The organism is Geomobilimonas luticola (assembly GCF_018476905.1).
Classification (GTDB): domain Bacteria; phylum Desulfobacterota; class Desulfuromonadia; order Geobacterales; family Geobacteraceae; genus Geomobilimonas; species Geomobilimonas luticola.
Window position 1 is genome coordinate 57,672 of record NZ_JAHCVK010000009.1, and the last position, 53,178, is coordinate 110,849.

54 protein-coding genes and 4 tRNA genes (1 of these 58 cut by a window edge) are annotated in these 53,178 nt (G+C 59.9%); 38 read left to right on the forward strand and 20 right to left on the reverse strand.

The genetic code is table 11. The annotated features are described in order from the left end of the window. Positions 1 to 407, forward strand: the 3' portion of a protein-coding gene (locus KI810_RS14585) for a GNAT family N-acetyltransferase (RefSeq protein ID WP_214176302.1). The gene continues 196 nt to the left of window position 1, outside the view; the window shows 407 of its 603 coding nt (coding positions 197–603); its start codon lies beyond the left edge, outside the window; the stop codon is at positions 405 to 407. Between the two features lie 94 nt (positions 408 to 501). Here KI810_RS14585 and KI810_RS14590 read toward each other — a convergent pair whose 3' ends face one another. Then, the gene (locus KI810_RS14590) at positions 502 to 1,236 is read right to left on the reverse strand and encodes a DUF4197 domain-containing protein (RefSeq protein WP_214176303.1); all 735 of its coding nucleotides are present in this window, start codon (positions 1,234 to 1,236) and stop codon (positions 502 to 504) included. 146 nt (positions 1,237 to 1,382) lie between these two features. After that, entirely contained in the window at positions 1,383 to 2,498 is a 1,116-nt protein-coding gene (locus KI810_RS14595) for a phosphotransacetylase family protein (protein WP_214176304.1), read from the reverse strand. A gap of 332 nt (positions 2,499 to 2,830) precedes the next feature. Here KI810_RS14595 and KI810_RS17505 point away from each other — a divergent pair, with 332 nt between their 5' ends. Together KI810_RS17505 and KI810_RS14605 are read left to right on the forward strand one after the other, a co-directional pair. Beyond that, on the forward strand, positions 2,831 to 3,298 hold the full coding sequence (locus KI810_RS17505; protein WP_281412620.1) for a prepilin-type N-terminal cleavage/methylation domain-containing protein: 468 nt from the start codon (positions 2,831 to 2,833) through the stop codon (positions 3,296 to 3,298). Positions 3,299 to 3,461: 163 nt separating this feature from the next. After that, positions 3,462 to 4,394 carry a hypothetical protein gene (locus tag KI810_RS14605; protein WP_214176305.1) on the forward strand — a complete coding sequence of 311 codons (933 nt, stop codon included), beginning with the start codon at positions 3,462 to 3,464 and terminating at the stop codon, positions 4,392 to 4,394. A gap of 87 nt (positions 4,395 to 4,481) precedes the next feature. On the opposite strand, the gene KI810_RS14610 is transcribed toward KI810_RS14605, so the two are convergent. Then, complete coding sequence (locus KI810_RS14610; RefSeq protein ID WP_214176306.1) at positions 4,482 to 4,937, reverse strand: hypothetical protein; 456 nt, start codon at positions 4,935 to 4,937, stop codon at positions 4,482 to 4,484. A 231-nt stretch (positions 4,938 to 5,168) separates the two neighbouring features. Here KI810_RS14610 and KI810_RS14615 point away from each other — a divergent pair, with 231 nt between their 5' ends. After that, positions 5,169 to 5,366: a hypothetical protein gene (locus KI810_RS14615; RefSeq protein ID WP_214176307.1), complete on the forward strand. Its 198-nt coding sequence runs from the start codon at positions 5,169 to 5,171 to the stop codon at positions 5,364 to 5,366. A 62-nt stretch (positions 5,367 to 5,428) separates the two neighbouring features. Here KI810_RS14615 and KI810_RS14620 read toward each other — a convergent pair whose 3' ends face one another. The 5 genes from KI810_RS14620 to KI810_RS14640 form a co-directional block, all read right to left on the reverse strand. Continuing rightward, entirely contained in the window at positions 5,429 to 6,658 is a 1,230-nt protein-coding gene (locus KI810_RS14620; protein ID WP_214176308.1) for a GspE/PulE/PilB domain-containing protein, read from the reverse strand. Positions 6,659 to 6,754: 96 nt separating this feature from the next. Further along, positions 6,755 to 7,348, reverse strand: a complete 594-nt coding sequence (locus KI810_RS14625; RefSeq protein ID WP_214176309.1) for a MarC family protein — start codon at positions 7,346 to 7,348, stop codon at positions 6,755 to 6,757. Between the two features lie 56 nt (positions 7,349 to 7,404). Further along, on the reverse strand, positions 7,405 to 7,683 hold the full coding sequence (locus KI810_RS14630; RefSeq protein ID WP_214176310.1) for a hypothetical protein: 279 nt from the start codon (positions 7,681 to 7,683) through the stop codon (positions 7,405 to 7,407). A 27-nt stretch (positions 7,684 to 7,710) separates the two neighbouring features. After that, positions 7,711 to 8,379 carry a hypothetical protein gene (locus tag KI810_RS14635; RefSeq protein ID WP_214176311.1) on the reverse strand — a complete coding sequence of 223 codons (669 nt, stop codon included), beginning with the start codon at positions 8,377 to 8,379 and terminating at the stop codon, positions 7,711 to 7,713. A gap of 185 nt (positions 8,380 to 8,564) precedes the next feature. Then, on the reverse strand, positions 8,565 to 10,190 hold the full coding sequence (locus KI810_RS14640; protein WP_214176312.1) for a fumarate hydratase: 1,626 nt from the start codon (positions 10,188 to 10,190) through the stop codon (positions 8,565 to 8,567). 254 nt (positions 10,191 to 10,444) lie between these two features. On the opposite strand from KI810_RS14640, the gene KI810_RS14645 reads away from it, so the two are divergent. Beyond that, positions 10,445 to 10,771 (forward strand): hypothetical protein, encoded by a 327-nt coding sequence (locus KI810_RS14645; RefSeq protein WP_214176313.1) that lies wholly within the window; start codon positions 10,445 to 10,447, stop codon positions 10,769 to 10,771. A 100-nt stretch (positions 10,772 to 10,871) separates the two neighbouring features. On the opposite strand, the gene hcp is transcribed toward KI810_RS14645, so the two are convergent. After that, positions 10,872 to 12,515 carry a hydroxylamine reductase gene (gene hcp, locus KI810_RS14650; RefSeq protein WP_214176355.1) on the reverse strand — a complete coding sequence of 548 codons (1,644 nt, stop codon included), beginning with the start codon at positions 12,513 to 12,515 and terminating at the stop codon, positions 10,872 to 10,874. Positions 12,516 to 12,754: 239 nt separating this feature from the next. On the opposite strand from hcp, the gene KI810_RS14655 reads away from it, so the two are divergent. Beyond that, positions 12,755 to 13,351: a class I SAM-dependent methyltransferase gene (locus KI810_RS14655; protein ID WP_214176314.1), complete on the forward strand. Its 597-nt coding sequence runs from the start codon at positions 12,755 to 12,757 to the stop codon at positions 13,349 to 13,351. 16 nt (positions 13,352 to 13,367) lie between these two features. On the opposite strand, the gene vapC is transcribed toward KI810_RS14655, so the two are convergent. The 6 genes from vapC to shc form a co-directional block, all read right to left on the reverse strand. Beyond that, positions 13,368 to 13,754 (reverse strand): type II toxin-antitoxin system VapC family toxin, encoded by a 387-nt coding sequence (vapC, locus tag KI810_RS14660; RefSeq protein WP_343213514.1) that lies wholly within the window; start codon positions 13,752 to 13,754, stop codon positions 13,368 to 13,370. Position 13,755: 1 nt separating this feature from the next. Continuing rightward, the gene (locus tag KI810_RS14665; protein WP_214176316.1) at positions 13,756 to 13,965 is read right to left on the reverse strand and encodes a DUF2191 domain-containing protein; all 210 of its coding nucleotides are present in this window, start codon (positions 13,963 to 13,965) and stop codon (positions 13,756 to 13,758) included. Between the two features lie 193 nt (positions 13,966 to 14,158). Continuing rightward, positions 14,159 to 15,157 (reverse strand): adenosyl-hopene transferase HpnH, encoded by a 999-nt coding sequence (gene hpnH / locus KI810_RS14670; RefSeq protein WP_214176317.1) that lies wholly within the window; start codon positions 15,155 to 15,157, stop codon positions 14,159 to 14,161. Positions 15,158 to 15,256: 99 nt separating this feature from the next. Beyond that, complete coding sequence (gene dxs / locus KI810_RS14675) at positions 15,257 to 17,164, reverse strand: 1-deoxy-D-xylulose-5-phosphate synthase (RefSeq protein WP_214176318.1); 1,908 nt, start codon at positions 17,162 to 17,164, stop codon at positions 15,257 to 15,259. A gap of 73 nt (positions 17,165 to 17,237) precedes the next feature. After that, positions 17,238 to 18,224, reverse strand: coding sequence for a hopanoid-associated sugar epimerase (gene hpnA / locus KI810_RS14680; protein WP_214176319.1), 987 nt, complete (start codon positions 18,222 to 18,224; stop codon positions 17,238 to 17,240). Between the two features lie 156 nt (positions 18,225 to 18,380). Continuing rightward, complete coding sequence (gene shc / locus KI810_RS14685; RefSeq protein WP_214176320.1) at positions 18,381 to 20,417, reverse strand: squalene--hopene cyclase; 2,037 nt, start codon at positions 20,415 to 20,417, stop codon at positions 18,381 to 18,383. Positions 20,418 to 20,663: 246 nt separating this feature from the next. Here shc and KI810_RS14690 point away from each other — a divergent pair, with 246 nt between their 5' ends. The 9 genes from KI810_RS14690 to KI810_RS14730 all read left to right on the forward strand — a co-directional run bounded on the left by KI810_RS14690 (position 20,664) and on the right by KI810_RS14730 (position 28,550). Continuing rightward, on the forward strand, positions 20,664 to 23,360 hold the full coding sequence (locus KI810_RS14690) for an MMPL family transporter (RefSeq protein WP_214176321.1): 2,697 nt from the start codon (positions 20,664 to 20,666) through the stop codon (positions 23,358 to 23,360). 177 nt (positions 23,361 to 23,537) lie between these two features. Further along, positions 23,538 to 24,113, forward strand: a complete 576-nt coding sequence (mnmM, locus tag KI810_RS14695) for a tRNA 5-(aminomethyl)-2-thiouridylate-methyltransferase MnmM (protein WP_214176322.1) — start codon at positions 23,538 to 23,540, stop codon at positions 24,111 to 24,113. A 252-nt stretch (positions 24,114 to 24,365) separates the two neighbouring features. Then, positions 24,366 to 25,091 (forward strand): response regulator, encoded by a 726-nt coding sequence (locus KI810_RS14700; RefSeq protein WP_214176323.1) that lies wholly within the window; start codon positions 24,366 to 24,368, stop codon positions 25,089 to 25,091. A gap of 7 nt (positions 25,092 to 25,098) precedes the next feature. Further along, positions 25,099 to 25,725: a PAS domain-containing protein gene (locus KI810_RS14705; protein WP_214176324.1), complete on the forward strand. Its 627-nt coding sequence runs from the start codon at positions 25,099 to 25,101 to the stop codon at positions 25,723 to 25,725. A gap of 5 nt (positions 25,726 to 25,730) precedes the next feature. Then, positions 25,731 to 26,183: a DUF2059 domain-containing protein gene (locus KI810_RS14710; protein WP_214176325.1), complete on the forward strand. Its 453-nt coding sequence runs from the start codon at positions 25,731 to 25,733 to the stop codon at positions 26,181 to 26,183. 179 nt (positions 26,184 to 26,362) lie between these two features. Continuing rightward, positions 26,363 to 26,602 carry a hypothetical protein gene (locus tag KI810_RS14715; protein WP_214176326.1) on the forward strand — a complete coding sequence of 80 codons (240 nt, stop codon included), beginning with the start codon at positions 26,363 to 26,365 and terminating at the stop codon, positions 26,600 to 26,602. A gap of 1 nt (position 26,603) precedes the next feature. After that, the gene (locus KI810_RS14720; protein WP_214176327.1) at positions 26,604 to 26,840 is read left to right on the forward strand and encodes a hypothetical protein; all 237 of its coding nucleotides are present in this window, start codon (positions 26,604 to 26,606) and stop codon (positions 26,838 to 26,840) included. Between the two features lie 276 nt (positions 26,841 to 27,116). Further along, the gene (locus KI810_RS14725) at positions 27,117 to 27,644 is read left to right on the forward strand and encodes a lipocalin family protein (RefSeq protein WP_214176328.1); all 528 of its coding nucleotides are present in this window, start codon (positions 27,117 to 27,119) and stop codon (positions 27,642 to 27,644) included. A 117-nt stretch (positions 27,645 to 27,761) separates the two neighbouring features. After that, a complete protein-coding gene (locus tag KI810_RS14730; RefSeq protein WP_214176329.1) occupies positions 27,762 to 28,550 on the forward strand; it encodes a DUF2971 domain-containing protein in 789 nt (262 codons plus the stop codon). On the opposite strand, the gene KI810_RS14735 is transcribed toward KI810_RS14730, so the two are convergent. Further along, positions 28,524 to 28,676, reverse strand: a complete 153-nt coding sequence (locus tag KI810_RS14735) for a hypothetical protein (RefSeq protein WP_214176330.1) — start codon at positions 28,674 to 28,676, stop codon at positions 28,524 to 28,526. The two genes, KI810_RS14730 and KI810_RS14735, sit on opposite strands and share 27 nt — an antisense overlap. On the opposite strand from KI810_RS14735, the gene KI810_RS14740 reads away from it, so the two are divergent. The 7 genes from KI810_RS14740 (at position 28,677) to msrA (ending at position 34,933) form a co-directional block, all read left to right on the forward strand. After that, a complete protein-coding gene (locus tag KI810_RS14740; RefSeq protein ID WP_214176331.1) occupies positions 28,677 to 29,423 on the forward strand; it encodes a hypothetical protein in 747 nt (248 codons plus the stop codon). 183 nt (positions 29,424 to 29,606) lie between these two features. Further along, positions 29,607 to 29,945: a PilZ domain-containing protein gene (locus KI810_RS14745; protein ID WP_214176356.1), complete on the forward strand. Its 339-nt coding sequence runs from the start codon at positions 29,607 to 29,609 to the stop codon at positions 29,943 to 29,945. A gap of 147 nt (positions 29,946 to 30,092) precedes the next feature. Next, positions 30,093 to 30,878, forward strand: a complete 786-nt coding sequence (locus KI810_RS14750) for a pentapeptide repeat-containing protein (protein ID WP_214176332.1) — start codon at positions 30,093 to 30,095, stop codon at positions 30,876 to 30,878. A gap of 19 nt (positions 30,879 to 30,897) precedes the next feature. Then, positions 30,898 to 31,800, forward strand: a complete 903-nt coding sequence (gene zupT, locus KI810_RS14755; protein WP_214176333.1) for a zinc transporter ZupT — start codon at positions 30,898 to 30,900, stop codon at positions 31,798 to 31,800. Between the two features lie 101 nt (positions 31,801 to 31,901). Continuing rightward, entirely contained in the window at positions 31,902 to 33,047 is a 1,146-nt protein-coding gene (gene hpnI / locus KI810_RS14760; RefSeq protein ID WP_214176334.1) for a bacteriohopanetetrol glucosamine biosynthesis glycosyltransferase HpnI, read from the forward strand. Between the two features lie 141 nt (positions 33,048 to 33,188). Further along, positions 33,189 to 34,289, forward strand: coding sequence for an NAD(P)-binding domain-containing protein (locus KI810_RS14765; RefSeq protein ID WP_214176335.1), 1,101 nt, complete (start codon positions 33,189 to 33,191; stop codon positions 34,287 to 34,289). A 35-nt stretch (positions 34,290 to 34,324) separates the two neighbouring features. Continuing rightward, positions 34,325 to 34,933 carry a peptide-methionine (S)-S-oxide reductase MsrA gene (msrA, locus tag KI810_RS14770; protein WP_214176336.1) on the forward strand — a complete coding sequence of 203 codons (609 nt, stop codon included), beginning with the start codon at positions 34,325 to 34,327 and terminating at the stop codon, positions 34,931 to 34,933. Positions 34,934 to 35,236: 303 nt separating this feature from the next. On the opposite strand, the gene KI810_RS14775 is transcribed toward msrA, so the two are convergent. Genes KI810_RS14775 through KI810_RS14785 form a run of 3 tightly spaced genes read right to left on the reverse strand, consistent with a single transcriptional unit; the run spans position 35,237 to position 37,209 of the window. Beyond that, positions 35,237 to 36,007: a DUF1499 domain-containing protein gene (locus KI810_RS14775; RefSeq protein WP_214176337.1), complete on the reverse strand. Its 771-nt coding sequence runs from the start codon at positions 36,005 to 36,007 to the stop codon at positions 35,237 to 35,239. A gap of 46 nt (positions 36,008 to 36,053) precedes the next feature. Beyond that, entirely contained in the window at positions 36,054 to 36,905 is an 852-nt protein-coding gene (locus KI810_RS14780; protein WP_214176338.1) for an HhH-GPD family protein, read from the reverse strand. Continuing rightward, entirely contained in the window at positions 36,895 to 37,209 is a 315-nt protein-coding gene (locus KI810_RS14785; protein ID WP_214176339.1) for a Smr/MutS family protein, read from the reverse strand. Before KI810_RS14785 ends, KI810_RS14780 begins: the two co-directional genes overlap by 11 nt. Before the next feature lie 242 nt (positions 37,210 to 37,451). Between KI810_RS14785 and KI810_RS14790 the strand changes: the two genes are divergently transcribed. Together KI810_RS14790 and KI810_RS14795 are read left to right on the forward strand one after the other, a co-directional pair. Continuing rightward, positions 37,452 to 39,416, forward strand: coding sequence for a monovalent cation:proton antiporter family protein (locus tag KI810_RS14790; protein ID WP_214176340.1), 1,965 nt, complete (start codon positions 37,452 to 37,454; stop codon positions 39,414 to 39,416). Positions 39,417 to 39,519: 103 nt separating this feature from the next. Continuing rightward, positions 39,520 to 41,331, forward strand: a complete 1,812-nt coding sequence (locus KI810_RS14795; protein WP_214176341.1) for a cation:proton antiporter — start codon at positions 39,520 to 39,522, stop codon at positions 41,329 to 41,331. Positions 41,332 to 41,382: 51 nt separating this feature from the next. On the opposite strand, the gene KI810_RS14800 is transcribed toward KI810_RS14795, so the two are convergent. Continuing rightward, on the reverse strand, positions 41,383 to 41,625 hold the full coding sequence (locus tag KI810_RS14800) for a hypothetical protein (protein WP_214176342.1): 243 nt from the start codon (positions 41,623 to 41,625) through the stop codon (positions 41,383 to 41,385). A 141-nt stretch (positions 41,626 to 41,766) separates the two neighbouring features. Between KI810_RS14800 and KI810_RS14805 the strand changes: the two genes are divergently transcribed. The 14 genes from KI810_RS14805 to KI810_RS14870 form a co-directional block, all read left to right on the forward strand. Further along, the gene (locus KI810_RS14805; RefSeq protein WP_214176343.1) at positions 41,767 to 43,389 is read left to right on the forward strand and encodes an NADP-dependent glyceraldehyde-3-phosphate dehydrogenase; all 1,623 of its coding nucleotides are present in this window, start codon (positions 41,767 to 41,769) and stop codon (positions 43,387 to 43,389) included. Between the two features lie 115 nt (positions 43,390 to 43,504). Then, positions 43,505 to 44,596: a 3-isopropylmalate dehydrogenase gene (gene leuB, locus KI810_RS14810; RefSeq protein WP_214176344.1), complete on the forward strand. Its 1,092-nt coding sequence runs from the start codon at positions 43,505 to 43,507 to the stop codon at positions 44,594 to 44,596. A 91-nt stretch (positions 44,597 to 44,687) separates the two neighbouring features. Continuing rightward, entirely contained in the window at positions 44,688 to 45,788 is a 1,101-nt protein-coding gene (gene asd, locus KI810_RS14815; protein WP_214176345.1) for an aspartate-semialdehyde dehydrogenase, read from the forward strand. A gap of 216 nt (positions 45,789 to 46,004) precedes the next feature. Then, positions 46,005 to 47,024, forward strand: coding sequence for an aspartate-semialdehyde dehydrogenase (locus KI810_RS14820; RefSeq protein ID WP_214176346.1), 1,020 nt, complete (start codon positions 46,005 to 46,007; stop codon positions 47,022 to 47,024). Positions 47,025 to 47,032: 8 nt separating this feature from the next. After that, complete coding sequence (gene truA, locus KI810_RS14825) at positions 47,033 to 47,767, forward strand: tRNA pseudouridine(38-40) synthase TruA (RefSeq protein WP_214176347.1); 735 nt, start codon at positions 47,033 to 47,035, stop codon at positions 47,765 to 47,767. A 91-nt stretch (positions 47,768 to 47,858) separates the two neighbouring features. Beyond that, on the forward strand, positions 47,859 to 48,287 hold the full coding sequence (gene rplM / locus KI810_RS14830; protein WP_214176348.1) for a 50S ribosomal protein L13: 429 nt from the start codon (positions 47,859 to 47,861) through the stop codon (positions 48,285 to 48,287). Between the two features lie 33 nt (positions 48,288 to 48,320). Further along, positions 48,321 to 48,713, forward strand: coding sequence for a 30S ribosomal protein S9 (gene rpsI / locus KI810_RS14835; protein WP_214176349.1), 393 nt, complete (start codon positions 48,321 to 48,323; stop codon positions 48,711 to 48,713). A 208-nt stretch (positions 48,714 to 48,921) separates the two neighbouring features. After that, a complete protein-coding gene (gene argC, locus KI810_RS14840) occupies positions 48,922 to 49,962 on the forward strand; it encodes an N-acetyl-gamma-glutamyl-phosphate reductase (RefSeq protein WP_214176350.1) in 1,041 nt (346 codons plus the stop codon). Between the two features lie 70 nt (positions 49,963 to 50,032). Further along, positions 50,033 to 51,838, forward strand: a complete 1,806-nt coding sequence (locus KI810_RS14845; RefSeq protein WP_214176351.1) for a YgiQ family radical SAM protein — start codon at positions 50,033 to 50,035, stop codon at positions 51,836 to 51,838. Between the two features lie 160 nt (positions 51,839 to 51,998). Then, positions 51,999 to 52,074 (forward strand) — tRNA-Thr (locus KI810_RS14850). A gap of 29 nt (positions 52,075 to 52,103) precedes the next feature. Continuing rightward, positions 52,104 to 52,189 (forward strand) — tRNA-Tyr (locus KI810_RS14855). A gap of 112 nt (positions 52,190 to 52,301) precedes the next feature. Next, positions 52,302 to 52,378 (forward strand) — tRNA-Gly (locus tag KI810_RS14860). A 12-nt stretch (positions 52,379 to 52,390) separates the two neighbouring features. Continuing rightward, a tRNA-Thr gene (locus KI810_RS14865) sits at positions 52,391 to 52,466 on the forward strand. A gap of 62 nt (positions 52,467 to 52,528) precedes the next feature. Continuing rightward, positions 52,529 to 53,178 (forward strand): GTP-binding protein (locus KI810_RS14870; RefSeq protein ID WP_214176357.1); only part of this gene is annotated, 650 nt, incomplete at its 3' end.

The window sequence follows — 53,178 nt, forward strand, 5'->3', positions numbered from 1 at the left end:
ACAGGTCTGCCGTAATCGGGGGGGCTACCGGCATGCCGCTTGTCCACGAAGACACGCAGATACGCGGCGCCTTTGCCGATACACCACTATCGCTTGACGAAATGTATTACGTGGGGGAGCTGCTCTTCCGCCCCACCTACCGGAATTGCGGCCTGGGCCGGAAGCTGCTGGCCCGGCTGGAAAGCCACATCCGTTCTCTCGGTGGCTACCGCACACTCACCTGCGCGACGGTCGAGCGACCCGATGCTCACCCTCTGCGCCCCCGTGACTACATCCCCATCACACGCTTCCTCGCCCGCACCGGTTTTGTTCGCCTCCCCGGCGTGACCACGCACTTCACGTGGCGTGAGGCTGACGGTGTCAAACGGGATCACCCCATGCAGTTCTGGCTCAAGGAGCTGAGCTGATTGCTGTATGCAGTGAAGCGTGGCCGAACAACATGAAAAGCCCCCGTGGATTCCCTGCGGGGGCTTTTCTGTCAGTTGCGGGATAGAACCGTTCCTATTTCCCGAATACTTTCCGTAACAGTTCCGTGGCCCTGGCGGCAGGGTCCGTCCTGATCTTCTTCTCCTCTTCCCCCAGCATGGTGAAGAGCCCGTCCACTGCCCTGGTCGTCACGTAGTTGTCGATGTCGAACGACGTGCCGGTTACGAAGGGGAGCGCCCCGTAGTTGGCCATCATCCCTTTGTAGGCGCGGGTCGCACCGACCTGGTTCATGCTGTCGGCAATGACTGGTTTGAAGGCGGCCTGGATTTTTGCGCCGGTTTTGCCCTTGAAATAATCCGTTGCCGCCGTGTTTCCCCCCTGGAGGATATTCCGCGCGTCCGTAAAGGTCATCTCCTTCAGGGCGCCGACGAAATATTCCGTTGCCATGGGGGCTGCTTTTTCAGCCGCCCGGTTCATCCCCAGGACGACGTCGTCCACCTGCTGCTGATACCCCATCTTGCCGAGCAGGTCGGTGACATTGCGAATCTTTTCCGGCATGAGGATTTTTATCGCCTGGTTGCCGAAGTAGCCGTCGGTCTGCGCCACGGCCTTTACTGCCCGGTCGGTGCCGGTGGAAAGCGCCTCCTTGAGTCCCTTGACGATCGTTGCATCATCGAGACCGGTCTGCTGTGCGGACGGAACGGACGGGATACCGAGTTCCCTGGACAGATCGTCCAGGAATCCCGCCTGGCAGCCGGTGCTGATCAGCAGAGACAGTGCAATTATGAGCGGAAAAGGATGTTTTTTCATGGTGTTCTCCTTATGGTGACAGAAAGTGCCATTCCGTACAGAATTGTCACTGTCATAGTATGGATCAGGCGGGACGATTTGCAAGGAAGGAAGTGAAGGACAGCCAACGCAAGGTGTGGAGGGGCAGATAATGTGGCGGTGATTGGCTAAAGATGCCCGGCAGACCTGTCGAAGAGCGCATCCAGTGTGTCGAAATCGAATGCCGTGTCGGCCAGGTTTTGCACGAGGGTGATTTTTTCCGTGTCCTCCGCGGTCAGCTTGGAGACGTCCTCGGTGATGAGCCGGTGAAGTTCCGCGGTGGTATGGCTCTGGGTGCGCAGGTAGGGGATGTTGCTCCGGTCGAGTATCTGCTGGGTAATGTTTCCGACCGGGATGATCCCCGGGATGACCAGCCCGACGATCTTTTTCCGGTATTCGGGGATGTGATAGAGGTTTGCCAGGGTGACCAGCAGTTCGTCGCGGCTGCTGGTGACGATGAGGAGCGACGAGTCCTTCAGGAGCTCGGCGACCCTCTGGGTGGATGCGGCTCCGATCTGGACATGGTTGATGATCCGTCGGGCATCATGGGTATTGCCGTGAAGGGGGAGGTCGAGGAGCACGGAGACCCGGTGGAGTGTGGGGTTGGCCAGGATGGGCTGGTAATCGAATCCGGACAGGACCTGGAACGGTTCAGGGGCAAAAGCCCGGCGCAGGTAGTCGAGTGTCCGTTCGCGTTTTTCGGGAATCAGTTTGTTCGCCAGGATAGCGCGGACTTCAACCCCTTCCTTTTCGAAGAGGGCCAGGTTCGCATGGACGGAGTCCACCACGTTGCCGATGCCGCCACCGGTCACCATCAGCACCGGTGCATCGAGCATCCGGGCGATACGGGCATTGGACATGCCGATGACCGATCCGACCCCCACGTGTCCCGACCCCTCGATGATGAGAAAGTCGCATGTTTTCTCCAGTTCGGCGCAGGCGGCCAGTATTCGCCGTTGCAGTTCATCGGCCGGCAGTTCGCCGTCGATGGCCTTTCTGGTGGAGTCCGGGTGCAGGACCACCGGAGACATGAGGGGCAGATCCTTCGCCAGTCCGAACACCTGGGCCATGAGCGCAGCATCCTTGTCGACTTCGATACCGTTCATCACAGCCGGCTTGGGGCCCAGAGGCTTGATGAAGCCCAGACGGTCATATTTTTTCCGGGCCAGGTGCAACAGAAAAAGGCTTGTCGTCGTTTTGCCGATGTTCTGGCCGGTCGCGGCAATGAAAATCTTTCGGGTCATGGAATCCGCCTGTTAGCGAGAACTTTTCATCCCTTGCGAAGGTTGTGGCGTCTTTCTACTGTAAAAACGTTGTTATGAAAAAAGGCACGAATTTTGCTTTAAATGCTGGCGTTGAGCCAGTGGCTCTTCGATAACGCCAGAATTCGGTTGTTAACTGGATTGTGATTGGCAGTGGTGCATGGCACCCTGGACTTTTTTCTGATAAGTTTACTAAACAGGTTTGATTATACAACCAACAGACTAGGAATGTCTCCCATGGATGAATCCCATGAATATTCAAGGAAAATATGATGGTATGTGACGGAAAAGAATTCCTCTGCCATGCAAGACCAATGACCGCCAGAGCACGGGATGTCTCTCCACTTGGCAGTCGCGGATTTACGTTGATCGAACTTATCATTGTCGTTGCAATTGTAGGTATCCTCGCTACGATTGCCATGCCTTTGTATGGTCAGGTCAGGGAAAAGGCTAGGGTGTATCGTGCTGTAGCGGAGATACGCAACCTGGAAACGGAAATCCTCGCCCATTTCACGGAAAAGGGAGTTCTTCCCGTTTCGCTGAACGACATTGGACGGGGCAGTCTCCTCGACCCATGGGATCATCCGTACGAATATCGGCAGGTTGCCACTGCTGGCGCACTGCTGCGTAAACGCTTTGGCATGGCTCTGAACACGGAGTTTGACCTTTACAGCAAAGGCAACGATGGGGCGAGTGCCGCACTCATTTCCGATCCATCCAGTGCAGATGATGTTGTCCTTGCCAACGATGGTGGTTTTATCGGTCTGGCAGAAACTTACTGAGGAAGTTCTTGCGTTGCGTAGTTTGTCATGTATGTGACATTTTTTGTCGTAGAAATTTGGTACGCTGTGTAACAGCGACCTAAGAACGCCTGTGTCTGGATGGGCGAGAGAATCGAGTGGTAATCGCTCCATCATCACCCCCTAGTGAGAAGGTGACTAAAATATGAAGTGCATCTGCCCGAAATGCCACGCAAAGATACAGGTAGTTTTGCCCCAAGTCCCTGAAGAGGGGACCACCTCCACATGTACGGAATGCAAGGGTCGTTTCCTGGTATATCAGGAATCTTTTGGCGCGAGGGCATTACGGAAAACGGGTGAAATTTCCTGCGTCCAGTGTGGTAATGAACTTGGCCCCTCCATCAGTTGTGCCCACTGCGGAGCCCTGTTTCCCGAATATTATGTTGTGCAGTCCGGTCTCAAGCGGACAGTCAGAAAAACGGCTACCATCAAAGAGGATGGTTCTTCTCTCCGACCGGCTAAAGCGAAGAGCACGTTACCTCTGCCAGGGCAAAAATCGTCACCTGCAGTAGTGCAACCACTTGAAAAATCTCCGAAACTTTTCCTGATGATAGTGGGCGTCATTGCCCTTCTTGCTCTGATGGTGGGGGGGGGGACGGTTTACAATAACAGGCAAAAGGAACAAAAATTCGCGAAAAATTACGTCGTGGCACTTTATGGTATAAAATCGGGGTCCGATATGAGCCTCGCGAAGTGTGCGAAGCTTTCTGCCGATTGGAAAGCCAAACTGGATGGAGGGCTAAATTTCACTCCCCGTATCAGCCCGGAAGATGAGTCTGATATCGATACCGTGAAGAATGAAATTGATGCAGTGATGCAGAAACTGACTCAGCCACCGCGGAAGTATACCGCTGCCAACGAAAAACTGAATAACCTTTACGGCGTCTACACCAGGATGAATGCCAACGCCATGGCTCCTTCCTCCTCCTGGTCGAACTTCAACGATTCAACAAATAAACTGGAGAATGATTTCAATGCGGCGGCACAGGATCTCAAGTCAAATTTGCCGGAAGGACTAAAGGAAGAAGTACGAAACGTTGTGACGAGGTATAAGAGCCTTAAATTCATAATCGAATAACAGGGGGCTTGTCGAAGCAATTAAAAGGGGGGCTTGTCGCTCAATAGAGCGGCAAGCCCCTTTGTGTTTTGCACGGTCTGTGCACGGCTACTTGTTGTGCCCTCTCCCCTTACCCTTGCCGGGACCATAGCCTGCCGGTCCGGCGGGACTGTTCGCCGGTTGGCCGCTCAGGACGAAATCACCCCGTTTGAGAGCATGGAATTCCCGCGATCCCGGCTTTATCCCCAGGCTTTTGGCGATCACGCCCCAACCTTTTCCCTGTTTGGACTGATAGACCTGCATGACCCTGTCGGGAGGGACGTTTGCCATCTGGCCCAATTGGTAGATCATGAAGGCGTCGGCTGGGTCTTTTACCGTGCCGATGACGGTGTTTACCTGGGCGCCGGGAATCCCGAACTGGGCACTGATCCGGCCGGCGAAACCGGAAAGGTCGGCCCTCGCCTGGATATTGAGGTTGGAGAGGAAACCGTCGAGTCCACCCGCTCCTGCTGCCGCGCCAGTGAAAGCCAGGACAGCCAGTGCTGCAAGAAGGAATTTTTTCATCCTCTTCTCCTTATGAAAGTGGTTATGGCGAGAAGCCACGTTGGTTAAAAAAGAGTAGGGGAGTAAACGGGGAGAGTCAAGGAGAAAAATCGTGAAGTGTGGCGGCTCCCGCTCTGACGGACATACCCCTGCCCCGTGCCGCCGAGGAATTGAAAAGGAAAACTGTTTTCAAAAACTGCGGACTTCTGGTATGATGTAACCAGGAAAGATGAAAGAGAGGGGGTTCGTACCATGAGGACCAGTGATTATGACAGGGTATGCTACCTGACCGAGCAGAGGGACGAACGGATTCCTTTGAGAAACCTGCGTACCGGGCAGGTCGGTTATAGTTTCGGATGTACCCATGAAGGGGCGACTGTCCAGGTGAAGCTCGAGAGTGGTGAGCTGGATTCGTGGGGGATGGATGAGTGCAGTGAAGTGACCCACTGACGGGTGGTGTGGAAGCGAAGAAAAGGGGGGAGGGGCCGGTGCGGACTCTCCCCCTCTCATGTTCAGAGCATGAGGATCTTGTCCCGGAATATCAGTATCTCCAGGGCCAGGGTCGCCTTGGTCAGGAGTTTCTGCAGGTCGGGGACCATGGCGCTCAGGTCTTCCGCTCCCTCGGCATAGACGATGTTGACCAGCCGTCCTCCGATGAGGAGCGGCATGAGGAGTACTGCCGCCGGCTGGCCACCGCCGAGGGCATCGTTGAGCAGGTGATTGAGGGGGGTCTCCTGCAGCGGCCCGAGGTAAACGCCTGCACTGTCGGCGACGGTCTTCAGGACGGACGGCTCAGTGAGGGGGAAATGCAGCTTGTCGAGTCCGGTGATGGTCATCTGCCGGTCAAACCCCTTCCAGAAGATGGCCGTATGGTTCTTGACCCTGAAGAGCGCTACCCGTTTCAGCTTGCTCCCCAGTTCGGTCATCAGCAGATCGGCGATATCCTCGCTGCTTTCGGCATAGGCAAGACCCCGGGAAACCGCATCCGGCTCGAACCGGCGGATCTGTTCCGACCATGTGCCATCCTCGACTATTTCAAGATCTTCCAGAAACTCTTCCGGCTGCTCTTGCGGGTGCTCCTGTTCCATCTCCTGTGATGAGGGGGGTGGAGTCACGGGTGGCAGCGGTGCTTGCTCCGTCTCCGGCTGCGTCGCCGGTTCCGGTGCGGCAGGTACCGGCTTCTGAACCGGCTCCGCCGGGAGAGGGGGGACTGGCGGAGGGACGATTGGGAGCGGCTGTGTCGGTTGGGCCGCGGCAGCCGCCAGTTTCTTCGCTTCGATGATTTCAATGATGTGCTGATAGCGGGGGGGCATGTCCGCCTGGTAATACTTGCTGAGAGCCTGGGCGAGTCTGACCTCGGGGGTAATGAGGGGGCGGATGATAAAACCGGTGATGAAGCCGATCTCGTCGATGGCCTTCAGGTCCGCCGGATCGGACATGACCAGGCTGAGCCGTTTTTTTTCGAGTTTAAGGGGGATGACGCCATATTTGACGGCCAGGTCCCGGGGGAGCAGGTCGATGGTTTCCTGGGGGATGGTCAGGAGCTGCTTGGGGGATACGTAGGGAACCGAGAGTTTGTTGCTCAGAAAACGGGCCAGTTCCTCCTCGCTGATGTACCCCAGTTCGATGAGGCTGGTTCCGATCTTGCCACCGAAGATGACGCGGTTTTTCAGGGCGTCGTCAAATTGAACACGGGTTATGAGACCGGCGTTGAGCAGCATGTCGAGCAGCGTGATTGCCACGTTGTGCCTCCTTGGGGTCACGGATGTGCGAACGGGCCTACTATACCATAAATCCGATGAATTGACACCGTTGTTGCGGCAGTTTCCTTGCCACTTCTATGCATGACGGGAAACGAAGTCCATGATACCAGTCAGGGTCATTTCCACGGCGATTGCCGTCAGGATCATTCCCATCAGCCGTTCCAGGGCGATCAATCCCCGGTCTCCCAGAAACCGCTCCAGTTCTCCCGAGAGAAGCAGCACGCAGCCGGTGGCCAGCCAGGCAACGATGAGTGCCAGAAGCCATTCCGGCCAGCGGAGGGGTTCCCTGCTTGCCAGCAGCATGACGGTCGCCAGCGCCGAAGGGCCGGCTATATAGGGAATTGCCAGGGGGACGACGAACGGCTCGCGATTCGTGATGCGCTCTTCGAATCCGGCCTGGCTCGGAAAGATCATCTTGATGGCGATCAGGAGGAGGATTATCCCCCCGGCGATGGTGAGGGAGGGGCCGGAGATGTGGAGAAGCTTGAGAAGCTGGGGGCCCAGGAAGAGGAACAGGACCAGTACGCCGAGGGCAATGAACAGTTCCCGCACGATGACCGGTCTCCACCGTTCGGCGGGAACATCCTTTAACGCCGCTATGAAAAACGGGATGTTCCCCAGGGGATCGAGGACCAGTATGAGCAGGATTATGGTGGAAATCAGGGTCATGGTGATGCCGGCCTTTCACGGCAGGGTCACGGAGAGTAGCAGCCTGTTGGCGGTTTTCACGTCCTTGGTTCGGTCCTGGTGATCATACTGAGATGGTCGAGCCCCAGCAGCTCCTTTGCGTCTTTCATGGCGGAGGCGTAACCCTCCCTGCAGTGTTGCAGGATTCTATTCGGCGTGCCGTCCTCCTGCCACGGCCAGCCGGTCCGCACCAGCATGATCAGGAGCATTTCAAGCTCATCCCGCCTTTTCCGCAGTCCGGCTATCTCGTCTGCCGCCTCGGCCATAAGCGACCGGTCCTGAGGACCAGCTTTCAACCGTTCCAGAATATCCGACATGGCACTCCTCCGATCCGTCGTCACGCCTTATTCTTCCACTCTCCGCTTTTCATAGCTCGGCCAGAATTCGCCGTTGAGCGCCCTGACAAGCGCCATGAGTATCTGGTCCTGCTTTTCACGGGGGTAGTTGTAGCCGCCGCTGACGCTGCCGTTGCTGCCGAGGCTCAGACCTCCCACGGTCCAGCTTCCCCACGAGGAGTTGCTCCAGGTGGTGGCGCCGCTGGCGGTCTCCCAGAGCTTGGCGCTTATCCGGCCGTCCACCTTGGCCTTGACATTGGCCGAAAGCGCTTTCAGGTCGGTGGCAAACTTGACATCGGATTGGGGCTCCGACAACTCGACGGTGCCGGTTATTACCGCTGCCACGCCAAACTGGTCGCCGATGGCCTTGATGGCCTTGAAGTCGAGTTCCTCGTATCCCGCCTCTTTCAGGACGGTTGCCTGGCTACCGAGTTCCAGGATGCGGATCCCCGGCTGCGCCCCGTGGAGGTTGTCGATGAATTTTCTCGTGGCGTCGGCTCCCAGCCTTGGTGGCCGCGAAGCGAACTCGACCAGGCCAATTGCCGGGTAATTTGCCAGGTCGACGCGGGGGGGGAGGGTGACCGTCACTGTCCGTGCGCAGCCGGCAAGTGCCAGTACTGCTACTGCAAGGGCCGACAGCCGTAATCTCTTCCTCAACGAAAACGGTGCCATCTTCATGCGTTGCTCCTTCATTAAGGGTATACGCCATGTGTTAGCAGGATTTTAACGTAAAAGCAAGAAAATGGGGGTGAAACGGATATTGTTGAGGCGGGGCTGGCGAGGGAACATGGGGATGGGTGTGACGTAAAAACAAAAGACCCCGGCTGTCAGGCGACCGGGGTCTTTTGTCGTTAGCCGTGAAGTTACAGCCCGAGCTGCTTGAAGAAGTCATTCCCCTTGTCATCCACCAGGATGAATGCCGGGAAGTCCTCCACCTCGATCTTCCAGACCGCCTCCATCCCCAGTTCGGGGAAGTCGATGCATTCTACCTTCTTGATGTTCTCTTCGGCCAGCACCGCTGCCGGTCCACCGATGGATCCAAGATAGAACCCGCCGTATTTCTTGCAGGCATCAGTTACCTGCTGGCTCCGGTTCCCCTTGGCGATCATGATGAGCGAACCGCCTTTGGACTGGAGTTCGTCCACGTAGCTGTCCATCCTGCCGGCCGTGGTGGGGCCGAAGGAGCCGGATGCCTTCCCTTTCGGGGTCTTGGCCGGGCCAGCGTAGTAGATCGGGTGTTTGAGGAGGTATTCGGGGAGCGGTTTGCCGGCGTCCATGATCTCCTTGAACTTGGCGTGGGCGATGTCGCGGCCGACGACGATGGTGCCGTTCAGGAGCAACGGGGTGGAGACCGGGTGCTTGGAGAGCTCGGCCAGGATCTCTTTCATTGGCTTGTTGAGGTCGATTTTCACGCCATGTCCGTGCTTGCCCCGGTACTGCTCGGGGATGAGGCGGCCGGGGTTACGGTCCATTTCCTCGACGAACAGTCCGTCCTTGGTGATCTTTGCCTTGATGTTACGGTCGGCGGAGCAGGAGACCGCCATGCCGACAGGGCAGGAGGCACCGTGGCGCGGCAGACGGATGACCCGGATGTCGTGGGCGAAGTACTTGCCGCCGAACTGGGCGCCGATACCGAGTTTCTGTGCTGCGACCAGGAGCTTGTTCTCCAGTTCGATATCCCGGAACGCCTGGCCGTGCTCATTCCCCGTGGTGGGGAGGGCGTCCAGGTCGTGGGCGGAAGCGAGTTTGACGGTCTTCATGCAGGCGTCTGCCGATGTGCCGCCGACAACGATGGCGATGTGATAGGGGGGACAGGCGGCGGTCCCCAGATACTTCATCTTGTCGACGAGGAACTTCTCCAGTTTTTCAGGGGTAAGGAGCGCCTTGGTCTCCTGGAAGAGCATGGTCTTGTTGGCGGAACCGCCACCCTTGGCCATGAAGAGGAACTTGTAGTAATCGCCGTCGGTGGCCATGATATCGATCTGGGCCGGCAGGTTGGTGCCGGTGTTCTTCTCTTCGTACATGTCCAGGGCCACGGTCTGGGAGTAGCGGAGGTTTTCCTCGGTGTAGGTCTTGTAGATACCCTTGCTGAGCCACTCCTCGTCTTTAACGCCGGTCCAGACCTGCTGGCCCTTTTTGGCGACGACGGTGGCGGTGCCGGTGTCCTGGCAGACGGGGAGCTCGAAGTTGGCGGCGATCTCCGCGTTGCGCAGGAACGCCATGGCAACGCCCTTGTCGTTCATTGATGCTTCCGGGTCGCGGAGGATCTTGGCCACCTGCTCGTTATGCTCGGGGCGGAGGAGGAAAGAGACGTCCCGCATCGCCTCATTGGCCAGGATGGAGAGCGCCTCGGGACAGACCCTGACCACATCCTTGCCGGCAAACTTGTCCACTTCCACGTATTTCTCCGAGCCTTCGATCTTGCGGTACTTGGTCTCGTCTTTGCCAAGGGGAAACGGGTCCTGATACTTGAATTCGGGAGTTGCCATAATCTGTGAATCTCCTTTCCGTGGGATATGAACTGCAGAGGAATTGCTTTGCGTTCGATACTCTTCGCCGGGAAGAGGTGACAGGGGCGGACGGACATACTGCAAAGTGTATACAGTATGCTGTCCCGTCATACTATTGGAAAAATTTGATTTTGTCGAGAGAGAATTGAAGCATAAAAAGAGCAGTAGTATGTCATCTTTTTAAAGGTATACTACGTTACAACTATGCAGAGCAAGGGATGGGAGAATCGTCCATGGTGATGGAATTCTTCGAAAAACTTCCGAGATGGGTAATTGTGACGAGTGGGGTGTTTCTGATAGGTGTGATCGGTGCCGTCGACTATCTGACCGGGGATTACTCCGTGCTTGTTTTTTATGCCCTGCCGATTTTCCTCGTTACCTGGTTTGCCCGCCTCTGGCCGGGAATAGCCCTTTGCTTCCTTGCGGGAGTCGCGCGGTTCAGCGCTGATCTGTCGCTCACTGAAAGCGGGAGCCACCACATCTGGAATGCAGTACAGGATATGATGTTCCTTCTCATCGTTGCGGTGCTCATCGCTTTCCTGCACAGGGCTCTGGAGTAAGGACGCTGTCGCGGTAGGCCTGGCCCCTCCCGGATTTTGAACGAAAAAAAGCGCGGAGCATGGAGCTTCGCGCTTTTTTTCATACCATGGAAACCGCTGTCTACTGGCCCAGGGCCACCTTGAGGTCTGCTTCCGGGGTGGTGATGGGGCCGAGGTTGAAGTTTTCCACCAGGAAGTTGAGGACGTTGGGGGTGATGAAGGCCGGCAGGGCCGGGCCGATCTTGATGTTCTTGATCCCCAGGTGGAGAAGCGACAGGAGGATGACTACTGCCTTCTGCTCGTACCAGGAGAGGATGATGGAGAGCGGCAGGTCGTTGACGCCGCAGTTGAAGGCGCCGGCCAGGGCCAGGGCGATCTGCAGGGCCGAGTAGGCGTCGTTGCACTGCCCCACGTCCAGAAGTCGCGGGATGCCGCCGATGTCGCCGAACTCCAGCTTGTTGAAGCGGTACTTGCCGCAGGCCAGGGTCAGGATGACGCAATCGCTCGGGACCTTCTCCGCCAGTTCAGTGTAGTAGTTGCGTCCCGGTTTGGCGCCGTCGCAGCCGCCGATGAGGAAGAAGTGCTTGATGGCGCCCGCCTTCACCCCGTCAATGACCTTGTCGGCGACGCCGAGGACGGCATCATGGCCGAAGCCGGTGAGGATCTCCTTGTCCGGAGCATCGGCGAGGTCGGGGCATTCCAGGGCCTTGTTGATTACCTCGCTGAAGTTCCAGCCGGTGATGTGCTTGATACCGGGCCACCCCACCTGTCCCCAAGAGAAGAGGCGGTCCTTGTAGGAGTCGGCCGGCCGCTGGATGCAGTTGGTGTTGAAGATGATGGCGCCGGGGAAGTTGGGGAACTCCTTGTGCTGGTCCTGCCATGCGCCGCCAAAGTTACCGTAGAGATGGGAGTACTTCTTCAGTTCCGGGTAGGCGTGGGCCGGAAGCATCTCGCCATGGGTGTAGATGTCGATCCCTTTCCCCTCGGTCTGCTTCAGGAGCTCTTCCAGCATGCGCAGGTCGTGGCCGGAGACGAGAATTCCCTTGTTCTTCCTGGTGCCGAGCTGGACCTTGGTCGGGACCGGCTTGCCGTAGTGGGCGATGTGCCCCTCGTTGAGCATCCCCATTACCTTGATGTTCAGCTTGCCGCACTCCATGGCGAGGCCGACGAAGTCCATGAGCCCCTTGGAGGTGTCAGCGGTGGCGGCCAGCGCCTTGTGGAAGAAGGCGAAGACTTCCTCGTCCTTTTTACCGAGGATGAAGGCGTGGTCCGCATAGGCGGCCATCCCCTTGAGCCCGTAGATGAGGATCTCGATAGCGGAGAGGACGTCCTGGTCACTGTTTTGGGTGTTGATGCCGTGCTCTTTCCCCTGCTTGACGAGCCCTTCCAGGTTGTCGGCGATGACCCAAGCGGCGGGACCGGTGGTGATGGCAGGGGCGCTGGCGCCGTTCTTGGTGCGGTAGGCGGTTTCGTAGATCGCCTTGATCTTTTCCTTGCTGTCGTAGCATTTGCGGAGCTTGCCGGCGAGGCTGACCGGGTCGAAGTCCACGTTGGTGACGGTGGTGAAGAGACCCTCGATCAGGAACAGGTCGACCGTCTCGTCCTTGGCCCCCAGTTCCCGCGCTTTGTCGGCGTAGATGGCGATACCTTTCAATCCGTAGAGCATCAGGTCCTGAAGGGCAGCGACTTCCGGATTCTTGCCGCACACACCGATCACTTCGCAGCCGGTTCCCTTTGCTGCCTGTTCACACTGGTTACAAAACATTTCTGACATGGACTTCCTCCTTGGTAGAATAGTGGGGGGATTCCCCCGCGTGTAGGTTGAGGGCTCTTCGATTATAGCCCGTCGGCGTTGTTTTGCAACGTTGCCTGGTACCGAAAGTATACCGACCGGATGTCTAAATCCTTGACCTTGGTCAAGAGTCAGCAGAAAGTGAAAATAATGAGGCGTTGCGACGACGAGCGCACGTAGTACGCTGTTGGCAGGGAGAAGGGGGAAGCATCATGGAGAGCGACCGGATCAAATGGGACGACCGCTACGCGGGGGAGGGACTGGCCATGGGGGAAGCTCCGTCCCGTTTCCTGGCGGAGCGGGTAGGGGAGATACTCTCCCTCTGCCCGGGACGAACGGCATTCGATATCGCCTGCGGGGAGGGGCGCAACAGCATCTTCCTGGCCCGTCACGGCTTCCGGGTGACGGGGGTGGACATTTCACCGGTGGGGCTGGCCAAGGGGAGGGAGCGGGCAACGGCGGAGTCCCTTGTCGTCGATTTTCTGCAGGCCGACCTGGAAACGTACCGCTTCACCGCCACCTACGACCTCATCGTCAACATCAACTTTCTGCTGCGGGAGCTGATTCCGCCGGCCGTGGCCGCCCTCAATCCCGGCGGGCTGTTCCTCTTCGAATCGATTCTCGATACCCCCACCCTGCAGGGGTACCATACCAAGCGCTTCCTCCTCCAGCCGGGGGAACTGCGACAGCTGTTCGAGGGCTTTGAAGGGGAGATACTTCAGTGCGAGGAACTTCCCGACGCGGAAGTCCCCGTGGCCCGGCTGATCTTTCGGAAGATCAAGGCCGGGAACATTGCGACAACCCTGTAACGAGCAACGACTGAGGTCAGGCAAGGGGTAACAGAGAGATTCCCGCCGGTTTGCGCAGAATATCAAAATGGCTGTCCAGCGTTGCCACTGGGATTTTGGCAGATGCAGCGGCAACGGCGATGAAGCAGTCCGACAAACCGACCGTCATCCCTTTGCGGCGCAGCTTGTAGGAGAGCTTTCCGGCAGCGGCCCACAACTCGGGTGATTCAGGGATGAAGGTGAATACGTGCAGGAAATCCTCCAGAACGGCAAGTTCCTTGTCGGACTTGGCTCCCTGCATCAGTTCGGCAAGGATGACGCCGCAGCAGACAACCTGCCCGTCGTCCATAAGTTGGCCGACGATGCCGTGATACGGTTCGTTCTTGCGGAAAAATTCAATCCAGACCGAACTGTCGACCAGCACCCTAGCCAAGGCGGCGGTCTCCATGGCGCAGGTCGTCGGCAGTCGTGGTGAACTCCATCTTTCCGGCCATTGCCTTGATGCGGGCCAGCTTGCGCTGGCGGATTTCGTCTTTGACGGCGGTCAGGACCGCTTCGGTCTTGCTTCTGGCTCCGACCAGCTCCACCAGTTCGGTCAGCAGGTCTTGAGGCAGGGTAACGGTTGCACGTTGCATGGCAGGCCTCCTTTTGCACAAATCATGATACTATTTTTGTGCTAGATATCAACACAATATTTGATTTGATAAATATGGTATATAGACCAGAGGTCCGCCATCGCTGTTCGATCTGCCTGAAAAGATAGCGGTAAAAAGCCCCGCATGGAAAATTCATGCGAGGCTTTGTTTGTGGTAAGTATTTTTCAGTTAATTAGGTCAGGTTCCAGACTATCATTTCCCAGATATCTTTCCAGTTCTTCCCCACCTCGGTGACCACGGTCGGTTCGAAACCGCAGTGCATCATGCACTGGGCGCACCGCTCGTCCTTGCCGACCCCGTACTTGCTCCAGTCGGTCTTTTCCATCATCTCCCGGAACGAGGAATAGTGGGTGTCGGTGATGAGGTAGCAGGGGGCCTTCCAGCCGCGGGGGTTGCGGGTCGGATTCCCCCACGGGGTGCACTCCAGCTTCCGCTCCCCCTTGAGGAACTTGAGGTACATGGGGGTGGAGTAGAAGCGGAACCGCTTGCTCATCTCGTAGACCTGCTCGAATTTTCGCTCGATCTCCCGCCGCTCCAGGAAAAGCTTTTCGCCAACCGCCTCGTAGCCGAAGCCGGGAGCCACCAGGATGCCGTCCACCCCCAGGTCGGTCAGCTGGGAGAAGAGCATCTCGATTTCCACGAGGTCGGTCTCCTTGAAGATGGTGGTGTTGGTGCAGACCCGGAAACCCCGCTCCTTGGCCTTGGCGATGGCCGCCATGGCGGTCCGGAAGGTCCCCTTCCGCTCCAGGATCCGGTCGTGGGTCTCCTCAAGGCCGTCCATGTGGACGTTGAGGGTGAAGTTGGGGTGGGGTTCCATGCTCTCCAGGGCCTTTTCCAGGAGCAGGCCGTTGGTGCAGAAATAGATGTGCTTCCCCCGGGCCAGAACCCCCTTGATGAGGTCGAAGATGGGGGGGTAGAGGAACGGCTCGCCGCCGGTGATGGTGACCACCGGGGCCGGGCATTCGTCGACCGAGGCGAGGCACTCCTCCAGGGACATTATCTCCTGGATGGTGTCGGCGTACTCGCGTATCCGCCCGCACCCGGAGCAGGCCAGGTTGCAGAGGTGAGTCGGCTCCAGCATCAGTACCAGCGGGTATTTGTCGATCTTGTTCAGCTTGTTGGCGATGATGTATTTGGTGAGGTCGTAGTTCAGTTTCCAGGGAAAACGCATTGATGAAAAATCCTTTCAATTCTTTTTGACGCGAAGGCGCAGAGACGCAGGGAAAAGCCTTTCTTTGCGCCTCCGCGTCTCTGTGTCAGAAGGGTTGATTTATTTTATTCTTGCCAGTGTCGGCCTGTTTTTTTGGCTGAGGAACGCCTCGACACTGGCGGCGATACCGGCGGCGTCGAGGCCGAGATCGGCACGCAGCTGAGGCTGGGGCCCCTGTTCGATGTACCGGTCGGGGATGCCAAGCCGTTTGACCCTCACCCCCGTGACCCCTTCCTGTTCCAGGAGTTCCAGGACCGCGGAACCGAAGCCCCCCTGCAGGGCGTTTTCCTCCACGGTAATGAGGCAGCCGGTCCGGCTGGCCGTCGCCAGGATCAGCTCCCGGTCCAAAGGCTTGACGAACCGGGCGTTGATGACGGTGGCCCGGATACCCCGCTCCGCAAGCATCGTCGCCGCTTCCCGTGCCGGATAGACGGTGCAGCCGATGGCGATGATGGCCACATCATCGCCATCCACGAGCATCTCCCCTTTGCCGAGGGGGAGTTGCGCAATCTCCTGGTCCAGCCGGACCCCGTAGCCGTTGCCGCGGGGATAGCGGAGGGCGACGGGGCGGTCCGCATAGATGGCGGTCTTCAGCATGTGCTGCAGCTCGTTTTCGTCCTTCGGCGCCATGAGGGTCATTTCCGGCAGGTGGCGGAGATAGGAAATGTCGAAGACGCCGTGGTGGGTCGGACCGTCGTCCCCCACGAGCCCCGCCCGGTCCATTGCCAGGGTGACGGGGAGCTTCTGCAGGCAGATGTCGTGGAATACCTGGTCGTAGGCCCGCTGCACAAAGGTCGAGTAGATGGCGGCCACCGGCCGGAACCCGTCGGCGGCGAGTCCGGCCGCGAAGGTGAGGCCGTGCTGCTCGGCGATCCCCACGTCGAAGAACCGTTGCGGGTATGCCCTGGCAAAGGGGGTGAGCCCGGTGCCGTCGGGCATGGCGGCGGTTATGGCGACGATTTTCGGGTCATCGTCGGCCAGCCTGACGAGCGTTTCACCGAAGATGCCGGTGTAGGACTTGGCTCCCCCCTTGACGGCGGTTACCTTGCCGGTCGCCACGTCGAAGGGGCCGACGCCGTGAAACAGGGCCGGATTCTCCTCCGCAGGCTGATACCCTTTCCCCTTGGTGGTCATGACGTGGATCAGGACCGGCCCCTCCAGCCCGCGCGCGTTTTCCAGCATTTCGATCAGATGGGGTAGATTGTGCCCCTGGAGGGGACCGAAGTAGTCGAAGCCCAGGGCCTCGAAGAGGGCGCCGGGGGTGAGGAACCCCTTGAGGGAGTTCTCCGCCTTCCGGGCGAAATGGAGGATGTTGCCGCCGATGGCGGGAATCCCCTCCAGAAGTTCCTTCATCTCCTTTTTCAGGTCCCGGTAGTAGTTGCCGGTCAGCTTCTTGGAGAGGAAGCTGGAGAATGCCCCGACGTTTTTGGAGATGGACATCTCGTTGTCGTTCAGGATGACGATCAGGTTTTTCTTCAGGTGCCCGGCCTGGTTGAGGGCCTCGAAGGCTATACCGCCGGTCATGGAGCCGTCGCCGATGACGGCAATCACCTTGCTGTCACTTCCCTGCAGGTCCCGGCCGACTGCCATGCCGAGCCCGGCGGAGATGGAGGTGGAGGAGTGGCCGGCGCCGAACGCGTCGTGGGGAGACTCGGACCTTTTGGGGAAACCGCTGATCCCCTGGTACTGGCGCTGGGTGTAAAACCGGTCGCGGCGGCCGGTGAGGATCTTGTGGGTGTACGCCTGGTGTCCCACGTCGAAGATGATCCGGTCGGCCGGGGAGTTGAAGCAGTAGTGGATGGCCAGGGTGAGTTCCACGCATCCCAGGTTGGATGCCAGGTGGCCGCCGGTCCGGGAAACATTGGCCAGCAGGAACTGGCGGATTTCGGCGGCCAGCTCCGCCAGTTTTTCCTGGGGCAGTTTTTTCAGGTCCGCGGGACTCTCTATCCGATCGAGCAATGGGTACATGAATGTTCTCCTCAAACCTGCCACGTTCGTCATTCGATGTTTAGAACGCTGAACGTTGAACCTTGAACGGATTTTACCGTGCGTAACCGTTGGAGCGGAACCACTCCACCGCCCGGGCGAGCGCCTCCCGGGCCGGCTTCTGGGGAAGGCCCAGTTCCCGCACCGCCTTGCGGGAATCGAAATACATGAATTTTTTCGCCATCTGCACCCCTGCCAGGGGGATGAGCGGCTCTTTCCCGGTCAGCCGCGACAACCCCTCGTTCAGATAGGCTGCGAGGAGAATCGGGGTGTGGGGGAGCCTGACCCGGGGTGCCGCCAGGCCGGTCAGCTCCTCCAGCAGGGCGAATATCTGCCGCAGGGTAAGGTTCTCGTTCCCTAGGATGTACTTTTCGCCTATCCGTCCCCGGTCCGCAGCCAGGATGTGCCCCCGGGCGCAGTCCTCCACGTCGATGAGGTTGAGGCCGGTGTCCAGGTAGGCGGGCATTTTCCGGTTGAGGAAGTCGACGATGATCTTTCCTGTCGGGGTCGGTTTCACATCCCGGGGACCGACGGGGGTGGACGGGTTGACGATGACCAGTGGCAGGCCGCGGGGGATGAAGTTCTCCGCCTCCCGTTCGGCCAGAAACTTGCTCTTCTTGTAGTGCCCCACCATGTCGGCCAGGGCGACCGGAGTGGACTCCGATCCCGGCGTTCCGTCTCCTGGATTCCCCAGGGTGCCGACGCTGCTCGTGTAGACCACGCGGGACATGCCGATCTTCAGGGCCGCTTCCAGGATGTTGCGGGTTCCGGCCACGTTGCTTGCATACATGGCCGCCGGGTCCCTGGTCCAGAGGCGGTAGTCGGCGGCGGCGTGAAAGAGCCGCTCGCATCCCCGCATCCCCCGTTCAAGGGAGTCCGGGTCCCGCAGGTCGCCGGTACGAATCTCGACGTCCACTCCCTGCAGGTTGCGCAGGTCGGAATCGGGCCTGGCCAGCACCCTGACCGTGCAGCCATCCCGGAGCAGTTCCCTGACCAGGCTGGCGCCTATGAAACCGGTGGCACCGGTGACGAAAACATTCATGAATGAACAGTTTATCCTATCTGGCGTCCGGTCTGCAAACAAATAACTCCGTGAGCGGCACTCCAGAACGCGGAAGAGCGGAAGACGGTCAGAATGTGAGATTCTTCCGGTCTTCCGCTCGGTTTACTTGTCCGGAAAGCTGCCGGGAGGCAGTCCCTATGCCCGTTTCCGCGTCAGGCTGCGGTAGGTGCCGAGGGCCATGAGGGGGAAGCAGTTCCGGTAGATGTGGTACTTTATCATGAAAAACTTGGGGAAGCCAGTGCCGGTGTACTGGTCCTCGTCCCAGGTCCCATCCCCCTTCTGCCGGTCGAGCAGGTACTGGATTCCCCGGCTGACGGTGGATGATTCCGCTTCCCCCGCCGCCATGAGCGCCAGGAGCGCCCAGGCAGTCTGCGAAGGTGTGCTTTCGCCGCAGCCCGCGAGGGTCGGGTCGTTATACGACTGGCAGGTCTCTCCCCACCCCCCGTCCAGGTTCTGTTTCGACTTGAGCCAGTTCACCGCCCGCTGGATGTAGGACTGGGAAGGATTTTCCCCGATGGCTGCCAGGCCGCAGAGGACCGACCAGGTGCCGTAGATGTAGTTGACCCCCCAGCGTCCCCACCAGCTGCCGTCCGGTTCCTGGTTCTGCTTGACGAAGTCCAGGGCCCGGACCGCCGCAGGATACTCCTTTCCATAGCCGAAGGTTCCCATCAGCTCCAGCATCCGTCCCGTCAGGTCGACGGTAGGCGGGTCGATAAGGGCTTCCAGGTCGGCGAAGGGTATCTTGTTCAGGAGGTGCTTGGTGTTGTCCTTGTCGAAAGCACCCCAGCCGCCGTTCCTGCTCTGCATGCCGAGGCACCAGTCAATGCCCCGCTTGATCGCCTGGTCCTTCGACTTGCTGTTCTTGATCGGCACATCCTTGATGGCCATCATGACGAAGCCGGAGTCGTCCACGTCCGGATACCAGTCGTTGAGGAACTCGAACGCCCATCCCCCCGGTTTCAGCTCCGGACTCTTGATTTTCCAGTCCCCGTCCTTGCGGACTTCGCGGTCGATCAGCCACTGGGTCGCCTTGACCAGAGAGGGGTGGTCGGCCGGTACGTCGGCGTCAACCAGTGCCTTGAGGGCAAGGGCCGTATCCCAGACGGGAGATATGCACGATTGGAGCACGAGGCTGTCGTCATCCTCGATGCAGAAGTTGGCCAGGGCCTCCAGCCCCTTTGCCACGGCCGGGTGATCGTTGTCGTAGTCGAGGCAGTGGAGCGCCAGGACGGAATTGAGCATGGCCGGCTGGATTCCTCCCCAGTCCCCCGTCGTCTCCTGGTGATCCAGTACCCACTGTTCGGCAATGGCCATCCCCTTCTTCATGAACGGCCGGACCGGACTGCTCTCGTACACCTTGAGCATGTGGTCCACGCCGATGAAAAAGTTCTTCCAGGTGAGGATGCCGTCTTCCTTGGTGAAGGTGTAATCGATGGGGCGTGGCGGCCGGACGTAGAGTTCCTGCACCCGCGCTTGGGGGGGGAGCTTGCGCACCGGCCTCTTGGCCATGACGATGGAGAGAGGGGTGATGGTGGCCCGGGACCAGCTGGATAACTCGTAGAGATTGAAATAGGCCCAGTTGGGGAGGAGCATCAGTTCGATCGGCATGGAGGGGACGCCGAACCAGGCGAATTCGCCGAACAGGGCGAGGAATATCTTGGTGAAGACCCGGGTCTTGATGATGCCGCCGTTGTCCAGGATGAACGCCCGGGCCTTGACCATGGCCGGATGGTCGGCGGGATATCCGGCCAGTTTGAGGGCGAAATAGGCTTCCACGCTGGTGGAGAGGTCGCCCGGTCCGCCGTAGTAGATGGTCCAGAAACCTTCCTCCGTCTGCTTGGAGAGGAGGTAGTTGGCCATCTTTCGCTCCTTCTGCTTGTCTACCATGCCGAGAAAATGGAAGAGCATGATGTACTCGGCGGTGATGGTGCAGTTGGACTCCAGTTCCGCCCACCAGTAGCCGGAGGGGAGCTGTTCGCGAAAGAAGAAGTCGCGGCTCCGCTCGATGGCCTGGTCCAGGGGGCTTTGAGCCCCTTCCTGCTTTTTCCAGAGGGAGTGGGGGAGGTGATGGATTTTCGCCGCCGGTTTCGTACCTGTCAGCGTGTCCGATTCTCCGTTGACACCGTTGAACGACGTGAGAGCATGGGAAATGGGGTATTTGCAAGACTTCATCGTCTCGGGTTCTCCTTGGGGGCTGGGGACAGATTCTTCCGTTTCCGCGTGGCGCGGGTGGGTATTTTCCAATAAGCGCGTATTTCTACCATATTTTGTCGCCAAGGTACACCCTTTTTCCTCAAATCGGCAGGTTTTATCAATGATTCAAGTCGGTTCGGCGCGGGTACGGAGGCGGGTTGATTTCCTTCGCCACTCTGTGCTAGTGTCCCCCGGTTGGGCTGAAAATCGGCAGAGCGAGGTCGCATGAAAACGGATACCAAAGAATATCGTGGCGTGTACGGCATCGTCGTCAGGCATCCCCGCCTGATCCTGGCGATGGCGCTTCTCATATCGCTTCTGGCGATCGTTGTCACGAAGCAGCGACTCCAGTTCCTCACCGGCCGTGACCAGCTCATGCCGGCCAATACCTCCTTCAACCGGGATTACCGGGCCTACCGGGCCGAATTCGGGGACCAGGAAGAGATCGCCGTCGTCATCGAAAGCAGCGACAGCGCCCTGGCCGGCCGTTTCGGCGAAAGGCTGGCGGAGCGGCTGACGGCGGACCGGAAGCACTTCCGCGAGGTGTTCTTCCCCTTCGGTCTCCCCTTTTTCCAGCAGAACGGCCTTCTGCTCATGCCCCGTGAGGAACTGGCCACCTTCACCGCCAATCTGACCAAGGCGGCGCCGACCCTCAAAGCGCTGGCCGCCGCCCCGTCGGTGCAGACCCTCTTCACCCACCTGACCGGCGAGATGGACGGGTTGCTGGCGGCTCCCGCCGCTTCCGCCGAGCAGAAACGCCTCGACCGCCTGGTTTTCATGCTCGGCGCCCTGGGTGATGGTATCGGCAGCTTCACCACGGGTGGTGGGGCCGGCCTCTCCCTGGAGAGCGTCATGTTCCGCCGGGCGGACGGGAGCGAGTCCTCCTTTGCCGCCGCCGGCCGCCAGCAGGTGCTGACGGTCCTCCCGGTCAAGGACGAATCGAGTTTCATGCAGTCGGCCGCGGCCATCGCCACCCTGCGGGCCGAAATCGCCTCCCTGCGCAAGCTTCCCGAGTTCGCCGGGGTGTCGGTGGGGATTACCGGGACGCCGGTGCTGGAGCACGAGGAGATGGTCACCAGCGAGCGGGACATCACCCTCGCCACGGCCATAACGATCATTCTCACCGTCATTCTCCTCCTGGTAGCCTTCCGCGGCGTACTCAACACCGTTGCTGCCATGCTCGCCCTGGGGGTTGCGATCTGCTGCTCCTTCGGCTTCGCCACCCTGGCCATCGGCCACCTGAACATCCTCTCGTCGGTCTTCGCCGTCATGCTCATCGGCATCGGCATCGAGTATGGCATCCAGGTCATCCTCCGGATGCAGGAGGAGCTGGGGCGGGGAGCAGGGAAGAACGAGGCGCTCCGGATCGCCCTGGCCCGCAACGGCTGGGCTATCACCATGGCTGCCGCCACCGTGGCCGCCGCCTTCGCCACCTTCGCCTTCACCGATTTCAAGGGGATCGCCGAACTGGGGATTATCGCCGCCGGCGGCGTCGTTATCTGCGTCATCGTCACCTTCACCGTCCTGCCGGCGCTCCTGGTTCTCTTCGGGACCGGGGACCGGGGACTGGGGACTGGGGAAAAGCAAAAGCCGTCTACCATTCACCATTCACCATTCACCGAGGGCGCGGCACGCGTCCTCTTCGGCCGTCCCCGCGCCGTCCTGGCAGTTGCCCTGGTCCTCTCCCTCGCCTGCGTCTACCCCCTCGCCCGGAGCGAGTTCGACTACAACCTGATGAACCTCCAGGCCCGGGGGGGCGAATCGGTCACCTACGCCTACAAGCTGATGCGGAGCAAGGAGAACGCCGGCTACTTCGCCGTGGTCATGGCGGCCACGGAGGCCGAGGCTGCGGAGAAGGCGCGGCGGCTGGAGAAGCTCCCCACCGTCGATCACGTGGTCTGGGCCCGCACCTTCGTCCCCGACGACCAGGCGGAGAAGCTCCGCAACCTTGCCACCGCCCGGCAGGCGCTGGACGGGATCAAGACTGTTCCCTACGAAGAGGACCTGCGGCTCATGGAACTGCCGTCGGTCTTCGAGGATTTCCGGGCCAGGGTTGTGAAGCTCAAAAGCCGCCTGGAGCAGGAAAAGCGGCCGGAGGCGAAGCCGGTGGGCACCTTCCTCGCCACCCTCGACCGGTTCTTCGCCAGCCTGGAAAAGAAGAAGGACACCACCGCGGTCGGCATGCTCAAGGATTTCCAGGGGGGGATGTTCGCCGAGATGCCCGGAAGGATCGCCATGCTGCGCCAGAGCCTTGCCGCCTCGCCGGTACAGGCGGCCGACGTCCCTCCCCAGCTCATGCAGCGCTTTATCGGCAAGACCGGCAAATACCTTCTCCAGGTGGCCCCGAAGGAAGAGATATTCGCCCGGGAGCCGCTCAAGCGGTTCCTCGACGATGTCCGCTCCGTCGACCCGGCCGCCACCGGCGAGCCGGTGATGGTCTACGAGTCCATGACGGTGCTCAGGGACTCCTACCGGAACGCCTTCTTCTACGCCATAGCCGCCATCGCCGCCATCCTGCTCATCGCCTTCCGGAGCGTCCGCTACGCCCTCATCGGCCTGGTTCCCCTGGCGGTGGGCCTTCTCTTCATGGTGGCCGGCATGGGGCTCTTCGGTATCAGCTTCAACTCCGCCAATGTCATCGTCCTCCCCCTGGTCCTGGGGATCGCCGTCGATTCGGGGATCTACCTCATCAACCGGTACCGGCGCGAGGACGAGACCCCGCGCCAGGTGGTACTCTCCAGCACCGGGGTCGGCGTATTCCTCAATACCCTCACCATCATGGCCAGCTTCGGCGCCCTCATGGTCGCCCGGCACCAGGGGGTGTTCAGCATCGGCGCGGTGATGTGTCTCGGGATGGTGGCGTGCCAGATTGCGTTTATCGTGGTATTGCCGGCGGTACTGGAACTGGCCGGAAAGAAATAGAATGCGCAGCTCCGATAAAAGTCCATCTGCGGCGGTATACCCTCATCCTGTCCTTCTCCCCAAGGGAGAAGGTATTCTGTTCACCCTCTCCCTGTGGGAGAGGGTGGCCAAAGGCCGGGTGAGGGTATACGCACGGTTTTTGCCAGGAAACTCACATTGCCACTACGAGACGACAACATGAACGACCTGCGCGGCGCCGTCGCCCTTTCCCACCTCCTCCTGCGGGAGCGGGTGCGGGCGGGGGACCGGGTGGTGGACGCCACCTGCGGCAACGGCAACGATACGCTCCTGTTGGCGAAACTCGTGGGGCCGGGCGGGCGGGTCTGGGGGTTCGATCTCCAGGAACGGGCGCTGGTTGCCACCCGCGAGCTCCTGGCGGCCGAGGGGTGCCTGGCCCAGGCGGAACTGGTCCGTGCCGGACACGAGCGGCTCGGGGAGTATGTGACGGAACCGCTGGCGGCGGTGGTCTTCAACCTCGGCTATCTCCCCGGCGGCGACAAGGGGGTCGTCACCCGGCCGGTAACCACCCTCAGGGCACTCAACGCCGCCCTTGACCTTCTCCTTCCCGGCGGCATCCTTCTCGTAGCGATCTACACCGGTCACGATGGTGCCACCGAAGAGGAAAAGGCGGTTCTCGTCTGGGGGAGCGGCCTCGACCCGAAGGCGTTCAGCGTCTGGACGAGCCGCCAGCTCAACCGTCCCCCCACCGCCCCCTATCTGGTGCTGGTGGAGAAGAGACGGAACGGGGCGTAGCGCGGGCCGTTTATTCTCCTTGACAGACGGGGCGCAGAGGGTTACAAACATTCCATTCTTCTGAATACCGCACTGTCCGGGAGCTCGCCATGAGCAGGCCTTTGTCACCTATCTAAACCGCCCACGCCGGCCACACGCCGGCTGGGCGGTTTTTTTGCGCCATGAAGGTCCGGCAGGCCGCTGACATGCATCTATGCGTGTATATGCATCAGTGGTAACGAGCATGTTGGCAGTGACCATAGGAGGCAATGAATGAAAAGAGTGCTGCTGTACGAACCGTCCGGAACGTTCGCCCAGTTCATGACCTATCTGCTGGAACGCCTGGGCTACCAGGTGTCCCACGTGGACAATGCCGGCCAGGTGTTGCAGGAGATCACCGCGACCATGCCCGACATGATCATAGCCGAGGCGCACCTGAAGGAGTTCAGCGGCATAGAACTGTGCTGCAGGCTGAAAGGCGAAAGGATGCTTGCAGGCATTCCCGTGGCGATCGTCTCGGTCGACGGGTCGATGGAAGCGCGTCTCGACGCGCACAAGGCGGGGTGTGTCGATTACCTGACCAAACCGTTGACGGCACGGTCCATCCACGAACTCATGGAGCGGCATCTGCCGTATCACTACAAACGGCACAACCTGCGCGCAAAGATGCATGTGAATGCCGAAATCAGCGATGGAACCTGTTCGGCAACGATGAAGACCCTGAGCATCGGTGAAGGGGGAATGTATGCCTGCACCGACCAGCCGTTCAAAGTCGGGACGGTCCTGGACATATCCCTGCCGCTGCCGAGCCTGAGAAGCCCCATTCATCTGAAGGGGGAGGTCATCTATACGACGAATGACATCCAGCCCGAACTGCCGAAGGGAATGGGGGTCAAGTTCATAGGGATGGACAGCAACATGGTCACCCTCCTGCGGCATTACATGGAAAGCTACCTCCATGACTACGTGCCGGAATCGTTTCCCGGCGAGCTGGGGTGAGGTTAAGATGACGATGAACGACGCGGGAAAGAGCGACCTGCTCCGGGCGGTGTTCGATGTGCTCCCCTCCATGGTCTTCGTGGTGGACGAAGACGTACGGATCCAGGAGTACAACACGGCGGCGTCCGATCTCCTGATGGCCGAGAGAAAGACCATCCTCAAACGGCGCGCCGGCGAAATACTCCATTGTGTCCATGCGACCGACGTGCCCGAAGGGTGCGGCAGGGCTCCGTCCTGCACGGAGTGCATCGTCAGGAATTCCGTCACGGAAGCCTTCCGGGGGAACCGGGTCGTGCGCCGCCGCATGCGGCTGGAACTCGACCGGAACGGAGACAGGGTGGTCCTGTACGCCCTCATCACCGCTTCCCCCTTTTCCTTCCGGGAGAGGCCCCATGCGCTGCTCGTGATCGAGGACATCAGCGAGATAGCCGAGCTCCATCGCCTCATCCCCATCTGTTCCGTTTGCCGCAAGGTGCGGGACGACAAGGAATCCTGGATGCAGGTCGAATCCTATTTCAAGAACAGCTGGGACGTTGACTTCACCCATGGCTTCTGCCCCGACTGTCTTCAGGTCGAGATGGACAAGATTACACGCATCAAGGCCGGGCAGGGCGCTTCGGCGACGAAAGGATGACGAACATGAACAAGCTTGTGCTGATTGTCATGATGGTGCTCGTGGGCAACACCGCCTTCGCGGTCCAGGACACGGCAGAAAACAGGACCAGGGAAGCCGACCGCTACCTGTCGGTCTCCTCGCCCCGGGAGATGTTCCAGGATGTGGCGGAACAGCTGGCGCTCAATCTGCCGCCGGAGCAGCGGGAACAGTTCAAGGACATCCTCACCAGGCACCTGGATATCGAAGCGGTCACGAAATCCATGAAGGATTCCATGGTCAAGGTTTTTACCGCCGATGAGCTGGCTGCCCTGGCGGACTTCTATGGTTCTCCGGTGGGCATTTCCGCCATGAAGAAAATGGGCGTCTATATGGGTGAACTGATGCCGGTGATCCAGGCCGAGGCTCTGAAGGCGATCGCCAAGGCCAACCGGGAGATGAAGGACCCGGAAGAAGGCGCGGCCGAACCGGCGAAGTGACCGGAAGCCCTTCCCCCGTCAGACCGATGGAGAAGAGGGGGGTGCGCAGAGAGTCGCACGCAACCTGTTCACAATTATGGTAAACGCAGGGTGTGTGTGCTATATTTTCATAACGCAGACCTGTTGCGGGTTTGAAACAACCAATCCAGGCAATGTTTTGAAGGATGCCAAGGAGTCGAGTGCATTTCGAGATTGTCGGCGAAATCGGGCATATTGAGACCTTTGCCGTAGGAACGGCTATCCGCGAGCTGGAACGGTTGAGGAAAGTATACGGCAGGGGACGGTGGCGGAAGCGCAAAGGGGTTGCCAAAATCAAGCTGACTGATGGAACATTGGCAGAAGCGGAGCTCCATTGGTATGAAGCAACCGGTTTCGGTAAAAAAGAATTCAAGATCAAGAGGATTCTGAAGGAGTATTGATATGGCTGCGATAAACAGAAAAGACCGTCAGTATTACATTTGTATCGATAACGCCGGCTATGCGGTGTCGCTCGAGCTGCGGAAAATATACGAGTCGCTTCCTGACCCGGACGCCGAGCGCCACGGGCAGGTGCGAATTATTGACGAGTCGGGCGATGATTACCTTTACCCGGCAGCCTGCTTCGTTGCCATTACGCTTTCTTCGGCGGTGAGGCAGGCGCTGAAGCTGGCGGCATGATGCGGCTTGGGGAAGAGAACGGCGAGAAGTCAGGAATCAAGAGGGTGTAGAAGGAGGGCCGGCGGCTGGAGCTGCCGGCCCTCTGCATTCTCCGGGGCAGTTTCTCCTTGACAGCCGCTGCCCGGAGGGTTACAAACGTCTCATCTTCTGAGTCCGTCACGTCTGGGAGCGCGCCATGAGCAGGCCCCTGTACCCATCCAAACCGCCCATGCCGGCACTACGCCGGCTGGGCGGTTTTTTGCGTCAAGAAGCCGATTGGCATAAGGGAGAATCGCCATGAAAAAGCTGTCGCTATGGTTGGCCATGCTCTTTACGGGATGCGCGGGCATCCCTGACGGGGTGAAACCCGTCGATAATTTCAAGGTCCAGAACTACCTGGGGAAGTGGTACGAAATTGCGCGACTGGATCATTCGTTCGAGCGAGGACTGACCCGCGTCTCCGCAGAGTATTCTTTGCGTGAAGATGGCGGCCTGCGGGTGGTGAATCGCGGGTATTCGGCACAGGAAAACAGATGGAAGGAAGCGGTAGGGAAGGCCTATTTTGTCTCTGAATCGGATCAGGGCTTTCTGAAAGTCTCATTTTTCGGCCCTTTTTACGGATCCTACATCGTGTTCGAGCTCGACCATGAAAACTACCAGTATTCACTCGTATGCGGTCCGGACAGATCCTATTTATGGATTCTGTCCAGAAGTCCGGAAATGAAGGCAGAAGTGAAAAATAACCTGATAGCGAAAGCTGCTGCATTGGGGTTTGATACGAGCAAATTGATCTATGTCACTCATGATGGACCCCTTGGGGAATAGGTGTTTGGGGTGAAAAGTGATTTTTCAAGACCTGACCCCGTGGCTGCTTTAGGGTGGATCACCGGTTCACACGCGTTCGTGTGAACCGGTTAATAATGGGTTGCGGCAAGGGAAACGATGACTAATTCCTCGGAAGAATCTCAAATGGTGCTTTACCGCTTCCGGCACTTGCTCGGTCCGCACCGTGAATGGACGAAAGATATATTGACACAATCTGTCCTTTATTTCTCATCTCCCTCGGAATTCAATGACCCCTTTGATTGCAAGGTCTACTATCGCAACCGTTTATCAGTTGAGCATCTTAAAGAATATTATTTCAGTCTTTTGAGGCAAAAATTCCCACATCTTAACCGAGAGCAATGTAAAACTAAGGTTGCTCAAGATACCAAGCGGATTACGCCAGAAGAATTCATCGCCAAAGTGACCGAAGGTATGCAAACGTCTGCAAACGAGCTAGGCATATTATCTCTCTCCGCGACGTCAACCAATATATTGCTTTGGTCGCACTATGCTGCAAGCCACACAGGAATTTGTCTGAAATTCCTCGCCGAGAGCACTACTCCTTTTTTTGGTTTGGCACAGCAAGTTAATTATAAAGAGGACTACCCAGAGGTTGATCTGCTTGCGCACTCGCCCGACGACCAAGTTCAATCATTTCTTCTAACGAAGGCAATTGACTGGGCATATGAAGAGGAATGGCGCATCATCGGCCACAACAAGGGTTCAGGGCCTAAGTTTTTCCCAGAAGAGTTCCTGTTGGAAGTCATTTTCGGCGCCAGGATGAAACAAGAAGATAAGGAAGAGGTTTTAAGTTGGTTGAGCAAGAGGAACAAACCTGTGCAAGTATCCCAAGCATCCCTCAGCCCAGGGTCCTTCTCTTTAAAAATCGAACCATACAGGCCCTAACAAGCGGCGACAGCAGCCGAGCTGCTGCGCCTTAAGACGTTCGCCAGACAATAAATGAAAAACCTCTTCCACCACAAAACCAATTTTACCGAGCGCTTCAAGCGCCGGCATTCCTTGCGCTTCCATATGTCGTTGATCCTCCTGGCGACGGTATGTGCCGGTTTTCTGGCGACTCGCATCATGCTTGGCCTGGATCTGGATAATGTGATGATCCGTTATCCTCTTGCCGTCGTCTTTGCCTACGTGGTCTTCTTCACAGCGGTGAAACTCTGGCTGAAATACATTGCTACCACTCCCGCTGCACATAAGGTCCATGACAATTCACCCGATCTGCTCGATGTTATCCCCGACATGCCGATTTCAGGCGGCAATTTTAACGTCGGCGAGGTGTTTCAGGGTGGCGGCGGGGAGTTCTCCGGGGCGGGGGCATCGGGGAGTTTCGGCGATGCAGTAGCGGAGAGCGGGACGAGCGTCCTTTCCGACGGTATCGGCACGGATGGTGGTATCGGTGACGCGGTGGGGGATGTGGCCGGAGAAGCGGTGTCGTCGGCTCTCGGCGATGAGGGGGGCGTGGTGGCAGTGGTTGTTTTCGCGGTGCTGGCGGCTATCGTGGCGGTGGTTGTCGGTGCCGGCATCTACCTGGTCTACGAAGCCCCGTTCATCCTCTCCGAAGCGGCGTTCGAGTTCGTCCTCGCCGCAAGCCTCGTGCGCGGCACGCGGCGCATGGACGATTCGGAGTGGATGGGGAGTGTCTTCAAGACCACTGCCATACCTTTCGGCATTACACTGGCACTGGCGCTGCTTGCCGGCTACCTCATGCACCAGTACTTCCCCGGCGTCACCCGCATTTCCGAACTGATCGCGCGGTTGTGATGCAAGTTCTGCCTCCTGACTGCCTCCCCCTCGCGGCTTTTCGGGGCAGCTGGGGCCTGACGTCCCGTTTTCGGCGGGCATAAAATTCTTGCAGCCACAAGGAAATAGTTGTTATTTGTCTTGATTCATGTTAGCACGCATTCATATGTATCATTTCATTCCTGTGGCGACGAGGTGGGAAAAATGGCTGAAAAAAGGAAACTGACGAGACATCGAAAACGGTTGATGCTGAGATTCGGGATCGATGCTCCGGCACGCATGGCTTTTACGGAAGACATTTCGACCGAAGGACTCTTCATAAAAACAGTCAATACCTGCCGGCCGGGGGCCCGCATCCTGATTGACCTGACCATGCCGAGCAATCTGGTTGTCCAACTGGAAGCAGAAGTGAGATGGGCAAAGAAGGTGCCGCCCCAGATGGTCAATTTGGCCATAAAAAGCGGTATGGGGCTTAAAATCACCAGATTTCTGAAAGGTGCTGACATTTATTCCCAATTCCTTGCAGAAATTCCCACCTGTTAAGGCAAAACAAAAGGGTTACCAACAGATCTCAAAAAGCGGTTACAGGGCAGAACCTGAATTCTGCAGGTCTGACCTTGCTTCGCTCTACTTTGTTAGTGGGCCACCAGATTCACCTTTCATTGGTCTGTCATTAAGGAGGGATACCAGATGAAAAACGTGATCGCGGCTGTCGTCTATTGCGTAGTGAGTATGGCCCTGACGGGCTATGCTTTCGATCCGGTTCTGGTGGAGCGGGCGAAAACCGGTGCCTTGAAGGAGTGCGAAGAGTGCGACTTCACTGGTGCCGACCTGAAGGGAATCGATTTCAAGGGTGTCAATCTGGATGAATCCAGGTTCGCCGGAGCCAACCTCGCCGGGGCCAGGTTGGAGGATTGCGGCGAGTGCGACATGACCGGGGCGAACCTGGCGGGGGCCGTGCTGGAGCAGGCGAGCCTGGACGAGATAGTGTTCGACCGGGCCGACCTGACCGCGGCAAAGTGCAGTGGCGCCTATATCCACCATGCAAGCCTGGCGGGAGCGAACCTGGCCAGCGCCGACATGCGGAAGACGGACATCTCCAAGGGGAATTTCGCGGGGGCCAACCTGACCGGGGCGGATTTCTCCGGGGCGAAGCTGAAATACGCGAAACTGAAGGATGCGATTCTCGCCGGCGCGAACTTTTCCTACGCGGACCTGACCAGTGTGGACCTCAGCGGGACGAATCTCGAAGGGGTGATTTTCAGGGGGGCGGTGCTGAACGGTGTCCGGTTGATCGGCGCCAAACTGAACAAGGCCGACTTCCGGGGGGCGGATCTGACCGGTGCATACCTTGGCGGCAAGGTGTCGGTGTACGACCCCCCGCGGGGACTGGTGGAAATCGATGCGCCGATAACGTGCAACGAGTTGCAGTCGACGCAGGCCATTGTCGACGAGACGACGAAATGCGGGAAGTAGGCAGAGGAACCGCTGAACAATGAACGGCGTCTGGATTGCCTTCGGATTGACGGTTTTTGCCGGGATGGCGACGGGGATCGGCAGCGCCATCGCCTTTACCGCCGAACGGACGAACTACCGGTTCCTCTCCATCTCAACCGGCTTCTCCGCCGGGGTCATGCTGTATGTCTCGTTCGTGGAGATTTTCTACAAAGGGTTCGCTGCCCTGGAGACCGCTTACGGCGAGCAGTGGGGCCCCTGGATCAATACGGCCGCCTTCTTCGGCGGCATGCTGCTGATCGGTGTCATCGACAACCTGATACCGTCGGCCGAGAATCCCCATGAGATCCACGGCGAGAACGAGACGGCCCCCCTGCACGACCCGTCGGCCGTGGTGCCGGACTTCGACGCCGTCGCCCGGGCCGGAAAGGGAGCGGTCCCCGGCAGTCACGACCATGGCCTGCACCACCTGAAGCTTCTGCGCATGGGACTCTTCACGGCCCTGGCCATCGGCATCCACAATTTTCCGGAAGGGCTGGCCACCTTTCTCGCGGCGCTGCACGACCCGAGCCTGGGTGTGGCGATCGCCGTGGCCATCGCGCTGCACAACATCCCCGAGGGGATCAGCGTGTCGGTCCCCATCTTTTACGCCACCGGCAACCGGAAGAAGGCCTTCGCCTATTCCCTCCTGAGCGGCCTGGCCGAACCGGTGGGGGCGGGGGTAGCCTACGTTGCCCTGCGGCTCTTCCTGGGTGGGGAGTCGGGGGGGATTCCGCTGCAGGTCATGGGGGTGCTCTTTACGGGGGTGGCGGGGATCATGGTGTACATCAGCCTGGATGAACTGCTCCCCACCAGCCGGGCTTACGGCAAGGGGCACGACAGCCTGTTCGGCCTCATGGGGGGGATGATGGTCATGGCCCTGAGCCTGCTCCTGATGAAATGAAGCGGCCCCTGCAGCCGCTCTTCAAATAGCTTTACAGGGGCAGCGTCCCTGTCGTAGTATCCCCCTTCTAACGACCCTGAAAATCGATCACAGGACCTGCCGTGCTCCGTTCCCTGCTCCCCTTTCTCGTCATCCTCCCCCCCCTGGCCTATGCCTTCATCGCCCTCTGGTGCGGTCGGGCGTACTTCGGCCGGCGCCGGCAGGCTGCCGACCATGCGCCGCCGGTCACCATCCTGAAGCCGGTGAAGGGGATGGACGCCGACAGCCTGGAGAATTTCGCCTCCTTCTGCCGCCAGGATTACACCTGCTACCAGATCGTCTTCGCCTGTGCCTCCGCCAGCGATCCCGCGGTCCCGGTGATCCGGGAGCTGATGGCCGCCCATCCGTCCCGTGACATAGAACTCGTTATCGATGACCGTGTGTACGGCCCCAACTACAAGGTCTGCAACCTGATGAACGCCTTCCCGAGGGCGAAGCACGACATCATCATCGTCTGCGACAGCGACATCCGGGTGGGGGAGCGCTACCTGCGGGAGGTCTGCGCCCCCTTTGCCGACCCCGCCGTCGGCCTCGTCACCTCCCTCTACCGCACCTCCCGCTTCGAGGGAGTGGCCTGCGCCATCGAGGCGCTGGGATTCACCGCCGAGATGGTCCCGAACGTCATGGTTGCCCTCAGGCTGGAGGGGCTCTCTTTCGCCCTCGGCGCCTCCATGGCGGTGCGCCGGGAGGCGCTGGAGGCAATCGGCGGGTTCGGGGCGCTGGTGGACTACCTGGCGGACGACTACCAGCTGGGGAACAAGGTGCACCGGGCCGGGTGGCGGCTGACGCTCTCCGATTACTGCGTGGAGAGCGTCATGCGCCGGGAGAGCCTGGAGAACATCCTCTCCCGCCAGCTTCGCTGGGCCCGGACCATGCGGGTCTCCCGCCCCGGCGGCTACTTCGCCTCCGGCATCACCCAGCCGTTCCCGGCCGCCTGCCTCGCCCTCCTGGTTGCCGGCTTCGCCCCGGCCGGTCTTGCCGCCGCACTCCTTCTCTACCTGGTCCGTTCTGCCGTGGCGACCATCTACAGCCGCGCCTTCGTGGGGGACAACATCCTTCCCCGCTGGCTCTGGCTCCTGCCGGTCCGGGACGGGCTCGCCTTCGCCACCTGGGGGCTGGCCTTCCTGGGGAACCGGGTCCGCTGGCGCGGGCACCTCTACCGCCTTCTCCCCGGCGGCCGGATGGAAGAGCTTCCTCCGCGCACCTGACGGCCCCTTCTCCACAATCTTTTTCCGGAGTTTCTTTTCGCGGCAGTTGTGCTATTCTCCCCGTAATACACCGGGTGTTTCGGGCATCCCCGCTTCTGCGGCGATGCTCTTTTCATCGGATTCAATGCAAAGGAGTGGATGATGGGCAAAACGTATGATGTGGTCATCGTGGGAGGGGGGCCGGCCGGGATTGCTGCCGCCTATCTCTGCCACAAGAATGGCCTGAGCTATATGGTGCTGGAGCAGGGGAAGGGGGTCTTCCAGGGGATCGCCACCACGTACCCCGAGGGGAAGAACGTCTATGCCTCCAAGCCGAAGGAGAGTCCGGAGCCGTTCCTGGTGGAGGAGCTGCGCCCCCCCGACAAGCCGGTGACGGTGGAGAAGTATATCCAGTACGTCCAGCATTTTGTCCAGCACGAGAAGCTGAAAATCGAGACCGAGGTGCAGTTCGAGGATATCCGTGACGAGCGGGACCACCTGGTGGTCCAGACCTCCCGCGGTGGTTTCCGGGGGCGGAAGGTGGTGCTCGCCTTCGGGAGCAGCATTCCCAAGGAGCTGTCGGTCTACGGCGACGCCAAGATGGTGGCCAAAACCCTGGAGGACCCGCGGAAATACATCGGCGCCAGGACCCTGGTCATCGGCGGCGGCAACACGGCGGCCGACGTCCTCATCTCCATCCTCAAGGCGAAGCGGGAGGCCAACGACAACCACCCGGTCTACTGGGCCCACATCTCCGAGAAGTTCGACGTGAACAAGGAGACCGCCCAGCGGCTCGGCGAGGAGATCCTCCTCGGCGGCAACATCCGGCTCCTCCCCGGCGCAACCCCCCGCATCGGCGAGGTGGACGAGGAGGGGGTGGACCGGCTCGTCATCCGGATCAACGAGTTCCGGCAGAACGACGGGATCGAGATCTACCACGCCATGAGTTTCCCCATGAAGAACGTCATCGCCTGCATCGGCTCCCAGGGGCCGCTCCCCATCTACGACAAGCTCGGCATCCAGACCATCGCCTGCGCCGAAGGGGTCTGCCAGGTGGCCAAGGAAGGGGACCGGCTCATCCTCCTCACCGCCGAGTACGAATCGACCCGCAAGGGGGTCTACGTCATCGGCGGCGCCATCTCCCCCTCCTTCATGAAGATCAGCACCGGCGCCATCCAGGAGGAGAAGCACCCGAACCTCATCTACACGGCCATCAACGATGCCTATCACGTGGTGGAGTCCATCAGGAAAAAGCTGGCGTAGAATAACGGGGGCGTGAAGCGAAACGGAGGTGGAACATGCGTCGGTTCAAATGGCAGGCAGCTTTTCCCGTCGTCGCCCTGGCGCTTTTCCTGGCGGCGGCCGCCCAGGCGAAGCAGGAGAGAGCGACCTTTGCCGGCGGCTGTTTCTGGTGCATGGAGGCGCCCTTCGACACGCTCCCCGGCGTGCTCTCGGTCACCTCGGGCTATACCGGGGGCCAGAAGAAGAATCCCACCTACCAGGAGGTCTCCGCCGGCGGGACCGGCCACGCCGAATCGGTGCAGGTGGTGTACGACCCGGCCCGGATCGGCTATGAAAAGCTCCTGGACGTGTTCTGGCACAATATCGACCCGACCGTCAGGGACCGCCAGTTCTGCGATGTGGGGAACCAGTACCGGAGCGCCATCTTCTACCACACCGAGGAGCAGCGGCGTCTGGCGGTGACGTCGAAGGAGGCGCTGGCGAAGAACAAGCCCTTCAAGGGGGCGATCGTCACGGAGATTACCGCCGCCGGCACCTTCTATCCCGCTGAGGAGTACCACCAGCACTACTACAGGAAGAACCCGCTCCGCTACAAGTACTACCGTTCGGGATGCGGCCGGGATCGGCGGCTGAAGGAGTTGTGGGGAAGCGCCGCGGGACATTGAGTTTCGTGGGGAGATCGATAAAAAAGGGGGGAGGCGGTTTGTCACCGTCTCCTCCCTTTTTACGTGATAATGAATTCGCCGGTGCTGGACATCCGTCGCGGTCTCGTCCGTTGCGGTCGGCCTTTCGCTGCGGACCCGGACCGGTTATGGCCGGAAGGACATGCAGTGGTGAATCCGGCATGGCTTGAAATGGAAGATTTCGGCGGGTGTCCGCTTGCCGCTCGGGCTTTCCCTTCACTTCCGAGACCACGACGGATGTCCGGAAAAGTGTGAATGGCTATTTGCCGGAACCAGCGCGGCCTTTCAGCCACTTCCCTCCAGCTTCTTCAGGAAGCTCCGGATGCGCCGGGCATTGGTCCCCACGTCGCTGACGCCGACCCGGGAGACGGAGCGGACGTCCACCAGGGAGCGGTCGCCGGCGGGGGTGATGCGGACCACGATGTCGTCGGTGAAGCCGAACCAGAAGGTGGTGTCCGTAGCCTCGATCCTCCCTTCGGCGGGAAGGGCGGCGACGATCCGCCACCCCATCCTGCGCGCCGCATCGAGAGCCAGGGCGAAGGCCTGATCGCTTGCCACACCGAGGACGACGGTCTTCACGTCGGGATAGGCTTCCCGCTGCTTGGCGGCAATCTCGGGGCCGCTGTATTCGGCCGGATTGGAAGCCTTTGCACGGAGGGGGAGGATGGCGACGAACCGGGGAGGATTGACGATGTCCGTGGTGATGTCGTGGATGCGTGGCAGCTTCCGGGCGGTGGATTGCCAGGAGAGGGGGAGGGCCACGACGGTTATCCCCAGAGCCAGGGCGACGAGGGAGAGGACGAAGCCGGGAAGGTATTTCCCCCTGAACGCGACAATGGCTGCCGTAAGGGCCAGCGCGGCGGCGAGCAGACCACCGTAGGCGCTGTATTTCAGGATGGCGAAGCCGGTACGGAAGTGCCAGAGGTCGAGGCGGGTGCCGAGACCGGCCGCCGCCAGGCTGATGGTGGCAATCAGTGCCACCCCCAGCGCGGTGACGGGGAGAACCCGGCCGAAGTGTCGTGTCGTCGGCACGTTCCCATGTTTGTCGGTTTCCATATGTGTACCTCCTCGAGCAGGTTTCTGTTAGGGGCTTTTCCCCAGTTTACCCTATGAAATGGCATCCGTCCCGCTGGATAATGAATCCTTCCCCGGCCAGCTTCACCAGGTTCCTTTCCACTGCCGCCGGTTCCGCAGCGAGGGCAGCGGCCAGTTCGGCGGCGGTGCATGCCGGATGGGCCAGGATGTGCTTGAGGATGCGGCTTCTCAGTTCCCGGTTGGACCCCTTGAAGGGGGACTGGCGGACATGGTGGGCGCTCCGCCGCCCCGGGTTGGGATGGGCTTTTTTCAGCATGACGCCGTAATCCATGAGGGCGTAGTACCAGTCGCGGGGGTTGTCCCGGTCGAGGGTCTGCTCCACCAGGGGGAGGAGCTCCCGGTCGTGGACGCCCTGCCGGTCCTGGCAGAACTGGTGGATGAAGACGGTCCGGATGTTGGTTTCAATGAAGACCGTCGGCTGGTGGAAGGCGAAGGCGGCGATGGCCCGGGCGGTGTAGGGGCCTATCCCCGGCAGCGTTTCCAGGTCGGCAACGTCGGCGGGGAGCCGGCCGCCGTGTTCGGCAACGACCGTCTGGGCGCAGCGGTGCAGGGCGATGGCGCGCCGGTTGTAGCCGAGCCCCTGCCAGGCGGTGAGCACGGCCGGCAGGGGTGCCGCCGCCAGCGTGGCGATGTCGGGGAAGCGGTCGAGGAAGTCGGCGTATTTTCCCCTGACCCGGTCCACCTGGGTCTGCTGGAGCATGATTTCGGAGACGAGGATGGCATAGGGATCGACGGTGTCCCGCCAGGGGAGGGGGCGGGGGTTGGCGTGGTAGTGGCCGTAGACGAGGGTGCGGAATGCCGCGACCCGGGAGGTCGTCAACGGGATGGCCGGGTGATGCCGTTTCGATTCAGAGGCCATGGGGTTCCTCGGGGTTGAGTGGCCGGAGCTCAGCCAGGGTGGCCCCCCAGCCGCCGGACTCGGAGCCGGCAAGCCGGAAGGCAACCACCTCCGGCAGTTTTTCCAGGATGGCGTGCACCGTGCGGCGCAGGTTGCCGGTCCCCTTGCCGTGGACGATGCGGACGGAGAGTATCCCCCGTCGGCGGCATTCTTCCAGGTAGGCGGGAATCAGCTCCTTCATCTCCGCCGGGCGGAAGGTGTGGAGGTCGAGCACCCCGTCGATGGGGAGTTGTACGGTGACTTCATCCGATGCGTTATCATCCATAATGCAGCCAGTCTATACCACCATGTTGCCGGCTGTCCAACTCTGGTTTCCAAATGCGCGCAGGGAAAAGGGGGCGGAGTCTCTCCCTCCTCAAGAGCCTCCGCCCCTGGAGAATGTGTAAGCTGAGGCAAATGATGCCAGGAGTCGTTGGCGACCGGGTTAACACGGCTTGACATCGGTCTCCCCCCTGTCTATGCTTGTCAGGCTCCGTTCTCACTCCTGTCCATTTCTGCGAGGTTTCAATGAATGTATTGCTCGACCTGGTCGTCCTGTTCGGCCTGGCGATCGTTACGGTGGTCATTTTCCGCTGGTTTTCCTTTCCCTCGGTGATCGGTTTCCTGGTAACAGGCATCCTGGCCGGCCCCTCCGCCCTCGGTCTCATCCGGGACACCCACCAGGTGGAGCAGATGGCCGAGGTTGGCGTGATACTTCTTCTCTTCACCATCGGTATCGAGTTCTCGCTCAAGGAGCTTGCCCGGATCAAGCATCTGGTGATCTGGGGTGGCGGTTTGCAGGTGGGGTTAACCATCCTGGCGGTGACAGGCCTTGATGTCCTCTTCAATGTGCCGGTTCGCCAGGCACTTTTCGTCGGGTTCCTGGTTGCGCTGTCCAGCACGGCCATTCTCCTCAAGCTCTTCGTGGATGCGGGTGACATGGATACCCCCCACGGCAAGACCATTCTTGGGATACTGATATTCCAGGACCTCTGCATCGTGCCGCTCATGCTCCTGACCCCCGCCCTGGCCGGTACCGGCAGCGGCATGACGGGGGTGCTGATGGTCTGTGCCAAGGCAGTCGCGGTGGTGGTCGCCGCCCACTACGGTGCCCGTTTTCTGGTACCGTGGATATTGAAGCAGGTGGTGACGACCCGCAGCCGCGACCTGTTCATTCTGACCATCATCTTCATCGGTTTCGGCACTGCCTGGCTCACCTCCCTGGCCGGACTGTCCCTTGCCCTCGGGGCCTTCATCGCCGGGCTGGCCATCTCGGAGTCCGAATACAGCCAGCAGGCCCTTGGCGACATCATGCCGTTCCGTGATGCCTTCATGAGCCTCTTCTTCATTTCTGTCGGCATGCTTCTTGACCCCGCAGTCCTGACAAAACAGCTGTCCCTTGTGATAGGCCTCGTGGTTGGAATAGTGCTGATCAAAGCACTTTTTGCCGGCGGCGCGGTGCTGGCAATGGGTCTTCCTCTACGGGTTGCCGTAGTGGCGGGGCTTGCCCTTGCCCAGATCGGCGAATTCTCCTTTCTCCTTGCCCAAAGCGGGATGCAGCATGGCATCCTTTCCGGAACTACCTATCAGCTTTTCCTGGCGGCATCCGTGGCAACCATGGCGCTGACACCCCTCTGCATCAAGATTTCCGGACCGATGGCGGACAGGCTCGATAAAATCCTTCCCCCCCGCTGGACCCGGGGAGTGGGGAGGCTGGCGGGGAGTGACCGGCCGCTCTCCCTGTCCGATCACGTGATCATTGTCGGTTACGGTATGAACGGGCGTAACCTGTCCCGTGTTTTGCGCAACCTGAAGATCCGGCATGCGGTGATCGATACGAACCCGTTTACGGTGAGCAGTGAGCGCCGCAAGGGGACGAAGATCGTTTTCGGCGATGCAACCCGGCAGGAAGTGCTGGAGCATACCCGCGTGGAGCAGTCCCGGATCCTGGTGATCGCCATCTCCGATGCCGCCGCCAGTCGACGGGTGGCGGCCCTGGCCCGGCAGCTCAACCCGGCCATCCATATTATCGTCCGGACCAGGTATCTTGCCGAGATGGAACCGCTCTACAAGCTGGGCGCCAGCGAGGTCATCCCGGAGGAGTTCGAAACTTCCATTGAGATACTTACCCGCGTGCTGCGCCGCTTCATGATACCCCACGACGAGATCGAAGGGTATGTGGCCGAGGTACGGAAGGATTCCTACGACATGTTCCGTTCCCTGAGTCGGCGGCACAGCCATGCCGTCGGCATTGCCGGCTTCCTGGCCGGAGCCGAGATCGGCACCTTCCGGCTGAAGGCCGGGTCGAAACTGGACGGGACAACCCTCAGGGACGGTGTGTTGCGGGCACAGTCGGGGGCTTCCATCCTCATGATAAAACGGGGAGAGGAGATCGTGCCGAATCCCGACCCTGTATGGCAACTCCGGGAGGGAGATATCGTTCTTCTCCTGGGAACTCCCGACCAGTTGGCTGCTGCCTCCAAGCTGCTCTGACCCGGGGTAATGGGTAGCCAGTATCCATTTCTTCCATTTTGCCACGAAACACAAACCTCCTCTGCTATACTTAAGCACCAGTTCTGATTCCTGGAAGGGCGTTATGCACGAACTCGAACTGATCTTTACCATAACGGGCGGATTTACCGCAGCGTTGCTCTTCGGGTATGCTACCCAGCGACTGGGGCTGTCCCCGATTGTCGGCTATCTCCTGGCCGGAATCGCCGTCGGGCCGCATACACCGGGATTTATTGCCGACCAGAAGACGGCGGAGCAGTTCGCCGAGATCGGCGTTATCCTCCTGATGTTCGGAGTGGGACTCCAGTTCCATTTCAAGGAACTGCTGGATGTCCGGCGTGTTGCCATACCAGGGGCCGTGTGCCAAAGCATCGTGGCGACCATCCTGGGGTGCCTGGTTGCCAGGTGGTTCGGCTGGAGCTGGTCGGCGGGACTCGTCTTCGGTCTTGCCATCTCGGTCGCGAGCACGGTCGTCCTCCTCCGCGTGCTGGTGGACAACAACGAACTGCATACCCCGACCGGCCATATTGCCGTCGGCTGGCTCGTGGTCGAAGACATCTTTACTATCCTCCTGCTGGTGGTCCTCCCGCTCTTCTTCGGGGAAGGAGCGTCCGCAGCGGAAGGGCTCCCCGTAGTCATCGGTCTTTCCCTGGTAAAGATAGGTTTTCTCGTCGTGCTCATTTTTCTTGCCGGTGGGCGTATCATTCCCTGGTTTCTCGATCAGGTAGCCGCCACGCGTTCACGGGAACTTTTCACGCTGACGGTCCTCGTCATCGCGTTGGGAATAGCCGTCGGATCTGCCAAGCTGTTCGGCGTCTCCATGGCACTGGGGGCGTTCCTCGCCGGCATGGTGGTGAGGCAGTCGGAGTTCAGTTTTCGTGCCGCATCGGAAGCGCTGCCGATGCGGGATGCGTTTGCCGTCCTCTTTTTCGTTTCCGTGGGGATGCTCTTTCATCCTGCCCAGCTTGTGGAAGAGCCGGTGCTTGTGACTGCGACCCTTGCCATAATCCTGCTGGGAAAACCGTTGGCGGCCATCGGGATTGTCCTTGCCCTCGGCTATGCCCCGCGTGTCGCCCTGTCCATTGCTGTTGCCCTCGCGCAGATCGGCGAATTTTCGTTCATTCTTGCCACCGTCAGCCGGGATATGGGGATTCTTGGGCAGAGTGGATTCAATACGCTTGTCGCTGCGGCAATGGTTTCCATCGGCCTGAATCCGCTCCTCTACCGATTGATCCAGCCTGTGGAAACGCGGATGAAACAGGGTCGCATGTGGCAGTTTCTCGAAGCAAGGGCGAGGCTCTCCACCCATGAACGCTCCGGCGAGATACTTCACGTTCCCGTGTCCCGCGATCGGGCCGTAGTCGTTGGGTATGGGCCGACCGGGAAAACGGTCGCGCGTCTGCTCGCCGCAAATGGCATCGAACCTGTCATTGTCGAACAGAATCTGGACACCGTTCGTGAGCTCAAGTCAGAAGGTATTTCGTCAGTCTATGGCGATGCTACGCAGCGGGAAACATTGCAGGGAGCAGGTGCGGAGGGGGCAGTCGCTCTCATCCTCAGTTCTGCGGGGATGCATGGCAGTGAAGAGGTGATCCGGCTGGCGCGTGAAATTAGTCCCGGCATTCGCATTATCGCTCGTGCGACCTACCTTCGTGATATCTCGGCACTGCGCCGGGCCGGTGCCGATGCCGTTTTCACCGGAGAAGGGGAGGTGGCACTCAGCATGACGGAACTCATCCTTCTCCAGCTTGGCGCCACTCCTGAACAGGCCGACCGGGAGCGGGAGCGAATCCGGTCCGAACTGTTCGCGGACTCCGTAAACATGGAGCCTTTTGCCTTGGCGACGAAGGGGCCTGGTTCAGATGCTTCGGACCGTATACACGACGGCAATGATTAGATGCTTAAGCGCGATGACTCGGGAGAGTGGCGAGATGGGACAGGACGGTTTCTACGGTTTCCCTCTGTTCCATCGGGCGACGGTGTAGTTGAGGAGTTGGGCGGCGAAGGCGTCGGCGAGGGTGACGTACTCACGGTAACTGAGGTAGCGCTGGTGGTGGCAGCTGGTGCAGTCGAGGGGCCGGCTCAGGAGGAAATCCCGTTCGGGGATATGGATGACGCCGCCGCACGCATCGCATTGGGCGATGACGGTGGGGACTTCTTCTTCGGCGATTTTGTGAAATTCGAGGTGCATGGGAACCGTTTGACTGAGGCTAAAATATTTTAGCCAGAGTAACACGGGCAGCCATAGGGTGTAAACAAAAAAATCTCTTTTTCTTCGCATAGTTTGCCCGATGGTGGGTCGGTCGGAACAGTTTCGTCAGGGAGGTGGGATATGGAACAGGTAAGCCATGACCGGTTTTTCCCGTCAGATGGAGATATTCCGGAACGATTCAGGCTGAATGCCCCGCTGGAGCAGACCGGCTATCTGGTCGATGGCGAGATGCGCCAGTGGGATGGGCCATTCCAGGAGGTCCGATCGCCGGTCTGTGTCCGGACGGAGTCGGGATGGGAACGGCAGCTGGTCGGCCGGTTTCCGCTCCTCACCCCCCAAGAGTCGCTGACTGCCCTGGATGCGGCGGTCCGGGCCTACGACTGCGGGCGGGGCTCCTGGCCGACCCTGCCGGTGGCGGGGCGGATCGCCTGCGTGCAGGAGTTCGCCCGGCGGATGAAAGGGGTGCGGGACGAGGTGGTGCGCCTCCTCATGTGGGAGATCGGCAAGACCCTCAAGGATGCGGAGAAGGAGTTCGACCGGACCATCGACTACATCACGGACACCATCGATGCCCTCAAGGAGCTGGACCGGGTCTCCTCCCGGTTCACCATCGCCCAGGGGATCATCGGCCAGGTTCGCCGTGCCCCCCTCGGGGTTGCCCTCTGCATGGGGCCGTACAACTACCCCCTGAATGAGACCTTTACCACCCTGATTCCTGCCCTGATCATGGGGAATACGACGATTCTCAAGCCCCCCCGCCATGGCGTGCTGCTGTTCCAGCCGCTCCTGGACGCCTTCCGGGAGGCGTTTCCTCCCGGTGTGGTGAACACGGTCTATGGTGCCGGCCGGACCGTGACGCCGCCGCTCATGGCCGACGGCCGGGTTGACGTGCTCGCCTTCATCGGCACGAGCACCGCTGCCGATGCGCTGCAGAAGGCCCATCCCAAACCGCACCGTCTCCGGCTCGTGCTCGGGCTGGAGGCGAAAAACCCCGCCATCGTCCTTCCCGATGCGGATCTGGACCTGGCGGTGGCGGAGTGCATCGCCGGGAGCCTGTCGTTCAACGGCCAGCGCTGTACCGCCCTGAAGATACTCTTCGTCCATACCGCCATCGCCGCTGAGTTCGTCAAGCGTCTGGCCGCGGCCGTCGACGGGCTTGCAGGGGGGATGCCGTGGGTGCCGGGAGTCATGGTGACCCCTCTGCCTGAGCCCGGCAAGACTGCTTACCTGACCGACATCGTTGCCGATGCCGTCGAGAGGGGGGCAGCGGTGGTCAACGTGGGGGGCGGGAGGGTACGGGAGAGTTATTTCTCCCCTGCCGTCGTCTTCCCGGTTGACGAGCGGATGCGCCTTTACCGGGAGGAGCAGTTCGGTCCGGTCGTACCGGTGGTCCCCTTTGACGACCTGGAAACCCCGGTCCGCTACATCGTCGAATCCGACTACGGCCAGCAGGTGAGCCTGTTCGGGCAAGACGCGGAGCAGCTTGCCCGCCTCATCGACCCGCTGGTCAACCAGGTCTGCCGGGTCAATCTGAACAGCCAGTGCCAGCGCGGCCCGGACATCTTCCCCTTTACCGCCCGGAAGGATTCCGCGGTGGGGACCCTTTCCGTTTCCGACGCCCTGCGCTCTTTTTCCATCCGGACCATGGTGGCGGCCAAGGAGGGCGACATGAACAAGGCCCTCATCGACCGGATCGTCCGGGAACGGCGCTCGAACTTCCTTGCCACCGATTTCATCCTGTGAGGTGCGAACAGTGCCGCGTTCCAGCCGGCGGCTTTTTTTGTTGACAAGGTGTCGTCCCCCCAAATAAAATCGCGTGATTATCAATTCTATTTACATGGTTGGGGGGCTTACGGAGATGGCAAAGGTTTTTAAGGTGGCGGTTCTGCCGGGTGACGGCATCGGGCCGGAAGTGATGGCCGAGGCGCTCAAGGTGCTGGACACCGTGGAGAAGAAATACGACGTACGGTTTGAGCGGACCCATGCCAACGTGGGGGGCGCGGGAATCGACAACGAGGGGAAGGCACTTCCCGATACCACCGTGAACATCTGCAAGACCTCGGACGCGATTCTCTTCGGCTCCGTCGGCGGCCCGAAATGGGAGACCCTCCCCCCCGACGAGCAGCCGGAACGGGGAGCCCTCCTGCCGCTGCGCAAAATATTCGGCCTCTATGCGAACCTGCGGCCGGCCATCATCTTCCCCTCCCTTACCGGCGCTTCGTCCCTCAAGGAAGAGGTGATTGCCGGGGGCTTCAATGTTCTCGTCATCCGCGAACTGACGGGGGGGATCTACTTCTCCCAGCCGAAGGGGATCGAGGGCCAGGGGAGGGACCGGATCGGCATAGATACCATGAAGTACTCCGTCCCGGAGATCGAGCGGATTACCCACGTCGCCTTCCAGGCGGCCCGCAAGCGCGGCAAAAAGGTCTGCTCCATCGACAAGGCCAACGTTCTCTCCTCGTCGGTTCTCTGGCGGGAGGTGGTTACCGGCATCGCCAAGGAGTACCCGGACGTGGAGCTGTCCCACATGTACGTGGACAACGCCGCCATGCAGCTGGTGCGCTGGCCCAAGCAGTTCGACGTCATCCTCTGCGAAAACATGTTCGGTGACATCCTCTCCGATGAGGCGGCCATGCTGACCGGCTCCCTCGGGATGCTCCCCTCCGCGTCCCTTGCCGAAGGGACCTTCGGCATGTACGAGCCCTCCGGCGGCTCGGCCCCCGACATAGCCGGCCAGGGGATCGCCAACCCCATCGCCCAGATCCTCTCCATGGGGATGATGCTGAAATTCTCCTTCGGCATGGTGGACGCGGCCGATGCCATCGACAACGCCGTTGCCAAGGTGCTGGACCAGGGGTACCGGACGCGGGACATCTTCCAGAATAAGCCGGGCGAGAAGCTGGTGAACACCAAGGAGATGGGTGCCGCAATAATTGCTGCTCTGTCGTAAGTCTTATAGGTCATATGAGACCCATGAGTCTCATGGGACCTATGGGTGACTTCAATTCTAAAGTGACTACTCCAATACAAAGGAAAAGACTATGAAAGTCGGAATCGTCGGATGGCGCGGTATGGTTGGTTCGGTCCTCATGCAGCGGATGCAGGAGGAGAAGGATTTTGATCTCGGTTTTGAGCCGGTGTTCTTCACCACCTCCCAGGCCGGGCAGCCGGCGCCCATGGGGGGCGGTACCCTGAAGAAGGCCGATGACATCGAGGAGCTGAAAAAGCTCGACATCATCATCACCTGTCAGGGGGGCGATTACACCAAGGCTGTACACCCGGAACTGCGCAAGCAGGGGTGGAACGGCTACTGGATCGACGCCGCTTCCACGCTCCGGATGGAGGACAACGCAGTCATCATCCTCGACCCGGTCAACCGGAACGTGATCGACAAGGCCCTGGCCAACGGGCAGAAAGACTTCATCGGCGGCAACTGCACCGTGAGCCTCATGCTGATGGCGCTCGGGGGGCTGTTCCGCGCCAATCTGGTGGAGTGGCTCTCCACCATGACCTACCAGGCCGCTTCCGGCGCCGGCGCCCCCAACATGCGCGAGCTCCTCTCCCAGATGGGGGTTCTCCAAGGGACCGTTGCCGAAGAGTTGAAGGATCCCGGCTCGGCAATCCTCGAAATCGACAAAAAGGTGACCGCAGCTCTGCGTGACGGTTCCATGCCGACCAAGGAGTTCGGTTTCCCCCTGGCAGGGAACGTGCTCCCCTGGATCGACCGCGAGGTGGAGGACGGCCAGAGCCGCGAGGAATGGAAAGGTTTTGCCGAGACCAACAAGATCCTCGGCACCTATACGCCGATCCCGGTGGACGGCATCTGCGTCCGGGTCGGCGCCATGCGCTGCCACAGCCAGGCGATGACCATCAAGCTGAACAAGGACGTACCCATCGCCGACATCGAGCATTTGATCGCCAATGACAACCAGTGGGTCAAGTTAGTTCCCAACACCAAGGCGGATTCATTGGCGCAGCTGACGCCGGCGGCGGTCTCCGGGCTCCTTACGGTTCCCATTGGCCGGGTGCGCAAGATGAAGATGGGGCCGCAGTACGTCCAGGCCTTCACCTGTGGCGACCAGCTCCTGTGGGGTGCGGCGGAGCCGTTACGTCGTATGCTTCGCATCCTCATGGAGAAGTAGCGGAGAGAACGCGCCTTTTCCGCTATCTCTGCGTAAGTCAGCGGAATGGTTTGTGCGTCGTAGCGCTGTTTATGCCCGATGTTTGGGTACTACGACTTCGCACCATTCCTCGACAGCCTTGAGCTAGCGAAAAAATCGCGTTTTCAAGATAGGTTTCGATGCGCCCCGTCCGCGGGGCGCTTTTCTTTTCTACTGACACCAAATGGAGAATGGCTGATGAGCAAGCTGTGGAATGTAGCCGTCGTCGGGGCCACGGGCGCCGTCGGGGCCCAGATGATCGAATGTCTTGAGGAACGAAACTTTCCGGTCGGCAAGGTCCGGTATCTGGCGAGCGCGCGGAGCGCCGGGGAGATATTGGAGTTCAAGGGGAAACCGGTGGTGGTGGAGGAACTGACCCACGACTCCTTCGAGGGAATCGACATCGCCCTTTTTTCCGCCGGGGGTGAGCGTTCCCGGGAGTTCTGCCCCTCGGCGGTCCAGGCTGGGGCGGTCTGCATCGACAACTCCAGTGTCTGGCGGATGGACCCGGAGGTGCCGCTGGTGGTGCCGGAGGTGAACCCCCATACCATCGCCCAGTACACAACAAAAGGAATCATCGCCAATCCCAACTGTTCCACCATCCAGATGGTGGTGGCCCTGAAGCCGCTTCACGATTACGCGACCATAAAGCGGATCGTGGTCTCCACCTATCAGGCGGTTTCCGGCACCGGCAAGAAGGCGATCGAGGAGCTTCACGACCAGATCAGGGCCATGCTGCAGGGAAAGCCGGCCGAGTGCACCGTCTATCCCCACCGGATCGCCTTCAACTGTCTCCCCCAGATCGATTCCTTCAAGGAAAACGGCTACACTGGCGAAGAGATGAAGATGGTGAACGAGACCCGCAAGATCATGGAGGCGGAGATCGGGGTAACCGCCACGACGGTGCGGGTGCCGGTGTTCTATGGCCACTCCGAGTCGGTAAATATCGAGACCGGCAGGAAGATCACCGTCGACAGGGCCCGGGAACTGCTGAAGAGCGCTCCCGGTGTGGAGCTGGCGGACGACCCGGCCAACGGGGTCTACCCGATGCCGATCGATGCCGCCGGCCAGGACCTCACCTTTGTCGGGCGCATCCGCGAGGACGAATCCATCGAGAACGGCCTCAATCTCTGGATCGTGGCCGACAACATCCGGAAGGGCGCGGCGACCAACGCGGTGCAGATTGCGGAGATTCTGATCGAAAACTATCTGAAGTAAGTGAATCCATGCGGAACATAAAGCTCGTAATTGAATACGACGGCACCAACTATGCCGGCTGGCAACTGCAGCCCAACGGGGTGACCGTCCAGCAGGTCATGGAGGAGGCACTTACGACCCTGCTGCACGAGCCGGTCCGCCTTCACGGTTCGGGGCGGACCGATGCGGGGGTGCATGCCCGGGGGATGGTGGCCTGTTTCACGACGTACAGGACTATTCCGCTGCGGGCCTTCAGCGACGGGCTCAACTCTCTCCTCCCGCCGGACATCGCCGTGCGAGAGTCGGCAGAGGTGACGCCCGACTTCCATCCCCGGTATGCCGCAACGGGGAAACTGTACCGCTACACCATCCATGCCGGCCGCCGCCGTTCCCCCCTTTCCCGTCTTTACGCCTGGCACCTGCGGGGAGAGCTCGATCTCGATGCCATGCGGCGGGCGGCTTTGTTCATGGTGGGGGAGCATGACTTCGCCGCCCTGCGCGGGGCGGGATGTGCCGCCAAAACCACCGTGCGCCGGGTAGATGGAATCGCTATCGAAAAACAGGGCGAACTGGTCACGATCGACGTGCGGGGGAGCGGTTTTCTCAGGCACATGGTGCGGAACATGGTCGGGACGCTGGTGGAGGTGGGACAGGGTCGCCGGGTCGCCGACTCCATCCCGGCCCTGCTTGCCGCCGGCGAGCGGGGCGGAGCGGGGGCTACCGCCCCTGCCTGCGGCCTCTGTCTGGTGGAAGTATATTACTGATCAGGGATGCAAATTTTTCTTGACATGCCTGGGTGATTCCATTATGTTGAACGCTTCCTTGTGGAATATACGCAAAATTGTGAGGGTTTCGATGAAGACGCAAGTGGCGAAAAAAGAGCAGGTGACCAGAGGCTGGTACCTGGTTAACGTTGAAGAAAAAGTCCTTGGCCGTGTGGCAACCCAGATTGCCAACATCCTGCGGGGCAAGAACAAGGCGGTGTTCACGCCGAGCGTTGACACCGGTGATTTTGTCATCGTGGTGAATGCCGAGAAAATTGCCCTCACCGGCAACAAGATGGCGGACAAGGTCTACTACAGCCACTCCGGATTTCCCGGCGGCATCAAGTCCATCACCGCTGGCAAGCTGATTGACAAGAAACCGGAGGACCTGATCCGCAAGGCGGTGAAGGGAATGCTTCCCAAGAACAAGCTGGCCCGGCACATGCTGAGCAAGCTGAAGATCTATACCGGTTCCGAGCATCCGCACAAAGCCCAGCAGCCCAAGGTGCTTGATATTTAATAACGGTCTTTATTTCAGGTCAGGAGATAGACGATGGCAGCAAAAAGCTATTACGGTACAGGCAAGAGAAAATCCTCCGTGGCTAGGGTCTGGCTGAAGCCGGGCGCCGGTAACATCACGGTGAACAACAAATCCCTTGACGAGTATTTCGGCCGGGAAACCTCCAAGATGGTTGTCAAGCAGCCGCTGGAGCTGACCGAAAACGTCGGCAAATTCGATGTCTACGTCACGGTGAGCGGCGGCGGCGATACCGGTCAGGCCGGCGCCATCAAGCATGGCATCACCAAGGCTCTCCTGGAAGTGGATGCCGAGCTGCGCGGCACCCTGAAAAAGGCCGGCTTCATCACCCGCGATTCCCGCATCAAGGAGCGGAAGAAGTACGGCAAGAAAGCCGCACGCGCCAGCTTCCAGTTCTCCAAGCGTTAAGCCGCTTGCAGCATCGCCTGCAGAATGCTTTCAGAGGGGGAAATCCGCAAGGGTTTCCCCTTTTCTTTTGACAACGCCATATTTGAACGTTGGCGCGTCGTTGTCAAAGACGTACCTCCAGTACGACTTCGTTGCCTCCTCCGTGCCGCCTTGGTATCATCTCAAATGTGACGTTGTTTCAACTATCTATAGGTAAAGGAGATAACCAATGCTGAAAGTTGCCGTCGTCGGTGCCAGCGGTTACACGGGAGTCGAACTGCTGAGAATTCTCCACGGCCATCCGGAGGTCGGGGTGACCTGTGTCACGTCCGAGCAGAGCGCCGGAAAACGGATCTCCGATATTTTCCCGAGCCTGCGTGGCCGTTACGACCAGGCACTGGAAAACCTCGAACCGGTGCGGGTGGCGGAGAAGGCGGACCTGATCTTCACCGCACTCCCCCATAAGGCGGCCATGGAGGTGGTTCCCACCTTTCTCAAGCTGAAGAAGCGGGTAGTCGACCTTTCTGCCGACTACCGGCTGCAGGATGCCGGGGAGTATGAAAAGTGGTACGAGCCCCACATGAGCCCCGCCCTCCTGAAAAAAGCCGTGTACGGCATACCCGAACTACGGAGGGAGAAGGTCGCCGGAGCTGCCCTGGTTGCCAATCCCGGCTGCTATCCGACCAGCATCGTCCTCGGCCTGGCGCCACTGTTGCGGAAGAAACTGCTGGATCCCGCCACGATCATCGCCGATTCCAAGTCCGGTGTCTCAGGCGCCGGCCGGAGCGCCAAGGTGGACAATCTCTACTGCGAGGTGAACGACGGTTTCAAGGCCTATGGCGTCGGTGGTGTCCACCGGCATATCCCTGAGATCGAGCAGGAGCTGTCGCTTCTGGCGGGAGAAAAACTCACTATTTCCTTCACCCCGCATCTGGTGCCGATGGACCGGGGGATTCTTTCCACCATCTATGCCCGGCCGGTGAAAAAGGTTACGGTTGAACAGCTCGTTTCCCTCTATAGCGAGTTCTACCATGGCGAGGCGTTCGTCCGGGTCCTCCCCTTGGGTCAGTTCCCTTCCACCTCTTTTGTCCGGGGCTCCAACTTCTGCGATATCGGTCTCACCGTCGATCAGCGTACCGGCCGGGTCATCGTCGTTTCCGCCATCGACAACCTGGTGAAAGGGGCGTCGGGGCAGGCGGTGCAGAACATGAACGTCATGTATGGCTTCCCGGAAAACCTCGGTCTGGAAGGGCTGGCGCTCTTCCCATAACATCAATAAACCTTAAATTCTGCCACTGAGGCACTGAGACACGGAGAAGACGGTGGGTGTTGGCGGCAGCATGTTCCTTCCCATAAATAGCGAAGAAGCCCGGAAGCGGGGCTGGGACGAGCTGGACGTCATTTTCGTCACCGGCGATGCCTACATCGATCACCCTTCCTTCGGAATTCCGCTTCTGGCCCGCTGGCTCGAATTCCACGGTTTTCGGGTGGGGATTATTCCCCAGCCGGACTGGAAGGATCGGGAGTCGTTTACGGTCCTTGGCCGACCACGTCTCTTCTTTGCCGTTTCGGCGGGGGCGATGGATTCCATGGTTGCCCACTATACCCCAGCCCGCAAGCTCCGCCACGACGATGCCTATACACCGGGAAACCGCCATGGCGCCCGCCCCAATCGTGCCACCATCATATATACCTCCCGTCTCAAGGAAGCGTACAAGGACGTACCGGTGGTGATCGGCGGTATCGAGGCGAGCCTGCGCCGTTTCGCCCACTATGATTTCTGGGAGGACAAGGTCCGCCGCTCCATCATCTTCGACGCCAAGGCCGACCTGCTGGTCTACGGGATGGGAGAACTCCCGCTCTTGGACCTCGCCCAGCGGCTTCGGCAGGGGGAGCCGTTCGGGGAGATCAGGCATATCCGGGGAACAGCCTGTATCGCCAGGGGTAGTGAAGCTTCCCCGGCAGGAGTCGAGCTTCCTTCCTACGAGGATGTCTCCTCTGACAAAGGAAAGTATGCCGAGGCGTTTCGCCTTATCTCCGGGGAACAGAATCCCCATTGTGCCAGGACCGTCCTGCAACGGCACGGTAACCGGTGGCTGGTATGTAATCCCCCGGCCATGCCCCTTGCCGAGGCCGAAATGGATGCGGTGTACGCCTTGCCGTTCGCCAAGGCTCCCCATCCATCCTACCGGGAGCCGATACCCGCCTACGAACAGATCAAGACTTCCCTGACAACCCACCGTGGCTGTTTCGGTGGCTGCGCATTCTGTGCCATCACCCATCACCAGGGACGGTTCATCCAGTCGCGCAGCATTGCTTCGGTGCAGCAGGAGGTGCGCAGGCTGACGGAGCGGAACTGGTTCCGGGGGAGCATCAGCGACGTCGGCGGTCCGACAGCCAACATGTACGGACTTCGCTGCGGTGACGCATCCGCCCGGTCCGTCTGCCGTCGTGACAGCTGTCTTTTTCCGCGTCCCTGCCGGAATCTGGTGATGAACGGCAGAGCGGCAGCCGACCTGCTCCGCAAGGTGCGCGGCATCTCCGGTGTCAAGCATGTGGCCGTGGCATCGGGAGTGCGGTACGACCTGCTGATCCGTCAGCCCGAGTATATGAAGGAACTCCTCGCCCATCACGTGGGAGGGCTTCTCAAGGTTGCCCCCGAACACGCCGTCGACAGGGTGACGACTCTCATGCGCAAGCCGGGGCGCCAGGCATTCGAGGCATTCCTGGAGATGTTCCGCAGGGAAAGTGCCCGCTTGGAGAAGCGGCAGCATGTGGTGCCTTATTTCATATCGGGCCATCCCGGTACTACCCTGGCCGATATGGTCGAGCTGGCACTGTTCCTCAGGCGTTCCAATCTTCGGGTGGAACAGGTCCAGGACTTCACCCCCACACCGGGCACCCTGGCAACCTGTATGTATCACACGGGCATCGATCCCATGACCGGCGTTGCCGTGTACGTGCCGCGCGGAGACCGGGAAAAGCGGCTCCAGAAATCACTGCTCCTTGCCCACCTCCCTGGGGAGCGGGCAACGATTCTGCAGGCATTGCGGGCATGCGGGCGGGAAGATGCTGCGGGTGAGTTGCTGGGAAGGGCTGCCGATGCAGTGAGAGGATTGCCCCGAAGCCGTCATGGCAGCCGCTGAAGAGAGTGTCACCGTTGATCCCGAACAAAAAATGTTTTCCGGCACATAGCATCTGTGCAAAAAACTCTTGACACAAAAGGCATGGTTGGTTATAAGAGTGATTCCGCTTTTTTGTTGCTTGACCCGGTTGCACTAGACGTGAATCAAAGGTATTCTTTGCGCTGGCGTAGCTCAATTGGTAGAGCAGCTGACTTGTAATCAGCAGGTTGCGGGTTCGAGTCCCATCGCCAGCTCCACTAAGCGGTTTTTTGTAGGCTCTTCGTCTGGAGGGATTCCCGAGTGGCCAAAGGGAACAGACTGTAAATCTGTCGTCGGACGACTTCGGAGGTTCGAATCCTCCTCCCTCCACCATTTACATGCTACAGAGTTTGCAGTTGCGGCACTGTCCCAGGAGACCATCGGTCGATCGGACTGGGGTCGGGCTGGCGCTGCAATCTCAAAAAACCTCATACGCGTAGAATTGGCGGGAGTAGCTCAGTTGGCTAGAGCGTCAGCCTTCCAAGCTGAGGGTCGCGGGTTCGAGTCCCGTTTCCCGCTCCAATTTTCCATCATGCCCACATAGCTCAGGAGGTAGAGCACTTCCTTGGTAAGGAAGAGGTCTCCGGTTCGAGTCCGGATGTGGGCTCCATTTTTTCAGATCTACCGAGTATAGTTTCATCATCATTGGGGAGAACCCGGGAGGAATCGGACATGGCGAAGGCGAAATTTGAAAGAACAAAACCGCACGTAAACATAGGGACGATAGGTCACGTAGACCACGGTAAGACGACGCTGACGGCAGCGATCACGAAGGTGCTTGCGGGGAAGGGTCAGGCGGAGTTCAAGGCGTTCGACCAGATCGACAACGCCCCGGAAGAGCGTGAGCGCGGCATCACCATCGCCACCGCGCACGTCGAGTACGAGACTGACAAGCGTCACTATGCGCACGTGGACTGCCCGGGCCATGCCGACTACGTCAAGAACATGATCACTGGAGCGGCGCAGATGGACGGCGCCATCCTGGTCGTATCCGCCGCAGACGGCCCCATGCCCCAGACCCGCGAGCACATCCTGCTTGCCCGTCAGGTAGGCGTTCCCTACATCGTCGTGTTCCTGAACAAGGCCGACATGGTCGATGATGCCGAACTCCTGGAGCTGGTCGAGCTGGAGATTCGCGAGCTGCTCTCCTCCTACGACTTCCCGGGTGACGATATTCCCATCATCAAGGGTTCCGCCCTCAAGGGGCTGGAAGGCGACAAGGGCGAGCTTGGCGAGCAGGCGATTCTGGCCCTCATGGATGCCGTTGATGCCTACATTCCGGAGCCGGAGCGTGCCATCGACAAGCCGTTCCTGATGCCGGT

Excerpts from the sequence above, each read along its gene's own strand:
- zupT (WP_214176333.1), top strand. The coding sequence starts at position 30,898 with ATGAACGGCGTCTGGATTGCCTTCGGATTGACGGTTTTTGCCGGGATG.
- KI810_RS14640 (WP_214176312.1), bottom strand. The coding sequence starts at position 10,190 with ATGGCAACTCCCGAATTCAAGTATCAGGACCCGTTTCCCCTTGGCAAA.
- KI810_RS14590 (WP_214176303.1), bottom strand. The coding sequence starts at position 1,236 with ATGAAAAAACATCCTTTTCCGCTCATAATTGCACTGTCTCTGCTGATC.
- KI810_RS14730 (WP_214176329.1), top strand. The coding sequence starts at position 27,762 with ATGACTAATTCCTCGGAAGAATCTCAAATGGTGCTTTACCGCTTCCGG.
- msrA (WP_214176336.1), top strand. The coding sequence starts at position 34,325 with ATGCGTCGGTTCAAATGGCAGGCAGCTTTTCCCGTCGTCGCCCTGGCG.
- hpnH (WP_214176317.1), bottom strand. The coding sequence starts at position 15,157 with ATGCGTTTTCCCTGGAAACTGAACTACGACCTCACCAAATACATCATC.
- KI810_RS14795 (WP_214176341.1), top strand. The coding sequence starts at position 39,520 with ATGCACGAACTCGAACTGATCTTTACCATAACGGGCGGATTTACCGCA.
- KI810_RS14665 (WP_214176316.1), bottom strand. The coding sequence starts at position 13,965 with ATGCAACGTGCAACCGTTACCCTGCCTCAAGACCTGCTGACCGAACTG.
- KI810_RS14775 (WP_214176337.1), bottom strand. The coding sequence starts at position 36,007 with ATGGAAACCGACAAACATGGGAACGTGCCGACGACACGACACTTCGGC.
- KI810_RS14720 (WP_214176327.1), top strand. The coding sequence starts at position 26,604 with ATGGCTGCGATAAACAGAAAAGACCGTCAGTATTACATTTGTATCGAT.
- asd (WP_214176345.1), top strand. The coding sequence starts at position 44,688 with ATGAAAGTCGGAATCGTCGGATGGCGCGGTATGGTTGGTTCGGTCCTC.
- KI810_RS14790 (WP_214176340.1), top strand. The coding sequence starts at position 37,452 with ATGAATGTATTGCTCGACCTGGTCGTCCTGTTCGGCCTGGCGATCGTT.
- KI810_RS14725 (WP_214176328.1), top strand. The coding sequence starts at position 27,117 with ATGAAAAAGCTGTCGCTATGGTTGGCCATGCTCTTTACGGGATGCGCG.
- KI810_RS14630 (WP_214176310.1), bottom strand. The coding sequence starts at position 7,683 with ATGTCGGATATTCTGGAACGGTTGAAAGCTGGTCCTCAGGACCGGTCG.
- KI810_RS14655 (WP_214176314.1), top strand. The coding sequence starts at position 12,755 with ATGGAGAGCGACCGGATCAAATGGGACGACCGCTACGCGGGGGAGGGA.
- truA (WP_214176347.1), top strand. The coding sequence starts at position 47,033 with ATGCGGAACATAAAGCTCGTAATTGAATACGACGGCACCAACTATGCC.
- KI810_RS14705 (WP_214176324.1), top strand. The coding sequence starts at position 25,099 with ATGACGATGAACGACGCGGGAAAGAGCGACCTGCTCCGGGCGGTGTTC.
- KI810_RS14595 (WP_214176304.1), bottom strand. The coding sequence starts at position 2,498 with ATGACCCGAAAGATTTTCATTGCCGCGACCGGCCAGAACATCGGCAAA.
- KI810_RS14820 (WP_214176346.1), top strand. The coding sequence starts at position 46,005 with ATGAGCAAGCTGTGGAATGTAGCCGTCGTCGGGGCCACGGGCGCCGTC.
- KI810_RS14750 (WP_214176332.1), top strand. The coding sequence starts at position 30,093 with ATGAAAAACGTGATCGCGGCTGTCGTCTATTGCGTAGTGAGTATGGCC.
- rpsI (WP_214176349.1), top strand. The coding sequence starts at position 48,321 with ATGGCAGCAAAAAGCTATTACGGTACAGGCAAGAGAAAATCCTCCGTG.
- KI810_RS14690 (WP_214176321.1), top strand. The coding sequence starts at position 20,664 with ATGAAAACGGATACCAAAGAATATCGTGGCGTGTACGGCATCGTCGTC.
- KI810_RS14735 (WP_214176330.1), bottom strand. The coding sequence starts at position 28,676 with ATGGAAGCGCAAGGAATGCCGGCGCTTGAAGCGCTCGGTAAAATTGGT.
- KI810_RS17505 (WP_281412620.1), top strand. The coding sequence starts at position 2,831 with ATGACCGCCAGAGCACGGGATGTCTCTCCACTTGGCAGTCGCGGATTT.
- KI810_RS14845 (WP_214176351.1), top strand. The coding sequence starts at position 50,033 with ATGTTCCTTCCCATAAATAGCGAAGAAGCCCGGAAGCGGGGCTGGGAC.
- KI810_RS14615 (WP_214176307.1), top strand. The coding sequence starts at position 5,169 with ATGAGGACCAGTGATTATGACAGGGTATGCTACCTGACCGAGCAGAGG.
- KI810_RS14805 (WP_214176343.1), top strand. The coding sequence starts at position 41,767 with ATGGAACAGGTAAGCCATGACCGGTTTTTCCCGTCAGATGGAGATATT.
- leuB (WP_214176344.1), top strand. The coding sequence starts at position 43,505 with ATGGCAAAGGTTTTTAAGGTGGCGGTTCTGCCGGGTGACGGCATCGGG.
- rplM (WP_214176348.1), top strand. The coding sequence starts at position 47,859 with ATGAAGACGCAAGTGGCGAAAAAAGAGCAGGTGACCAGAGGCTGGTAC.
- KI810_RS14700 (WP_214176323.1), top strand. The coding sequence starts at position 24,366 with ATGAAAAGAGTGCTGCTGTACGAACCGTCCGGAACGTTCGCCCAGTTC.
- KI810_RS14710 (WP_214176325.1), top strand. The coding sequence starts at position 25,731 with ATGAACAAGCTTGTGCTGATTGTCATGATGGTGCTCGTGGGCAACACC.
- KI810_RS14785 (WP_214176339.1), bottom strand. The coding sequence starts at position 37,209 with ATGGATGATAACGCATCGGATGAAGTCACCGTACAACTCCCCATCGAC.
- KI810_RS14605 (WP_214176305.1), top strand. The coding sequence starts at position 3,462 with ATGAAGTGCATCTGCCCGAAATGCCACGCAAAGATACAGGTAGTTTTG.
- KI810_RS14740 (WP_214176331.1), top strand. The coding sequence starts at position 28,677 with ATGTCGTTGATCCTCCTGGCGACGGTATGTGCCGGTTTTCTGGCGACT.
- shc (WP_214176320.1), bottom strand. The coding sequence starts at position 20,417 with ATGAAGTCTTGCAAATACCCCATTTCCCATGCTCTCACGTCGTTCAAC.
- mnmM (WP_214176322.1), top strand. The coding sequence starts at position 23,538 with ATGAACGACCTGCGCGGCGCCGTCGCCCTTTCCCACCTCCTCCTGCGG.
- KI810_RS14635 (WP_214176311.1), bottom strand. The coding sequence starts at position 8,379 with ATGAAGATGGCACCGTTTTCGTTGAGGAAGAGATTACGGCTGTCGGCC.
- KI810_RS14745 (WP_214176356.1), top strand. The coding sequence starts at position 29,607 with ATGGCTGAAAAAAGGAAACTGACGAGACATCGAAAACGGTTGATGCTG.
- KI810_RS14625 (WP_214176309.1), bottom strand. The coding sequence starts at position 7,348 with ATGACCCTGATTTCCACCATAATCCTGCTCATACTGGTCCTCGATCCC.
- KI810_RS14800 (WP_214176342.1), bottom strand. The coding sequence starts at position 41,625 with ATGCACCTCGAATTTCACAAAATCGCCGAAGAAGAAGTCCCCACCGTC.
- KI810_RS14645 (WP_214176313.1), top strand. The coding sequence starts at position 10,445 with ATGGTGATGGAATTCTTCGAAAAACTTCCGAGATGGGTAATTGTGACG.
- KI810_RS14765 (WP_214176335.1), top strand. The coding sequence starts at position 33,189 with ATGGGCAAAACGTATGATGTGGTCATCGTGGGAGGGGGGCCGGCCGGG.
- KI810_RS14610 (WP_214176306.1), bottom strand. The coding sequence starts at position 4,937 with ATGAAAAAATTCCTTCTTGCAGCACTGGCTGTCCTGGCTTTCACTGGC.
- hpnA (WP_214176319.1), bottom strand. The coding sequence starts at position 18,224 with ATGAATGTTTTCGTCACCGGTGCCACCGGTTTCATAGGCGCCAGCCTG.
- argC (WP_214176350.1), top strand. The coding sequence starts at position 48,922 with ATGCTGAAAGTTGCCGTCGTCGGTGCCAGCGGTTACACGGGAGTCGAA.
- dxs (WP_214176318.1), bottom strand. The coding sequence starts at position 17,164 with ATGTACCCATTGCTCGATCGGATAGAGAGTCCCGCGGACCTGAAAAAA.
- hcp (WP_214176355.1), bottom strand. The coding sequence starts at position 12,515 with ATGTTTTGTAACCAGTGTGAACAGGCAGCAAAGGGAACCGGCTGCGAA.
- KI810_RS14780 (WP_214176338.1), bottom strand. The coding sequence starts at position 36,905 with ATGGCCTCTGAATCGAAACGGCATCACCCGGCCATCCCGTTGACGACC.